56 protein-coding genes and 3 pseudogenes (1 of these 59 running past the window's edge) are annotated in these 57,671 nt (G+C 35.5%); 31 read left to right on the top strand and 28 right to left on the bottom strand.

What is annotated here, in order from left to right; all coding sequences use genetic code 11:
- Window positions 1-57: the 3' end of an adenylate/guanylate cyclase domain-containing protein gene (locus F6K06_RS21805; protein ID WP_124144192.1), read on the top strand. It extends 957 nt beyond the left edge of the window; 57 of the gene's 1,014 nt are visible here — the last part of the coding sequence; its start codon lies beyond the left edge, outside the window; it ends in the stop codon at window positions 55-57.
- A gap of 98 nt (window positions 58-155) precedes the next feature.
- Here F6K06_RS21805 and F6K06_RS21800 read toward each other — a convergent pair whose 3' ends face one another.
- Together F6K06_RS21800 and F6K06_RS21795 are read right to left on the bottom strand one after the other, a co-directional pair.
- Entirely contained in the window at window positions 156-278 is a 123-nt protein-coding gene (locus F6K06_RS21800) for a hypothetical protein (protein ID WP_282433602.1), read from the bottom strand.
- 9 nt (window positions 279-287) lie between these two features.
- Window positions 288-1,216: pseudogene (locus tag F6K06_RS21795) on the bottom strand (IS630 family transposase).
- Window positions 1,217-1,626: 410 nt separating this feature from the next.
- On the opposite strand from F6K06_RS21795, the gene F6K06_RS21790 reads away from it, so the two are divergent.
- Complete coding sequence (locus F6K06_RS21790; RefSeq protein ID WP_275670319.1) at window positions 1,627-1,761, top strand: hypothetical protein; 135 nt, start codon at window positions 1,627-1,629, stop codon at window positions 1,759-1,761.
- A 522-nt stretch (window positions 1,762-2,283) separates the two neighbouring features.
- Window positions 2,284-2,712 carry a photosystem II complex extrinsic protein PsbU gene (gene psbU / locus F6K06_RS21785; RefSeq protein WP_124144193.1) on the top strand — a complete coding sequence of 143 codons (429 nt, stop codon included), beginning with the start codon at window positions 2,284-2,286 and terminating at the stop codon, window positions 2,710-2,712.
- A gap of 933 nt (window positions 2,713-3,645) precedes the next feature.
- On the opposite strand, the pseudogene F6K06_RS21780 reads toward psbU, so the two are convergent.
- Window positions 3,646-4,245, bottom strand: a pseudogene (locus tag F6K06_RS21780) (diguanylate cyclase domain-containing protein).
- A 50-nt stretch (window positions 4,246-4,295) separates the two neighbouring features.
- On the opposite strand from F6K06_RS21780, the gene F6K06_RS21775 reads away from it, so the two are divergent.
- Complete coding sequence (locus F6K06_RS21775) at window positions 4,296-4,487, top strand: hypothetical protein (protein WP_124154250.1); 192 nt, start codon at window positions 4,296-4,298, stop codon at window positions 4,485-4,487.
- 185 nt (window positions 4,488-4,672) lie between these two features.
- Here F6K06_RS21775 and F6K06_RS21770 read toward each other — a convergent pair whose 3' ends face one another.
- Window positions 4,673-4,813: a hypothetical protein gene (locus tag F6K06_RS21770; RefSeq protein ID WP_375339365.1), complete on the bottom strand. Its 141-nt coding sequence runs from the start codon at window positions 4,811-4,813 to the stop codon at window positions 4,673-4,675.
- A 488-nt stretch (window positions 4,814-5,301) separates the two neighbouring features.
- Window positions 5,302-6,171, bottom strand: coding sequence for a photosystem I biogenesis protein BtpA (gene btpA / locus F6K06_RS21765; RefSeq protein WP_124144229.1), 870 nt, complete (start codon window positions 6,169-6,171; stop codon window positions 5,302-5,304).
- Window positions 6,172-7,333: 1,162 nt separating this feature from the next.
- Here btpA and F6K06_RS21760 point away from each other — a divergent pair.
- The 3 genes from F6K06_RS21760 to F6K06_RS21750 all read left to right on the top strand — a co-directional run bounded on the left by F6K06_RS21760 (window position 7,334) and on the right by F6K06_RS21750 (window position 9,380).
- Window positions 7,334-8,266 carry an SGNH/GDSL hydrolase family protein gene (locus F6K06_RS21760; protein ID WP_124144194.1) on the top strand — a complete coding sequence of 311 codons (933 nt, stop codon included), beginning with the start codon at window positions 7,334-7,336 and terminating at the stop codon, window positions 8,264-8,266.
- A gap of 129 nt (window positions 8,267-8,395) precedes the next feature.
- Window positions 8,396-9,010, top strand: a complete 615-nt coding sequence (locus F6K06_RS21755) for a GUN4 domain-containing protein (RefSeq protein WP_124144195.1) — start codon at window positions 8,396-8,398, stop codon at window positions 9,008-9,010.
- Between the two features lie 115 nt (window positions 9,011-9,125).
- Complete coding sequence (locus F6K06_RS21750; protein ID WP_240038867.1) at window positions 9,126-9,380, top strand: hypothetical protein; 255 nt, start codon at window positions 9,126-9,128, stop codon at window positions 9,378-9,380.
- Window positions 9,381-9,625: 245 nt separating this feature from the next.
- On the opposite strand, the gene F6K06_RS21745 is transcribed toward F6K06_RS21750, so the two are convergent.
- Window positions 9,626-10,681, bottom strand: coding sequence for an AI-2E family transporter (locus tag F6K06_RS21745; protein WP_124144196.1), 1,056 nt, complete (start codon window positions 10,679-10,681; stop codon window positions 9,626-9,628).
- A gap of 841 nt (window positions 10,682-11,522) precedes the next feature.
- On the opposite strand from F6K06_RS21745, the gene F6K06_RS21740 reads away from it, so the two are divergent.
- Together F6K06_RS21740 and F6K06_RS21735 are read left to right on the top strand one after the other, a co-directional pair.
- A complete protein-coding gene (locus tag F6K06_RS21740; protein ID WP_287243306.1) occupies window positions 11,523-12,833 on the top strand; it encodes a dipeptidase in 1,311 nt (436 codons plus the stop codon).
- 35 nt (window positions 12,834-12,868) lie between these two features.
- The gene (locus F6K06_RS21735; RefSeq protein ID WP_287243304.1) at window positions 12,869-13,777 is read left to right on the top strand and encodes an AEC family transporter; all 909 of its coding nucleotides are present in this window, start codon (window positions 12,869-12,871) and stop codon (window positions 13,775-13,777) included.
- 403 nt (window positions 13,778-14,180) lie between these two features.
- On the opposite strand, the gene F6K06_RS21730 is transcribed toward F6K06_RS21735, so the two are convergent.
- The 3 genes from F6K06_RS21730 to F6K06_RS21720 form a co-directional block, all read right to left on the bottom strand.
- The gene (locus F6K06_RS21730) at window positions 14,181-14,330 is read right to left on the bottom strand and encodes a hypothetical protein (protein WP_287243302.1); all 150 of its coding nucleotides are present in this window, start codon (window positions 14,328-14,330) and stop codon (window positions 14,181-14,183) included.
- 957 nt (window positions 14,331-15,287) lie between these two features.
- Window positions 15,288-15,680 carry an STAS/SEC14 domain-containing protein gene (locus F6K06_RS21725; RefSeq protein ID WP_124144201.1) on the bottom strand — a complete coding sequence of 131 codons (393 nt, stop codon included), beginning with the start codon at window positions 15,678-15,680 and terminating at the stop codon, window positions 15,288-15,290.
- A gap of 1,475 nt (window positions 15,681-17,155) precedes the next feature.
- Window positions 17,156-18,880: an ABC transporter ATP-binding protein gene (locus tag F6K06_RS21720; protein WP_287243314.1), complete on the bottom strand. Its 1,725-nt coding sequence runs from the start codon at window positions 18,878-18,880 to the stop codon at window positions 17,156-17,158.
- Window positions 18,881-19,263: 383 nt separating this feature from the next.
- Between F6K06_RS21720 and F6K06_RS21715 the strand changes: the two genes are divergently transcribed.
- Window positions 19,264-19,665 carry a hypothetical protein gene (locus F6K06_RS21715; protein ID WP_192901266.1) on the top strand — a complete coding sequence of 134 codons (402 nt, stop codon included), beginning with the start codon at window positions 19,264-19,266 and terminating at the stop codon, window positions 19,663-19,665.
- A 280-nt stretch (window positions 19,666-19,945) separates the two neighbouring features.
- Window positions 19,946-20,437 (top strand): peptidoglycan-binding protein, encoded by a 492-nt coding sequence (locus tag F6K06_RS21710; RefSeq protein WP_124154248.1) that lies wholly within the window; start codon window positions 19,946-19,948, stop codon window positions 20,435-20,437.
- Window positions 20,438-21,039: 602 nt separating this feature from the next.
- Here F6K06_RS21710 and F6K06_RS21705 read toward each other — a convergent pair.
- The 4 genes from F6K06_RS21705 to F6K06_RS21690 all read right to left on the bottom strand — a co-directional run bounded on the left by F6K06_RS21705 (window position 21,040) and on the right by F6K06_RS21690 (window position 24,907).
- A complete protein-coding gene (locus F6K06_RS21705; RefSeq protein WP_161564424.1) occupies window positions 21,040-21,201 on the bottom strand; it encodes a hypothetical protein in 162 nt (53 codons plus the stop codon).
- A 391-nt stretch (window positions 21,202-21,592) separates the two neighbouring features.
- A complete protein-coding gene (locus F6K06_RS21700) occupies window positions 21,593-22,021 on the bottom strand; it encodes a universal stress protein (protein WP_124144204.1) in 429 nt (142 codons plus the stop codon).
- Between the two features lie 176 nt (window positions 22,022-22,197).
- Window positions 22,198-23,721 (bottom strand): sodium:alanine symporter family protein, encoded by a 1,524-nt coding sequence (locus tag F6K06_RS21695; protein ID WP_124144205.1) that lies wholly within the window; start codon window positions 23,719-23,721, stop codon window positions 22,198-22,200.
- A 919-nt stretch (window positions 23,722-24,640) separates the two neighbouring features.
- On the bottom strand, window positions 24,641-24,907 hold the full coding sequence (locus F6K06_RS21690) for a hypothetical protein (RefSeq protein ID WP_124144206.1): 267 nt from the start codon (window positions 24,905-24,907) through the stop codon (window positions 24,641-24,643).
- A gap of 125 nt (window positions 24,908-25,032) precedes the next feature.
- Here F6K06_RS21690 and F6K06_RS21685 point away from each other — a divergent pair, with 125 nt between their 5' ends.
- The 3 genes from F6K06_RS21685 (at window position 25,033) to F6K06_RS21675 (ending at window position 26,653) form a co-directional block, all read left to right on the top strand.
- A complete protein-coding gene (locus F6K06_RS21685) occupies window positions 25,033-25,299 on the top strand; it encodes a transposase (RefSeq protein ID WP_124144207.1) in 267 nt (88 codons plus the stop codon).
- Window positions 25,268-25,495, top strand: coding sequence for a transposase (locus F6K06_RS21680; protein WP_124144208.1), 228 nt, complete (start codon window positions 25,268-25,270; stop codon window positions 25,493-25,495). The genes F6K06_RS21685 and F6K06_RS21680 overlap by 32 nt, the downstream gene beginning before the upstream one ends.
- Before the next feature lie 327 nt (window positions 25,496-25,822).
- Window positions 25,823-26,653: an SDR family oxidoreductase gene (locus tag F6K06_RS21675; RefSeq protein WP_124144209.1), complete on the top strand. Its 831-nt coding sequence runs from the start codon at window positions 25,823-25,825 to the stop codon at window positions 26,651-26,653.
- Between the two features lie 912 nt (window positions 26,654-27,565).
- Here the strand turns inward: F6K06_RS21675 and F6K06_RS21670 are convergent.
- From F6K06_RS21670 to F6K06_RS21640, 7 genes are all read right to left on the bottom strand, one after another.
- Window positions 27,566-31,210: a hypothetical protein gene (locus tag F6K06_RS21670; RefSeq protein WP_287243298.1), complete on the bottom strand. Its 3,645-nt coding sequence runs from the start codon at window positions 31,208-31,210 to the stop codon at window positions 27,566-27,568.
- Between the two features lie 79 nt (window positions 31,211-31,289).
- On the bottom strand, window positions 31,290-31,622 hold the full coding sequence (locus F6K06_RS21665) for a XisI protein (protein ID WP_287243297.1): 333 nt from the start codon (window positions 31,620-31,622) through the stop codon (window positions 31,290-31,292).
- Entirely contained in the window at window positions 31,610-31,966 is a 357-nt protein-coding gene (locus tag F6K06_RS21660) for an element excision factor XisH family protein (protein ID WP_287243312.1), read from the bottom strand. Before F6K06_RS21660 ends, F6K06_RS21665 begins: the two co-directional genes overlap by 13 nt.
- A gap of 148 nt (window positions 31,967-32,114) precedes the next feature.
- Complete coding sequence (locus F6K06_RS21655; protein ID WP_287243296.1) at window positions 32,115-32,297, bottom strand: hypothetical protein; 183 nt, start codon at window positions 32,295-32,297, stop codon at window positions 32,115-32,117.
- 250 nt (window positions 32,298-32,547) lie between these two features.
- Entirely contained in the window at window positions 32,548-32,988 is a 441-nt protein-coding gene (locus tag F6K06_RS21650) for a phosphotransferase (protein ID WP_287243311.1), read from the bottom strand.
- 8 nt (window positions 32,989-32,996) lie between these two features.
- On the bottom strand, window positions 32,997-33,365 hold the full coding sequence (locus F6K06_RS21645; RefSeq protein WP_124144212.1) for a hypothetical protein: 369 nt from the start codon (window positions 33,363-33,365) through the stop codon (window positions 32,997-32,999).
- A gap of 30 nt (window positions 33,366-33,395) precedes the next feature.
- Window positions 33,396-33,950 (bottom strand): hypothetical protein, encoded by a 555-nt coding sequence (locus tag F6K06_RS21640; protein WP_287243295.1) that lies wholly within the window; start codon window positions 33,948-33,950, stop codon window positions 33,396-33,398.
- A gap of 445 nt (window positions 33,951-34,395) precedes the next feature.
- On the opposite strand from F6K06_RS21640, the gene hypF reads away from it, so the two are divergent.
- From hypF to hypB, 15 genes and pseudogenes are all read left to right on the top strand, one after another.
- On the top strand, window positions 34,396-36,786 hold the full coding sequence (gene hypF, locus F6K06_RS21635; RefSeq protein WP_124144214.1) for a carbamoyltransferase HypF: 2,391 nt from the start codon (window positions 34,396-34,398) through the stop codon (window positions 36,784-36,786).
- A 14-nt stretch (window positions 36,787-36,800) separates the two neighbouring features.
- Window positions 36,801-36,920, top strand: coding sequence for a hypothetical protein (locus F6K06_RS34615; protein ID WP_375339364.1), 120 nt, complete (start codon window positions 36,801-36,803; stop codon window positions 36,918-36,920).
- A 136-nt stretch (window positions 36,921-37,056) separates the two neighbouring features.
- Window positions 37,057-37,305, top strand: coding sequence for a HypC/HybG/HupF family hydrogenase formation chaperone (locus F6K06_RS21630; RefSeq protein ID WP_124144215.1), 249 nt, complete (start codon window positions 37,057-37,059; stop codon window positions 37,303-37,305).
- A 459-nt stretch (window positions 37,306-37,764) separates the two neighbouring features.
- Window positions 37,765-38,937: a hydrogenase formation protein HypD gene (hypD, locus tag F6K06_RS21625; RefSeq protein ID WP_124144216.1), complete on the top strand. Its 1,173-nt coding sequence runs from the start codon at window positions 37,765-37,767 to the stop codon at window positions 38,935-38,937.
- A gap of 391 nt (window positions 38,938-39,328) precedes the next feature.
- The gene (locus tag F6K06_RS21620; protein WP_124144217.1) at window positions 39,329-39,553 is read left to right on the top strand and encodes a 4-oxalocrotonate tautomerase family protein; all 225 of its coding nucleotides are present in this window, start codon (window positions 39,329-39,331) and stop codon (window positions 39,551-39,553) included.
- Window positions 39,554-39,870: 317 nt separating this feature from the next.
- On the top strand, window positions 39,871-40,335 hold the full coding sequence (locus tag F6K06_RS21615) for a GNAT family N-acetyltransferase (RefSeq protein WP_124144218.1): 465 nt from the start codon (window positions 39,871-39,873) through the stop codon (window positions 40,333-40,335).
- Between the two features lie 283 nt (window positions 40,336-40,618).
- Complete coding sequence (gene hypE / locus F6K06_RS21610) at window positions 40,619-41,725, top strand: hydrogenase expression/formation protein HypE (RefSeq protein ID WP_124144219.1); 1,107 nt, start codon at window positions 40,619-40,621, stop codon at window positions 41,723-41,725.
- 436 nt (window positions 41,726-42,161) lie between these two features.
- The gene (locus F6K06_RS21605) at window positions 42,162-42,449 is read left to right on the top strand and encodes a hypothetical protein (RefSeq protein ID WP_205127312.1); all 288 of its coding nucleotides are present in this window, start codon (window positions 42,162-42,164) and stop codon (window positions 42,447-42,449) included.
- A gap of 134 nt (window positions 42,450-42,583) precedes the next feature.
- Complete coding sequence (locus F6K06_RS21600; RefSeq protein WP_205127313.1) at window positions 42,584-43,045, top strand: Uma2 family endonuclease; 462 nt, start codon at window positions 42,584-42,586, stop codon at window positions 43,043-43,045.
- Window positions 43,046-43,119: 74 nt separating this feature from the next.
- The gene (locus F6K06_RS21595; protein WP_287243290.1) at window positions 43,120-43,359 is read left to right on the top strand and encodes a hypothetical protein; all 240 of its coding nucleotides are present in this window, start codon (window positions 43,120-43,122) and stop codon (window positions 43,357-43,359) included.
- Window positions 43,360-43,536: 177 nt separating this feature from the next.
- Window positions 43,537-43,881 (top strand): hydrogenase maturation nickel metallochaperone HypA, encoded by a 345-nt coding sequence (gene hypA / locus F6K06_RS21590; RefSeq protein ID WP_287243288.1) that lies wholly within the window; start codon window positions 43,537-43,539, stop codon window positions 43,879-43,881.
- A gap of 65 nt (window positions 43,882-43,946) precedes the next feature.
- Window positions 43,947-44,399, top strand: coding sequence for a pentapeptide repeat-containing protein (locus tag F6K06_RS21585; RefSeq protein ID WP_287243286.1), 453 nt, complete (start codon window positions 43,947-43,949; stop codon window positions 44,397-44,399).
- Between the two features lie 26 nt (window positions 44,400-44,425).
- Window positions 44,426-45,901: a pentapeptide repeat-containing protein gene (locus F6K06_RS21580; protein ID WP_287243285.1), complete on the top strand. Its 1,476-nt coding sequence runs from the start codon at window positions 44,426-44,428 to the stop codon at window positions 45,899-45,901.
- A 139-nt stretch (window positions 45,902-46,040) separates the two neighbouring features.
- A pseudogene (locus F6K06_RS21575) lies at window positions 46,041-46,850 on the top strand (Rpn family recombination-promoting nuclease/putative transposase).
- 405 nt (window positions 46,851-47,255) lie between these two features.
- A complete protein-coding gene (gene hypB / locus F6K06_RS21570; RefSeq protein WP_287243284.1) occupies window positions 47,256-48,107 on the top strand; it encodes a hydrogenase nickel incorporation protein HypB in 852 nt (283 codons plus the stop codon).
- A 987-nt stretch (window positions 48,108-49,094) separates the two neighbouring features.
- On the opposite strand, the gene F6K06_RS21565 is transcribed toward hypB, so the two are convergent.
- The 3 genes from F6K06_RS21565 to F6K06_RS21555 are packed head-to-tail and all read right to left on the bottom strand — an operon-like array spanning window position 49,095 to window position 50,556.
- A complete protein-coding gene (locus F6K06_RS21565; protein ID WP_192901087.1) occupies window positions 49,095-49,247 on the bottom strand; it encodes a hypothetical protein in 153 nt (50 codons plus the stop codon).
- A gap of 3 nt (window positions 49,248-49,250) precedes the next feature.
- Window positions 49,251-49,448, bottom strand: coding sequence for a hypothetical protein (locus F6K06_RS21560; RefSeq protein WP_192901265.1), 198 nt, complete (start codon window positions 49,446-49,448; stop codon window positions 49,251-49,253).
- A complete protein-coding gene (locus tag F6K06_RS21555; protein ID WP_124144225.1) occupies window positions 49,441-50,556 on the bottom strand; it encodes a CU044_2847 family protein in 1,116 nt (371 codons plus the stop codon). Before F6K06_RS21555 ends, F6K06_RS21560 begins: the two co-directional genes overlap by 8 nt.
- Window positions 50,557-51,265: 709 nt before the next feature.
- Between F6K06_RS21555 and F6K06_RS21545 the strand changes: the two genes are divergently transcribed.
- Entirely contained in the window at window positions 51,266-51,568 is a 303-nt protein-coding gene (locus F6K06_RS21545) for a Gfo/Idh/MocA family protein (protein WP_287243281.1), read from the top strand.
- Between the two features lie 116 nt (window positions 51,569-51,684).
- On the opposite strand, the gene F6K06_RS21540 is transcribed toward F6K06_RS21545, so the two are convergent.
- On the bottom strand, window positions 51,685-52,752 hold the full coding sequence (locus tag F6K06_RS21540; RefSeq protein WP_287243280.1) for an RNA-guided endonuclease TnpB family protein: 1,068 nt from the start codon (window positions 52,750-52,752) through the stop codon (window positions 51,685-51,687).
- A gap of 182 nt (window positions 52,753-52,934) precedes the next feature.
- On the opposite strand from F6K06_RS21540, the gene F6K06_RS21535 reads away from it, so the two are divergent.
- A complete protein-coding gene (locus F6K06_RS21535) occupies window positions 52,935-53,594 on the top strand; it encodes a hypothetical protein (RefSeq protein ID WP_287243279.1) in 660 nt (219 codons plus the stop codon).
- 193 nt (window positions 53,595-53,787) lie between these two features.
- Here F6K06_RS21535 and F6K06_RS21530 read toward each other — a convergent pair whose 3' ends face one another.
- The 4 genes from F6K06_RS21530 to F6K06_RS21515 form a co-directional block, all read right to left on the bottom strand.
- Window positions 53,788-53,958 (bottom strand): hypothetical protein, encoded by a 171-nt coding sequence (locus F6K06_RS21530; RefSeq protein ID WP_161564429.1) that lies wholly within the window; start codon window positions 53,956-53,958, stop codon window positions 53,788-53,790.
- A gap of 326 nt (window positions 53,959-54,284) precedes the next feature.
- Window positions 54,285-54,500, bottom strand: a complete 216-nt coding sequence (locus F6K06_RS21525; RefSeq protein ID WP_124144227.1) for a hypothetical protein — start codon at window positions 54,498-54,500, stop codon at window positions 54,285-54,287.
- A 125-nt stretch (window positions 54,501-54,625) separates the two neighbouring features.
- Window positions 54,626-56,626, bottom strand: a complete 2,001-nt coding sequence (gene uvrB, locus F6K06_RS21520) for an excinuclease ABC subunit UvrB (protein ID WP_287243309.1) — start codon at window positions 56,624-56,626, stop codon at window positions 54,626-54,628.
- Between the two features lie 749 nt (window positions 56,627-57,375).
- The coding region (locus F6K06_RS21515; protein WP_287323295.1) for a hypothetical protein at window positions 57,376-57,671 on the bottom strand (296 nt) is incomplete at its 5' end.

Here is a 57,671-nt window from a genome sequence, read left to right as displayed (position 1 = left end):
CTCAATACTTTTTTGGGCAAAAAATTGTTCTCTGCAAAAAATCAAAATTTGTTTTAGATCAAATCAACTATAACTTTTTACAGATCGTAACTACATGGTTTTTCAATCCGTATAAGTAAGTCGGTGAAAAAAAAACCAAAGTATGTAAAGAAATTTTAAGCAGTTTGATTTGAGTAAAATTTAAAACGTTCTGTATTGTAGTTTCCCTTTTCTTTTTCTGCCCTAGCTTGAATACCGTCAATTACTGCATAAGCAAGATCTAACTCGTCATCAAACATTTGAGCTGATCATTCATCTTTTTTGAGATGCTTCCATTCCAGCTCAATTGGGTTTATTTCTGAGCAATACTTAGGTAAAAAGAATATATACAAGCCCAGGCTTTCCCATTTTGACCATAATTCCTGTACCTCTCGACATCGATGTATTGGTCCGTTATCCTGAATAATTATCCTAATACGCCCAGTTTTTGAAGTTTCTTCAGCTTCATGTTCCATGATTTTGATGTCAGAGTTGCGGTCAACACCCCCTATGACTAAACCGTAAACAAAACTGATTAAAGGTTGAAGAAAGCCAATAATGCTTAGTCTACGACCACGACGTTTTGTTTGCTCTAGGCGTTTTTGTTCCCCTTTAAAGTAGTAGGTATAACTTGGTTCACTCCACATACAAAACCCAGACTCGTCTAAGTACTTGAGGTCTATTTCTCCTGTGGCCGCAGCCAATTGCAGCATATCTAAGTCCGCTTGCTTTATTTGTTTGACTCTTGGATCTTGTTTGTATTTATGACTTTTTCTGGCCCGCTTCCAAATGACCCCCTTTTTTTGAGTATCCGACTTAATCTATCAGGACTCAATTTAATTGCGCGATCGCTTTCTAATTTCTCTGCTAACTGATGACTGTTGTATGTGCGTGGCTCCTGGGTGAGGCATTGTTCCAAAAATTCCATATCACCTTCAGTCCACCTCCGTTTTCAACCCCGACCTTGGGAGTCCCAAAGCCCTTTTACGCCTAATTTTTGCCATTTGTGTCAAACCTCTGTGACTGTTTGTTTAGCCCAATGAAAATGAGCTGCTATTTTTTCTACATACCACCCATGTGCATTTAATCTAATCACTTCTGCCCGGTCTTTGACTTTCTGTGGTACATCCGCTGTTCTCAACTTCAGCAGACTTTGGTCTTGCTCAGGAGTGAGAAATACCCTTAAACGAGCCCCCATGTGTAAATTTCCTCACTCATTATAGATATATTATTCATATTTACTTATCTTTACATAGTTTGGTTTATTTATACCAACTTACTTAGTTACGATCTGTCAAGCAAAAGCTTAGATTGTAGATGTGCCAAGTGTATAAACTCAAGAAAAAACTTTGTATAGCGCTGTGCGCAGGCAACAGCTCCGGAAAGCAACAGCTCCGGAAGGGGGAATAAAAAGCTGATAATATAAGACTTTTAGCTATTGGACACCTCCTGTGATTTGTAAATATGCCAGCGCACATTGCTATAGTTTAATATCCCATGAGACTTCTGACGATGGGACATATTAGCTGATCGTTAACATCAAAAGGCTTGGAATTAACTTCAATACAGCATGATAAGATAACTGAGAGAAAAAGCAAAAGTAGCTGTATGGTACACTCAACCTTCTATAACAATGGTGATTTAGCTGCTGCAAAAGTAATTGAAAATAGAGGGTTAATAACTGTAGGGCGCACTGTCAAAGAAAAGCGCACCGCTTGCGAGTCAACGGTTTCTGATGCGTAAAGACGGAGCAAGAAAGTTTGTGGAGATGGTAGTAGCGGGAGTACCACTCAACTTGTTTGATTTGTTACCTACTCCGAGAATCTGTGTTTCGCTCCGCGACATTAAATGCGTAGCGTTGCGTCAGCAAAACAAGAATACCCCGTTATAATCTTTGATTTAACGGCGGGAGTGTCAAAAAAAAGGTTAGTTTAAGCTGTAGAACCTGATAAGGTATAGTGAATATGGCTTAATAGTCTATGACTAAATTTGTCTTGTTGGACAAAAACATATCTCCCAAAGTTTCTATAGGATTAGAGGAAGGAAGAGATAATTTGCGAGACGTTTAAGCAGTGGAAACCGACAAGTAGAAAAATTATTTTCATAGACTTTCTGAGTCTGGAGAATAGTAAACTGTATCATGCAGTCGTTACTTGATTAACCCACTAACAATTAAGTAAACTGTTTAAATTTCTACAGTTTAATTTTTACCGTTAGGTACTTAAAAAACTGTGTATATCAATAAAGATGAGGAGAAATAGAATAATGAAACAAATAGGCTTACTGCTAGCAATATTAGGGTTATGTCTAGGTTGTGTAGGATTAATGCCATACCATCAAGCTTATGCAGGTAACTTAAGTTTAACTGTATGGCCTTCAACGTCAATTCTAGCAGTAGAATCTGGAAGAGTTAACAAGGCAGACAGAAAATTAGGAGAGATTGGAGAGAAGCTCGATCTTAACAATAGTCCTTTACGAAGCTTTCGGAAATACCGGGGAATGTTCCCAACTATAGCTGCGAAGATAGTAGATAATGCTCCTTACAAAAAAGTAGAGGATGTACTAGAAATTCCCGATCTAACTGAAAGACAGAAAAAGCTTTTACAAGCTAACCTTGAAAATTTTACAGTGACTCCACCTGCTGATGTATATATTGAAGGTGACTATAGATTGAATACTGGTTCATACGACTAAGATTGGCATAAATTAAACTTTCAGATATTAGTCAATTTTCAATGCTGCTATTTAATACTTGAGTACTTAATAAAATCTTGGGAATTACCAATTGATTGTTGAAGTTAAGTATTAGAAACTCTACGGGTTAAAACCGTATTTATTCTACTTGTGTCGGTGTTGGGAAATCAAAGAAGTTTAAATTAGGTGAATTTATATCTAATTTAAGCTTCTTATTAAGTTGAAGGTGATACATAATGTCCTACAATTATACAGCAAAATCATTACTGAAGTAGATAGGATAGATAATCATGCTTATAATAAAAACACAGGGTTCGCTGATCATCTGCTATACAAACAGCGATTCCAAATGCGAATTGAAGATCCCCAAGGAGTTGAGCTATGGGTAACATCAGGAGTATGTCAATTGCTTCAAGTTTCTAGAGTTTAGTTTTCACATTCAACAATTAATAATTAACAATTAACAGTTATCTCTTCTTAAAAAGAAATATCAATGACTTTTCTCCTTAAAATTTAAAAGGATAGACTTCAAAGCTGAAATTATTAATTTTTCGGTAAACTAATATTAGTTTTGATAAAATGCCTGATATACTTATTAACCTCAGCGATTAGTTCTTAAATTTATTGTTTTCAGACTAACTGATATTATCGATGCGTTTTAGAGATAAATTGAAAAAATTACGACATGAATTATTAAACTTAATTAACCCTAAAGTTTTAATCACGACCAGAAATAAACATAGTAGATTAACCCTATAGATAGCTATTTAGTATTTAAATGAAAAAGAGGTAATATTAGAGCTGATTTATCAAGTAAATATTAAGAGGCTGAATTCCTTGGAAGACAAGGGTTTTGGGAGTTATAGCCCAAGATGCCGAAATCCCTGAAAGTTAGATTACATAAAGATTTTAGCTAAGTTTACAAATCAGCTCTTAGAACGCCCCTCCACCTTTTTTACTGTCTCCAGATGTACCATTATTGTCTGGTGTATATTTTGCAAGAATAGATGATTTTAAAAAATAGGTATCAACATCTGTGTAAGTCTGATTAGAGCTATAGTAATTAATACCAATACTGGTTCCCACTGGTACAATATGGTCTTCTAATTTAAAAGTTTGATTAATTGTGTTGCGAATTTTGTCAGCCACTCTGGAAGCTCCTATTTGTCCTGGAATACCTGGTAAAATCACAGTAAACTCATCACCTCCAAGTCGGGAAACTGTATCACTTCCTCTTCAGCACCCTGGCAATCTTTGTGCTACTAATTTTAATAATAAGTCTCCTATATGATGACCCAGGGTATCATTAACAGCTTTAAATCCGTTGAGGTCTAGAAATAGTAGACCAACCATTTGTTCATTCACATTTGCCCACTCAATAGCTTGACTTAAACCCTCATAAAATTGCTTACGATTAGGTAATCCTCTGAGGGGATCGTGATTAGCTTGATGATGTAAAGAATCTCCTAAAAGCTTTAGTTTATCATTATCAATCTTTAGTCTTGTTGCTGTTTCCTTCAGGTTTTCCTCCATTTTTTTTCATTCGGTAATATCTCTAATTAGGGTTTGCTGAAAAAGTATGAGTGGTAGGGGTAGGAGACAGGAGACAGGAGACAGGAGACAGGAGACAGGAGAAATTGGAATTTATAGGAGGTAGGAGCGGGCGTTTTGTAAGAATGATTTTTCTGCCCAACTATGCGCCTAAAATACGCTCCATGCATGAGCATAAAGAGGTGAAAAATTTGCACTGCAATTCGACTCCAAAAATTCTTTAGTCTTTATATGTCAATGCTTTTAGATTTAATCAGCAAGCCCTAATTACTCCTACTAAAAATAGATTTCCTGTGGCATCTTGATGAAGAGTTCTTTTCGTAGCAACTATGTGAGTAATTCCACGGTAATCTGTACAATATTCTTCATTTTCTTGCTGTTGATTAGTTTGAAATACTAACTCATCTTGTTACCAAAATATATTAGCTTCATTTTGAGCAAATAATTCGTAATCTGTTTTGATGAGTATATCGTCTACAGAATAACCGAGAAATTTACCATAAGCTTCATTCAAAACAATGCGACGATGATATTTATCCTTGACAAATATAGGGTCAGGAATTGCATTAATAACTGACTGTAGAAATCACATCTTAACTACATTAAGTCGGAACATTTTATTAGTGTCTAGATTCACGGCAAAAGGTAAATCTTTATCATCATTAAATATCAATATAAATATAGGTCAAAAAACTCCATAGGTTGAGCACACCAAATATTTCAGTATAGAGACTAATTAAGACTTCTGAATCATGATCATTAAGGCCAACTATTGTGGTACATATTTAATAAATCATCAAGTATATGATGTGGCTAATGTTTTCGCTCCTTCTCTTGTCACCCACACAAAGGCACAAAGTTAAAAATATTAACTTTTAACTGATAATTTGTAAGAGATGACTGATAATTTAATTATAGTGTCATAGACTCTTTAGTACACTTATGGTGGCGATCGCCACCATAACTTCACTTGACCACTGCTTTAATCCATAGGTTAGAGTTTCGGTGAACCATAATTTACATTTATATTTTTGATTCCTAATTTTTTAGAGGAGAAGGCCAATTTTTAGTTTCTTTTTGCCAATTTTCATTATCTTGTCTCTGATTCGATAAACTTCGCTGAGTAGCTTCCACAAACTGACTCACGCGAATAGGATCTATCGGTTGGTCTATTTGGCCATGTCGCTTCAGCGAGCTAGATACAATAACACCATCTACAGCTGGCATCAAGGTAGAAATATTGTTCCAGTTAGCGCCACTGCCGATAAATATAGGTGTATCTGATGCTGCTGCACTAGCTAATTTTAAATCTTCCAAGGTAGGGGGACTTCCAGTAGTCCAACCGGAGAGAATTATTCCATCAGCTAGACCACGTTCAATTGTTTCTTGGACAACTGTAGTTAAATTGGGTTCACCCAATGGTTGGGCGTGTTTGACTAGAACATCTGCAAAGATTTTGACATCACTACCCAATTCTCGACGATAGCGTAAAAGTTGATGTGCTTTTCCTTCAATTAACCCTTGATCCGTAGACATAACTCCAGTTAGGACATTAACACGAATAAATTGGGCCTGCACACAGGAAGCGATCGCCATCGCACTTTGGCCATCATTACGCAAAACGTTGATTCCAATTGGTAGGGAAACCAAGTTCATAATCTTTTGTACTAATAATGTCATGGCACTAACTACGGCCGGGTCAACTTGGTCTTTGACAAAAGGAGCATCAAAAAAGTTTTCTACGATAATGCCATCTACACCACCTGATGCAAGGGCTGTGGCTTCTCTTTCTGCTCTACTAATAATAGCTTGGAGGTCGCCTCCCCAACGGGGTGAGGTTGGCAGAGGCTGTAAATGTACTACCCCAATGATTGGATGTCTGGTTTTAAATATTTGCTTTAAGTCCACGGGTTTACCTGAAACCACGGTTATTTGGCAATAACATAACAGAATTTACATGAGAAATTATGGCCTAGAATATATCTATTATCTAGACTCTGCTACTATATTGTCAATTTTTGGTCATCATCATTTTAAAGCTTTATCTGCAATGGTATCTCTGGAAGGTATGTATGAGTATTTGTAGGGTGGTTTGGTAGGCTAATTTTACAGAACTTAGAGGATAGGTTTTAGGGGCTGGGGGTTAGGGTGAAAATAAGATAAAAATGTGCCTTCTCGCTTCATTTTCAGATTCTTTGTTTTAGCGTTTATTTATGTCCACTTACTAACTTAAAGAGAACTTACGAATTTTTCAGTTGTTAACATTATGAATAATCTGGCAATATAGTTTTTTTGCATAAGTACCATAAAAATTTGATTTTTATGTATGATTTTTTAGTATTGATGATGTTTATACTTGAAATCTGATTAAATACTATCAACAGTCAAAAATTGCTAAGATGACTCCCGCTATAATCTGTGATTTAGCTATGAGAGTTTTAATAAATTAAATGCTTAGATTTGAGGGTTATTTTGATGAGGCATTGTGAGCTATAATTTATTCAATATGGGAAAGATAGATATAGCAATATGATTTAAGTGGTGAGATATTGAATACTTTTAGGGAACAGGAAACACCGGTTATGGGAGCAGAGAAGAAGAAAAAAATGAATACATAAGAATAAGATAAATGCTATATTGTATCCTTTTAAGGAATATCTAAATTCTCACATCTGATTCGGTGATTGCTATATCCATAATAAATTTAATTTTAGTTGTAATTTTTGTGGATTTTGGAACTTATAGGAGATTTTATTAGCAGAAATTTAAGCAATTTTTACTTGATTTTATTCATTATTTATTGAGTTAAAATATTTATAATTAGTAAATAATAATGTATGTAATTTATCAGCTCTGATTTATCTGGTAAATATTAAGATGATAAATGCTTTACAGTGTAAGGATTTTGCACTATAATATGCCTTTGGAGGCATAATTTTCTACAAACCTTACTAGAAATAGGTTTAAACTCACTTGATAAATTAGCTCTTTAAAAAAAATATTTATTAGCCTCAAGACTACAGACTAAATCATTGAAAATCAAATTGATTAATTAATTTAATTTAGATTAGTGAAAATTCTACTTATAATTTCAGCACTTATACTTGGGTTATTGGGGATCTTGGAAATAGGACTCCGAGTTATAGTGGGTTTTGGTAATCCTCTAACTTATATTGCAGATAATCAAATTGGTTATCTCTTAACACCAAATCAAAATGTTAGTCGCTTTGGAAATCGCATCAAAATCAATCAGTATTCTATGCGGTCAAAACCAATAGAAGAGTCAAAAGAAAATAATACATTGAGAATATTTCTCGTAGGAGATTCTGTAGCTAATGGTAATTGGTGGACTGACCAAAATAACACAGTTTCCGCAATTATAGAGAATTCTTTAAGTGAAAAATTAGGTAAAGATAAAATTGTTGAAGTTCTTAATGCTTCAGCTAATTCTTGGGGTCCGAGAAATGAATTGGCTTATTTAGAAAAGTTCGGTTTGTTTAATTCTCAAATAGTAATATTACTAATTAATACCGATGATTTATTTGCCAAAGCACCTAGTTCATCAGTGGTAGGAGTAGACCGGAATTATCCAGATAAAAAACCTCCTTCAGCTATTGCAGAATTGATAAATCGTTATTTTTTTAAGGCTCCAAAAGTTCCTGAAATTAAAGAAGAAGGCGACCGGGTTGGTTTTAATTTAGTAGCAATTAAAAAAATTTATGAATTGGCTAATTTAAACAATGCTAAATTCATTCTAGCAATGACTCCTTTACTACGGGAAGTAGGTGAACCTGGACCCCGTGATTATGAAATTAAAACTCGTAAACGTTTAGAAAAATTTACTCAGGCAGAGAATATTTTATATCTAGATTTACGACCTATCTTTAAATCTGTCTCAGAACCAGATAGTTTATATCGAGACCATATTCATTTAAGTCCTGAAGGTAATCTAGTTATTAGTGAAGTAATTAGTAAATCAATTCTAGAGCAGAATCAACTATAAAAATCTGTACAGAATTTGTCAGAAACTCAACACTGTAAATCATAAAGTCAGAAACTATTACCACTTTTCCCTAACCAGGAACTACTACATACTAAAAAAATAGTTTAGAGCAAAATTTTTGGAGTAATTATGTCTAACGAAATAGAATATAAAGAGATAAATAAATCTACTATTTCCTCTGATGAATCTTTCTCATCACAACAAAATTCAAGAGAGTTAGAATTATCAGAAAGAGTGGCTCGACTAGAAGAAAAATTAGACCAAGCACTAATGTTAATTTCTGATATTTACCGCTATGGCAAATTGAGAGATTTACTATCCGCAGGAAAATGGAAAGAAGCAGACCAAGAAACTGCAAAAGTCATGTTAGAAATATCTGGTCAAACTGACAAAGAAAAACTGACTCCTGATGATGTTATCAAATTTCCATGTAGCGTAATAAATTTAATAGATCAGCTCTGGACGAATTATAGTAAAGGTCATTTTGGCTTTAGTATACAAAAGAAAATTTATGAAAGTATGGGAGGAACTTATGATATTTCTAATATAGATATGAAACTTTTGAATAAGACTTGTGAACGACTGGGATTGCAGTTAAACAATAAATGGATACCTTATGAAAACCTTAATTTTAGTCTAGAAGCACCTAAAGGTTGTTTTCCTGTTGCTTGGTGGGATTCTCCTTATGGGGCTAAACTAGCAGTATACTTTTTAGCTCGCCTTAATTCCTGTAAAATTAATTGAATTTTTATGAATTTTTTTACTGTTAATAGTTGAAAAATAGTCAAAATTATGCTAGAAAAAAATTATATATACAAATTAATTTTATTTTAATTTCAATTATGGGGGTTAGTTAGTAATGGAAGAAAAAACAATTAATTTAAAGCTAGTAATATTTTCTGGCTTGATGATGGCTGTAATTGGCTCAGTAATTGGATTAGCTGCTGCAGAGATGAGTAAAAGTCGTTATCAATGTTGTAATTTTACAAGAATAGATAAAGGTTATAGCAGTGCAAAAGCACCTCGTGCTTATGCAACAATAGGTGCAATTATGGGATTTGTTATAGGGTCAATTCAAGAAACTGTAAGATCTCTGAAACCAGAAGATGAATAGTAAGCATTTCCTCCGGAATGCTGCGCAAACAGCTATCAGCTTTATTACCTTTAGTGAACAACTAAAACTCGTCGTTCTTGTGCTTCAATTCTCTGGTTAAAAATGTAGTAGAGCTTAAGCGAATGCTTGCTTGATTCATTAAAAATATCAGAGCTAACTGCTAATAGCTAAATGCTGAGGATGAGCAAGATTAAAAAAGTCAATATCTTGAATTATTTAAGAGCAATAAATGTAGTAGAAAAATATTAATTCTCAACTTTGGAAATTGTCTCAGTGGATAAAGAATTTTGCCAAGGGTCTAAAATATCTTTAAATAATGTTTCCTCTATCCAAGTTTTAGCTACTACTGTTAAAGGTAAAGCTAAAATTAGACCTAAAATTCCAAAAAATGTAGTGAAGAAAATTTGAGATGCTAGAGTAACAGCAGGTAAAAGAGAGACTTGTTTTGCCATAACAGTTGGACTTAACCAGTAACTTTCAAGATTCTGAATAATAATATATAAAATTCCTACCGCAGCTATTTTCCAAGGAGCATCTAAAAGAGCAATCATTATGGGAAAAACTACACTCATAGTCGGACCAATATTAGGAATAAAATTGAGTAAACCTGCCAGTAAAGCATGAGTCAGAACTAAATCAATTTGTAATATTAATAAACCAATACCACTGCAGGTCGCCACAAAAAGAGAGTTAATTACTATTCCACCAAACCAATTGCCTAAAGCTACCTCGCACTTTGATAGAATTTCATCTGCACGTCGCCGATAAAAAGAAGGAAATAAAAGTAATCCTACTCTTCGATAAGCTTGAGTATTAACTAAAAACATTATTGTTAATACAAATACGAAAAGTACCTGCAAGAATACTATAAAAGTATTAGAAAAAATCTTAAAAAAGTTGCTAAATAACTGAGTACCGAATGTTTGTGTTTGTACTAGCATATCAGTAGCAGTGGGTGGTGCTGGAAATAAATCGGGTCTTTGTCGATATAACTGTACAAGTTGAGAGCGAACTTCTGTAAATACATCAGGTATCAAGGCAACTAATTTTTCAAACTGGGTAATAAAAGGCGGTACAACTAGCAACAAAAATAGAAGCATAATTAATGTGGCTAAACTTAAAGTAGCAATTACAGCTAAGTTTCTTTTAATTCCCCATCTATAAAATTTCTGTACTAATCTATTCAAGGCAGTTGCTAAAACTATTGCAGCAAATACTAATAGTACAAGTTGTCTAATTTCCCAAAGGATATATAAGGAAATAAGTAAACTAAAAAAGCCTAACCATTGACCAAAATTCATATTTTTTTGTTTTGGAGTTGTTGGAGTTACGACTACTGTAACAATTTCAAGTTGAGGAATAAACCATTAAATTTTCTCCGTTGTTTGCTTTCCCCTTTTGTCTTCCAAATAAGTCTCTCAACTGTAAGCATTCAGCTATCAGCAGTCAGCTATCAGCAATTAGTAATAAATAATTACTTCTCAGATTTGCTCCTGAGACTTTGGCATTCAAGAATTAAGAATTAAGAATGCGCGAATTTAGAATTACCTCTCCTTGAAAAGAAGAGGATTGACGAACAGGAAAATTTTTATTTATTATCCCCGATCAAGGGGAGGCTTTAAACTACAATATTTCGGTAACTTTTTATTCTTTCTCAATTAAATATTGCTTTTAGTGAGCGATAAAAGCAATATTTAATTGAGAAACGAAAAATATTGTTACAAAAGTCAGCTCCAAAGTCTATATTTATCTAAACCTCGTCCTTAAACACAGGGTATTAGCGCTCATAGCTGATGGCTAATAGCTGAATGCTTACCTAAAATCTTATGGCTATATTAACAGAATATTTATAATTAACAGCCCTGTGTAAGAATAGAGTGGTTAGATTCAGAATAGTTGATCGATACTTTCAAACTTATCTCTAAATAGTAAATATTTTGATAATTTTCTTAACTTCCCACCCTGACATCAATTCTCAAAAGTCTTGCCATACCATTCTATAAGGTCTAAAGCCTTTCCTTTTAAGGAGGAAAAAGAAAAAAATAATTTTGGTTAATCCTCTCCTTAAAAGAAGAGGTAATTATTAATTATTAATTATTGAATCCCACCCTTTTGTCATACTAATTTTGAGGTGTAATCTAGATGAATTTATCAAAAAATCAAGTCTTATCATTGTCAATAATTTTACTTTCTTTCACAGTAAATGGATGTACTATCTCGAATAAAAAATTACCACCATCTCCTGAAGTAACTCAAGAGCAGCAACAAAAAGCATTAACTCCTGAAGAAATACACGAAAAAGTTTTAACAATTGACAGTCATATTGATTGGCCTTATCGTCAATTTTTAGATCCTGATTTTCAACCTAATATTAGACATCTACCAGGAAAACTAGGAAGTGGTCAATGGGATATTGTTAGGATGCAAGAAGGTGGATTAGATGCTGTCTTTATGTCAATATTTACTCCTCAAAAGGAACGCGATCGCCAAGGGCATGAACAGGCAAAAGCAAAAGCCATTAAAATGATTGAAATAACAAAAAAGATGGCAGAAGAAAATTCAGATAAAGTTGAAATTGCCTTAAATCCAGAGGATGCTGAACGCCTGGATAAAATGGGGAAAATAGCAATATTTATGGGTATTGAAAATGGCTATCCAATTGGTAAAGATATTAGTAATGTGAAATTTTTCTACGACCAAGGTATTAGATATATAACAATAACTCATTCCAAAAACAATGAACTAGCGGATTCTTCTACCGATAAAAAACAAGAATGGAATGGGTTAAGTGACCTGGGAGAAAAAGTTGTCAAAGAAATGAATAGTTTGGGTATCATGGTCGATATTTCTCACGTCCATGATGATACATTTTGGGATGTAATTAAGTTAACAAAAGCACCAGTCATCGCATCTCATTCTAGTGCTAGACAACTAGAAAATCATCCTCGCAATATGAGTGATGAAATGCTAAAAGCTGTTAAAGAGAATGGTGGGGTTGTACAAGTTTGTATTTTTGATACCTATATAAAAAAACTACCCCAGACAGCAGAAAGAGAAAAAGCAATGAAAACAATTGCCAAAGAAATAACTGCTTATTGGCAAGGAAAACTGAGTCAAGTAGAAATAGAAAAATTTAGAGAAAAATATGATCTAATTAATGATAAATATCCCAAAAATCAACCCACTGTTACTGATGTAGTAGACCATATAGATTATATGGTAAAAGTTATGGGTATTAATCATGTTGGCATTGGTTCAGATTTAGATGGCGGTGGTGGAGTTAGAGGAATGAATGATGTTTCAGAAATGCCAAATATTACAAAAGAATTAGTAGCACGGGGATATACTGAAGAGGATATTCAAAAAATTTGGGGTGGAAATTTAATGCGAGTTTTTAGTGAAGCGCAAAAAGTAGCGAGAGAAATTCAGAACCAAGAAATATCAGGAAAATAACTTTGTAAAATGATTGACTCAGAATTTTTCCAACTATGATTGAGCTTTTCTTTTCGGTTGTATCTGCTGTTTTTCCAGTAGGGTGTATAGTTTTAATTGGTTTTATATTTGGCAAAAATTTTTCCATTGATGAACCGACACTTTCCAAACTGGCTTTGTATGTTTTATTTCCGGCATTATTAACCGATATAATGTATCGGACTACTCTTAGTATTGAGTCAGCAACAGGAATATTTATAGCCTTTGGATTAACCTATCTTTTACTCTGTTTAATATCTTGGGGAATAGGAAGAAGATTAGGTTTTTCGGAGTCTCTACAAAAAAGTTTATTGGCGACTACAGCTTTACCTAATTCTGGAAATATGGGGTTACCTGTAACTTTATTTGCATTAGGAGAAGCGGGGTTAGAAAGAGCAGTAATTTATTTAATATCATGGAATATAATTGTGATGAGTACAATGCCTGCTATCCTCAAAGGGGGAGGGTTTCGGTCTGGTATTATTTTTACTTTTAAATTACCCATAATTTGGGGAATGATTTTAGGTGTAATTCTTAACTCATTTAATATTGAATTACCTCTAAAACTTGATGATGGTTTACATCTTTTGAGAGAAGCTACAATTCCAGTTGCTTTATTATTGATGGGAATACAAATATCTAAGAATCGTTTTCAACCAGGTACTTATGACTTAGGTGCTAGTTTAATCCGTTTGTTAGGAGGAGCATTTGTTGCTTATTTAGTTGGTAAAATTCTGAATTTAGAAATGCTTGATTTACAAGTATTAGTCTTACAAAGTTCGATGCCAAGTGCTTTAACTTCTTTTTTAATAGTTAATGAATTTGGTGGGGATGCGACAAGAACTTCTAAGATTGTAGTAGTATCAACGCTCTTATCTTTTTTAACTTTGCCTATAGTATTATGGGCTATTGGTGCAACATCTTGATGTGTAAGCATTCAGCTGTCAGCTATCAGCTATCAGCTATTAATTTATTGCTTTTATATCAGAAATTAGTGCTGAATGCTGACATAAATTAATTGCTAAAATCTAGAATGAAATGACCCTGAGTGAAGTAGAACAATCTGTAAGCATTCAGCTCTTAGCAGTGAGCACTTCCCTGCGGGATGCTACGCAAACAGCAAATAATTAATAATTCCTTATAAGCTTAAAAGTTGCGTAATTTGACAGTAAGTTTTAACTCTATCCAAATTTATCAATTACTTTTATCTTCTCCTATCATCAATAGCTGATAGCTAATAGCTGACTGCTGAATACTTACAACCATCTTGATGTATATTTCTCTAATTTAATTGAACATTCCTAGCAGATATTATCAAGTAATTATCTATTAAGTTACGTTTAAGTCGATTTCCATTATTTTTTCTATGCCCTTAATAATTTGAGTTGAATTTTCTTCAATTTCATTCAGCTCATTGAGCTTATTATTCCAATTATTAAGCTGTTCTTCTTGTTTTTTCCGTTTTTCGTTAAATATCAATTTTTTGTCCGAACAAAAAATTGATATTTAACCTGTTGAAATTATTTATTTATAGCTAATTATAAATCTTTTTGGATACTGTTAAATAATTCGATAATCTTTTCCTTATTTTGAATTTTTTGTTTTTCTTGGTTCATTTATTTGACGTTTTTTACCAATCCATTTACTAGAAACAATCCCATTAATAATTCATCAAAAAATTGTGCAAAGTTTCCAATTATTTGAGCTGCCTCAATATGCTGACCAAGCTCTAAATCAAAAAATGTTATTCGCTCATCAAGATTTTCAATGAGTTTATGTAGCTCACTCCCTTCAATTTGCTCTTTTGATAGGAATAAAGATTTAGAAGCTATAACTTCTTTTTGAGCTTCTTCAACTAAAATATATCGTTAGTATTGCCAAGATTGTACTATATCTACTAGACCTCTCCGAAAATTAATCTCAAATGTTCAAATTTACTAGGCAAAAACTTAGTTTCTAGAAATTTCTAGTGTAAAAATCTTCATTTTGCCTAAGTCCTTTTAAAATTAGATTAATTAAAATTATATAGTTGCTCTATTAGAGTTTCCTTAATTTTTATATTAGCTGTGAGTAAATAGAATTATGAATTCTAGAAGTTTTCATTTAGGTAGACCAAAGAAACTCTTGCTTAAAGGTAGAAGGTAGGAATTAAAAAGCAGAAGTTATGTATTTCATTAAAGTGAAAAGCGCTATAAGTTAAAGAAAATTTTAACCCTTAATATTCTGTCTCTCAAGAAGGATTTAAATTACTAAATACCTGACTCAGATTTTAGTCTAATTTTTTGTTTGACAATCACTCTCTTCCTAACTTTGACAAAATTTGGCATAATTTTTCAGTAAACTGATCAAAAATTAAGACAGGTGAATATATCCCCTGTCTTAACAATTTTTGGTTCCCAACGTTGACGTTTTTCATGTCACGGAACTAAACAGAATCTACGCGACTTGAGTCCGTGGAGTGTCAGTTATTATCCATTCTAAAGCCTGGTCTTTTTCTGACCAGGAAAAACATTTTGCCTCTATATGAGTCATATTGCTAAAAATTTTATTACTAGCAATAGTCAATTTATTTACCCAAGCTGCGTCACATACAACTGCTTTTTTATCAAAATATTTCAGATGTCCTAGACCAAATTTTAAATCTTCCCATAAAGCTTCCACAGATATTCCTTGAAAACTTTTAACTTCAACATAAACTCGTAATTTAGGTTGAGATTTTAATCTTTCCCCCACTAAATTTTTTATTTTTTCAATGTCACTTATTTCAATTTTGCCATCAATACTAAGACCAATGATGTTCTGATTTGCTAGATGTATAATTTCCATCATAGTATTTTTCTCCTTCTGAGATACTTCTAATTTTAATCTGATATTTTTTGGTAGAGCTTCCCCAGATTTTTTATCCCTTGGTACAGTAATTATGATTTCTCTATTTCCTTGATTTTTCCCTATTAATTGAAGGGTATAAACCCATATATTGTTCCTGCATAAATTGACATACTCAGATTACTTAGTATATTGCTAAGTATTAAGTATTATTAGCTTTAACTAGCTATCAGCTATCAGCTATCATCCTAAAAATTTACGCAATTAGGTATCTGTTTGCGGAGCATTCCGGATCGAAACGCTTTTTAACTTTAAACTTGAAAGTAAAAGGCATCGACCTAATACTTACTCCTACCCTATAACCTAAATTTAACGCAAGTAGATTAAAACTGCCACCAAAGAAGTTTATTGGTTTACATTTATTAAAATAAGGGAGTATTTTTTTATCCCCTTGCTGAAGTATAGAATTTTTGGAAAGGCGAATCTTTGTTAGGAAAAGTTTTTATTTGTCAATCAAAACTGTTTGTAAAAATGCTTGCTTTTTATTCTCTCTGTAAACTGATGGAAGTGTTCAAGAATTTAGAATTAATAATTTAGAATTTAGAATTATTTCTTCTTATAAATAATATCATGTCCGGCTAATTAGTGATAAAAAATTTTCTCCTTCAACTCAAGTTCTTCTTCTTCCTTCTTCTTCCTTCTTCTTTCTTCCCTCCTGACTCGGTCCTTCCCCTCCTGGGAGGGGTTAGGGGTGGGTTGACTCCTGACTCCTCCGTCGTTATTTATTTATAACTGTTCAACCGGACATGATATAAGAGGATTGGATCAAAGGATTTTTTTTCTTCTCTTGGTCTGATGGATATGGCGAGGAGATCCGCTCTTGACAGAGCCGCTACTTCTTACAGAGGAGCTTTCCTATGGTCATGCTGCGCAAACGCTAACGCTAACACCATCCCACCCTTCGGGAAGCTGCGCTAACGACCGTTTTTTTCTCCATGAATGGAGAAGCTTTATACCTGAATTTTTCGGTAAAAAAAAATGGTTTGAGTTAGGTTAGTTAGGCAACGGAAAGTTTAAGCAAATATACAACTTTTTTTGTGAATAAGAAAAAACATTTACTGAGAATATAGGTAGTGGTGTATAAATAGTAATATCCTCAAAAAAGTCAAGTATTCAAGGAAAGACTATCTTTTTGAAAAGAATAATTTAGGTACTTTCTATTCCCTATTCCCTGTTCACTATTCGCCACCTCTACCCTAGTGCAGGATGGCGGAAATAACTAACCAGTTAAAAAAGGTTCAAAAGCTTGTACAATAACCTTTCTTCCCTTCTGCCTTCTGCCTCCTGCCTTCTGCCTTTTTGCACTAGATCGCTACATTTACAGGACTACCAAAATATCTAAGGTTTCTAGATGTACTTTGACTGATAACAAAGTTACGATTCAGGAGACTAACTGACGACTAAATAATTACAAGATATTAACTAAACTGTTGCTGATAAAAACGAGCATAAAGCATACCTTTTTCTAACAATTCTGAGTGAGTTCCTGATTCTAATATTTCACCATTTTCCATAACTAAAATTCGATTAGCACGACGTACAGTAGCTAGTCTATGAGCAATAATAAATACCGTTCTTCCTTGCATCAATCTTTCTAACGCTTCTTGTACTAAAAATTCAGATTCAGAGTCAAGAGAAGAAGTCGCTTCATCTAATATTAATATCTTCGGATTTTCTAGTATTGCACGAGCGATCGCTATTCTTTGTCTTTGCCCTCCAGATAAATTAATACCCCTTTCTCCTACCCAAGTTTGATAACCTTTTGAAAGCTTAGTAATAAACTGATGAGCATTAGCAACTTTAGCTGCCTTTTTTACTGCATCAATATTATAATTTAGCTGACCAAAAGCAATATTTTGCGAGATAGTTCCTGAAAATAAAATTACTTCTTGAGGTACAATTCCAATTTGTCTTCTCAGACTTGTAAGAGTAACATCCTTGATATTTATATCATCAATTAATATTTCCCCTGACTGAACATCATAAAATCTAGGTAACAAATTTGCCAGTGTAGTTTTACCTGCTCCAGAAGCTCCTACCAAAGCAATTATTTCTCCTGAATTTACCAACAAATTTAGATTCTTTAAAACCTTTTTTTCTGACTGATAATCAAAACATACATTTTTATATTCTACCTTTCCCACTACTGGAGGAAGAACAATAGCATCTAACTTTTCTGTAACTTGAGGTTGAATATTTAAAAGTTCAAAAATCCGGTCACAAGATGCTTCTCCTTGTTTAAACTCACTATAATTACTTGTTGTTAAAGAAATCGGATCGATTAACAAAGCCACACCTGTTAAATAACTAATAAAACCTTCTCCAGACAAGTTTCCTTCAGATATTTGCCACGCCCCCAAAAAAAACAAAAAAGCCACACTCATTGCTTCTAAAAAACCCACTACTACAAACTGGAGTGCTTTAACTTTTTCTGCCATATATTTTGCTTGTCGATTTTGTTCAGCTTCCACAGAAAATATAGCAATTTGATATTCCTCAGCAGCAAATGCTTGTACTATTCTAATACCATTAAATACCTCCGTTATTAAAGCTGATAAATTAGAAGTCCGATTTTGACTTTGGTGGGAAAAAGAAAGTAATAATTCTCCGAACCAACCTATTAATAATGCCATTAACGGTGCAACTACTAGAGTTACAACAGTTAATTGCCAGTTGAGATAAATCATGTAACCCAGCACAACTATCAACTGTAAAATACAAGGAACAAATTGGTGAAAAAATTTATTGACAACCTCTCCAGTACGGTCAATATCCTCTGTAAGTCGATAAGAAAGGTCTCCTGTTTTTGATTTTTCAAAGTAACTAATATTGAGTCTTTGTAAGTGAGAATAAACTTCTTTCCGCAAGTCTAAGGCAATAGTAAAAGCAGCTTTTGCCATGAAAGTATCTTGACCATACTGTACAGTTCCTTTGATCAGGAAAATAATAGCTGCAAGACCTGCTAGTTGAGCGATCGCCCCTACATCTCCCCTACCAATATGACCTGCCATTTCACCCAATAGCCATGCTAAAATCGGCCAGAAAATTGTAAAAGCCAATGTACAACCTAATGCTTTTACAATGGTAGGCCAATGTTCATAGATATAGGGTAAGAGCTTCCAATAATTGGATCTAGGTTTCAAGAAATCAAACTTAATACTGTTTTTCAAAATATGAGATTTCTATATTAATTATAAAAAAACTTGCTTTTAGTTGTTTAGTCATGATAGAACCATTTTAAGTCAAGTCTGAGGCAAAATTTGGTCTAGCATATAAGTCCATTTATTCTGTTATGTGTAGAGGCAAGCTAAGTTTTTTGATAATTTGACTTGAATAATGTATTTTTTGTGATATTCTAGATATGCCAACGTAAAGCTTCTTGCAAGGGTTTTGGCATACCCAGGTTCGTGTATCTAGCAAACCCCAAAAATAACTCTTACGTCCTATGTATGGCCTAGCTTCAGAGGCTTATCAAGATGTAACTGTTATGCGGGATTTCATTTAATTTAACTAAACAGAGGAATTCATGGAAATATTAGCATTTTCCCATTTAGCTTTCAACGAAGAAGACTCTACTAACAAAGAGTTTACTGCTTGTGTAGATTTCAAAAAGCTATCTAGTGTTGGAGCAATGGGTTTATTATCTGCTGCTACTTTAGCTGTAGGAATGAATGTAACTGCTGATTCTGCCTCCGCTTATTACGGTGGTGGTAGCTATGGTCGTTATGGTGGCTATGGTGCCTACGGTAGTTCTGGTCGTTATGGTAGCTATGGTCGTAGCTCTGGCCATTATTATAAGAAAGTTGTTAGTCGTTCCTACAGCCGTTCCTATGGTAGCTATGGTGGCTACGGTCGCTATGGTCGTTATGGTGGTTATGGTGGCTACGGTAGTAGTTACGGTGGTGGCTATGGTGGTGATTGCTACTAAGTTTTTAATCGCCTAAGAGTCCACAATTATCTGAAAATTGTGGACTTTTAAATTTTTTTGAATATTCTGCATAAATAATCTACCTAACATGGTAGCTTAGTAATGCAACCAGGGAAATCATCAGATTTCCTTGGTTGTTAACAGCCTAAATTAAGGCTCTACCAAAATTAAATTTCCTTTTTTTGAGTGTCGCACTGCAAAAGAAACCCAAAACGCTATAAGGCAAGTTGGTAAGGCACTTATAAAAAAAAGTTGTAAAACATTACTCATCAGAGGAGTTATGGAAACACTAGCATATTCCCATCTAGCTACTGCCGAAGAAAGTTCTATAGTTGAGCCTACCTTTGAAGGAGTGAACTGGAAAAAGTTCTCTACATTAGGTATGATGAGTCTTCTATCAGCTGCTACTATTCTAGGTGCTATTAGCGCGACTGCTAATTCTGCTGCTGCATGTCACTATAAGAACCCTTGCAGTGGTTATGGTCACGCTCGCCATTATGGCAAAGGTTATTATCGTCCCAAGTATCGTCATGCTTCTTATAAGGGACATCGCCGTCATCGTGGATATTATTTGAGCCATGGTAGTCGTGGACATCAAGTATCCAAGTTGCAACACCAATTAGGAATGATGGGCTATTTTCATCATCATCGTGCAACTGGCTATTTTGGGCCTAAGACTAAATATGCAGTTAAAGCATTCCAACGCGATCATGGCTTAAGGCCAGATGGAATTGTTGGACGTCACACTAGAGCAGCTTTAGGTTTCTATTAAAAATAAAATTTAGCTTCATTGCTAATGGTGATGAGGGTAAAAAATGAGTAGGTGGAGTTATCGCCAATTTTAAGTCTATGGAAAGAATAAGGTTACAGACTGCGGTCAGTGGTTCTCATGGAAACAGGGAGCTAACTCCACAGCTGCTCATATGCTTTTGGGTAAGTTTGGGTAAGTTTAGTAGAACGGTTACTCAAATAATAAAACATCAGAGCTTTTAACCTCAAAGCATTTCAAGATTAATAGTTAATTCCAGGAGCAATACTCCAAACCAATTGCTCCTGTTCATCTAAATATAAGTATCCCTAAAATACCCAATCTCATATATCAAAAGTATTTAGTTGTTTCACCCAGAAACTGTAATACTAACCAATAGAATCTTAACAGAAAGCTTGGAACCTAATATAAAGCTCTGAAAATGATTAAGGTTATTGATAATCTGGCTGATTGATAATTTGAGTATAAAGCCTCCTCCTAGAAAGCTCCTAGAAGAGAGAGTTGATGTTTACTCCAAAAATCGAAAGTGATCGAGGTATTTAACCGCTCTAAACACCTAGCTATCTAGCCAATAAACTGACCTTGAAAACTATAGTGAATTTTCATCAGCTAATATTCATAGTTTTTTGCCAAGGTGGAGAGGCAGTATATTTACCATAAAATAGACTAAATTTCCAAAAAGATTTCAGCCAATAGAGAATAATTTGCTTGAGATGTTGGAATAGTGTTTGGTATTGATTGACATGAAATGTAGGAGTTCTTAACATATTTCCTACTCCCCTATTTTATAAAGATAACTCTATATAATTATTGTAATCTCCTGACTAATCATTTAGGTTAGTCCTCTTAATTAAAGTTAATAAATAATAAATTAAAATTTAAAGAAAGCAGATTTTTCTCATTGAAGGTAAAATCTGGTTTTTAATTTACCGAAAAATTCAGTCTAAAGCCTTGCTCTTAAGCAGCCAATTTTATGTTATGGCAGGGAATAAGGAATAGTGAGAAAAATATTTCCCTGTCTAAGGTTCATTGTTAGTCTATGTCCTAACTAACTCATTCCTTGCTATAAGTGGACTAAATCTTGGCGTACCCTTGCGGAGCGCAAACCAAGAATCCTGCTTTCAGAAGAATCTCCTTATCTGACTACCAGAAAGTATATCAATTTCGTAGAACTAAAACAGGACAATGAGAATACCTGACAATTCGTTCAGCAACCGATCCTAGTAAAAATCGACCAAGACCACTATTTCCTTGGGAGGGAATGACAATCAACTCTGCTTTTTTTTCCTGAGCATAGTCCAAAATTTCTGAGCTAGGAGTTCCGATCGCCACACGAAAATTAACACCTTCATATTTAGCACCTTGAATCCGTTCGTGAAATACCTTTTCGATGTGCTGTTTGCGACTCTGGTCATCTACAGTATGCCACCTTACTCCTGGTTCAGCAGGATTAAGACGAGGTAATACATGAAGAATCCATAAATAAGAAGGATCTCGAATAAATTCTAGAGCTACATCGATCGCCTCAACAGATTCATCGGAAAAATCTATGGGCACAAGTACGGAATTTTTGGAAAATATATTCATTATATTTATGATGGATAAACTGAAGAATGTTATATAGCAGGGAACAGGCAACAGGCAACAGTGGGAAAAACATTGCCTAGTCTAAAACTCATCATTAGCATTGGACTTATACCATTTCTAAATAGTAATGCTATGTTTGATTACCATCTCCCCTACTCCCCTACTCCCTTACTCCCCTACTCTCCTACTCCCCACTTAGCAGGTCTTATCTCTCCTTGACTAAGACGACCCATATAATTTTGTAAATCCTTTGCTACTTGAGCGGATAAAAAATAGCCTCCCAAGATATTAGGAAAAGCCATCGAAATCAGAGTCGCATCACTAAAATCAATTACTGAAGAAGGGTTTGATACCGAACCAACAAAAGCAGCAACCAAAAACAAGATTTTGTAAATAATCAACCCTCTACCACCAGACAAATAATCCCAACAACGTTCGCCGTAGTAACTCCAAGAAATCATCGTGGAAAAGGCAAAACAGAAAACAGCGATCGCTAATAAAATGGGAAACCATGCCAAAACAGTACCAAAAGCAGCTGAAGTTAACTCTGCACCTTTCTTAGCTTCGCGCAAAGCAGCAAACTCATCTGCAATATATACCTTAGTAATCACAATTACCAAAGCAGTCATATTACATACCACAATAGTATCAATAAACGGCTCCAACAGTGCTACTAAACCCTCACGAATAGGTTCATCAGTTTTGGCCGCAGAGTGAGCGATCGCTGCCGAACCCACACCAGCTTCATTAGAAAAAGCGGAACGCTGAAAACCTTGAATAATTACGCCAATAATACCACCCTCTACTGCCTTGGGAACAAAAGCACCAGAGATAATAGTAGCGATCGCCCCAGGAATTTCTGTAATATTAACCAACAGAATAAATAAGGAAGCCAAAACATATAGCAAACACATCAAAGGTACAAGAGTACCTGCCACCATACCAATGCGTTGAATTCCACCAATAATTACTAATCCAACTAAAACTACCAGCACCAAACCATAACCCCAACTAGGCAAACCTGGCAATACATTAGCAACTGCACCGTAAGACTGATTGGCCTGGAACATATTAGCGCCACCGAAAGCAGCAGAAATGCACAAAATAGAGAATAGTACAGCTAACACCCGGCCAAAAGTCCTCTGTCCCATTTCTGCTAAACCTGCGGACAAATAACGCATTGGGCCACCAGAGATAGTACCGTCTGGTTGAACAATGCGATATTTTTGAGCCAAAGTACATTCCACAAATTTACTGGTCATGCCAAAAAAACCAGCAATTGTCATCCAGAATGCTGCACCAGGGCCACCGATACTCACAGCTACAGCTACACCTGCGATATTACCCAATCCTACTGTTCCAGACAATGCTGTTGCTAAAGCTTGAAAGTGAGAAACTTCTCCTTGGTCATTGGGGTCGTCATATTTTCCACGGACGATATCAATAGCGTGTTTAAAGGCTCGAATATTAATAAATTGCATTCGGATGGTGAAAAATATTGCACCTATAAGTAGCCATAAAACTATGAAGGGAAAGCCGCCGATTTTAAAGAAAAGAATACTAAATATTACACCTACGAAACTTGAAAAGGTTCGATCGATGGTTTGAATAAAAGTCTGTCCTGTTTCAGGTTCTTGGGCTAAGGCAACAGTTGGTATTAATAGAAATAGGAGTATATATAGCCAAGTTTGTCTTTTCATATTTTAATTTTACCTACTAATCATTTTTGTTGAATTAGACATTTATACCATTAATTTATAAATATTTCAGGCATATAGCATATAGAGGTCTGATTTTAGTCATACATAAAACATCTTGAAATTGGGAAATAGGGATAGGGAACAATTAATAATTAATAATTAATAATTAACAATTACCTCTTCTTTTCAAGGAGAGGATTGACGCGGAGTGTGAAAATTTTTTCTTTTTTCTTGGTCGATGGTCGGACAGCGAGGAGACCCGCTCTTGATAGAGTCACTGCCTCTTTCCTCCGGAGGAGGAGCTTTCCTATGGTCATGCTGCGCAAACGCTAACGCTTTACATGTTGCGGAGCAAAACGCCATCCCACCCTTAGGGAAGCTCCGAAGATCGACCGCTTTTCTTCTTTAAAGGAGAGGCTTTAAACCTTAATTATTCGGTAAGAGATTTTTTTGAGGAACAAGACTACGAAAAATGATTTATTTTGTGAATTTTACAACTCTATTGTTGTTCGATAAAATGGTTAAATAAAATGCTTATTTATTTTTCACATAATATATATTAATACTACTATATATAAGTAGGCAAGCCTTAATTAAAGGCAAAATAGAGAAGTAGTAAAAATTAACGCTCATAATTATTCCAGCTAGATTAAAAATTAATCTCATAGAGTCAGAATACCAAGAAATATTGAATTTTAGTCACGCTCTAAATGTTCTATTCTATGACGGATTAAATTAACAAATTACTAATTGGAAAATTACACTTAATTTGTTTGTTAATTATTTACATCAGATTTACTATGACTACAGTAATTCTAATCAAATCGATATAAATTTTAGTCAAATTGAGTACAAAAAGAACAAATTTATTGATTGATATAGTAATTTCATTTGAGTTGCGTAAAAAACCTGGTAGCTTTTAGGCAACAGGCAACAGGTAAGAAGGTTTCCCGGACTTTTTACTGTTAGTAAATAACCAACTCTTATTTGACATATCATTTAAAAACGCTATAGTCCTGCGCGCATAATGGTAGATGGGGATGAACAACGGCGCTTCATGGGAGAAAGATACGAGCAAGGGAGCAAGATGCTCCCACTGTTTTTGTCCTTGAGCAAAAAAATTACAATAGACCACCAATGAAAATGCACCACCACCTATTGATTTTATATTTATAGCAGTTGCCATTACTCTATTTAACACATCAAAAGGGCTTTGTTGCACAAAGGGAGAAATTACGGTAGAAAGATTCAGTAAGTGGTAAAAAAACCTGAACTAGGTACAGATGAGTAAGTCCAAGTCCAAGTCTTCCTATAGAGATAAGTAACTGGTCAGAATATAATGCTGCCTTAAAGCAAAGGGGAAGTCTAACATTTTGGCTATCTGAAGAAGTGATAGAACAGTGGCTCAACCTTGAAAAAACAGGGAGTCAGGGAGCATCCAACACCTATAGTGATGTGGCTATTGAACTAATGGCTACCCTGGGAGCTTTGTTTAGTTTGGCAGGACGGCAAACCGAGAGGTATGTGAGAATCTATATTTGGTTTGATGGAAATAGATTTACCAGTACCAGACCATAGCACTTTGTCTCGGCGCTTGAGTAAATTGACCATAGAAATACCAGTGAAGCCAACAACAGAGGCCATTCACCTGGTAGTAGACTCTACAGGGGTTAAAATATATGGTGAGGGAGAATGGAAAACCAGAATGGTAAAATTTAATTTTATCGGCATTGGTGATTTGAGGAACGAAATCAGTAATATCATGTCCGGTTGAACAGTTATAAAATAAATAACGACCGAGGAGGACCGAGTCAGGAGGGAAGAAAGAAGAAGGAGAAAGTTTTTTGGTCGCGTAAGCAGAACGGAGTTCTATCGCGTTATTATCCGGACATGATATAATTTAGGTAAATTAAGAGTCATTCAAAGATGGCAAAATTAGATGTTGTCTTTACTTAATTTCAGGAAAAGCACTTTTCTTTCTCCTGACTCCTGTACGGGTAAACGGCAGTTTGCCTCTACTGACTCCTGACTCCTAAATAATTAAAATTAATATCATACACTAATTCAGTAACGCCATTCGATCGAGGTTTACTTGAAAATTATGTGGCAACACGCAATTATCACGGGTGGTTCTAGTGGTATAGGTAAAGAAATAGCTAAACTACTTGCTACAGAAGGAAGCAATATATCAATTATTGCTCGTAACCCGAAAAAACTGGAGGCAGCAAGAGCGGAAATAACTGCTACTATTGTTAACCCAGAACAAAAAATTATTACTATCTCCACAGATGTTGCGCACCGGGAAGCAACAGAAACTGCTATACATCAAGCAGTCAAAGAAATAGGTACGCCAGATTTGTTGATTACTGCTGCTGGTATTTCTCACCCTGGTTATTTTCGAGAGTTGCCAATAGAAATTTTTGAACAGACTATGGCAATTAATTATTTTGGTTCCCTCTATTGCGTGCGGGCAGTTATACCAATGATGGAACAAGAAAAAAAAGGGCATATTGTGATGATTTCTTCTGGTGCTGGTTTGATTGGAATTTATGGTTATACTCCTTATTGCCCCAGTAAATTTGCCATTAGAGGTTTGGCAGAGTCTCTGCGTGGAGAGTTGAAATTGTCTGGAATTTCTGTTTCTGTAGTTTATCCGCCAGATACAGATACACCACAGTTGGAGGTAGAGAATAAAACTAAGCCTTTGGAAACTAAACGTATTACTGCAACTTCTGGAGTCTGGAGTGCTGAAGATATGGCTGTTGAAATTGTGCGGGGAATGAAGAAGAAAACTTTCGCGATCGCTCCTGGTTTGGAAATGACTTTGCTGGATAAACTTCATAGTTTATTGGCACCAATAATTCGGTGGTATATGGATTTAATTGTGGTTCAAACTTTAGGTAGTAGGGGTTCAACAATTAATAATGAATAATTACTTCTTATTTTCAAGGAGAGGAATTTTACCTTAATTATTCGATAAAGAATGGACAATTTATGTCCAACAGTGGGACAAAAAAGTTAATATTAGTTAAGCTTATATTTTTTTTCAAATATATTTGGAATTTAAACTGAATTTTCCCAAAAAAGTTCAAATGAGCTATTTAGGGGGAAAAATAGGGTGCGCTAGCACAGCAAAACGAAGTAATGGCGTTTTTTGGCCATTTATCAAAAGCATTGATATGTAAGGAATACATCAGTATTGATTTGAAGGAAGTTTTGGTGTATTTTTGAGGTAAGTAATTCGCTCTGCGTAGGTGCTTATTAAAATGATTTAACAAAGAGAATAAGAAAAAGTGAGTGGGAATGCGATCGCGCAGCTAAACGTAGTTATCGTGTCAGCAAAACATAGTTTGATCGCAATTTGCCCAAAATATGCTGTAATATCATGTCCGGTTGAATAGTGATAATTAAAGCTCGTAGTAGGGCTTTAGCCCTAAGCATAGATCTTTCTGGGGCTAAAGCCCTACTACAAACAAAAACTTTTTTATAACTAATTATCCGGACATGATATAACTTCTGCCTTCTGCCTTCATTTTAATTAGCCATAATAAATCAGCTATCTTTAGTCATCTAAAGATGACTTCTGCTGTGAGCCAAGAAATTTATTTCTTGGCGGATTGGTGGATGACAAAGCTACGCAACTTTATACCTGATGGCTCGCCAATCTCCTCAAGCCAACCTCCCCAAGCCAAGCCAAGCCAAGGATTGAAATCCTTGACTGATAGCTTAAGTCATCTAAAGATGAGTAGATTATCTATACCGTCTTTTTATATTGTGGTTAATTAGTGCAACCTGATATTATTTCTGATAACTGATAACTGATAACTGATAACTGATAACTGACCTACCCACGAACTAAACCACTGAAACCTGCTACCCAGAGGGATGTTAATATCCAACCAAAGATTATGTGAACCCATAGGTACCATCTTAATAAGCGACCTGCTTTTACTTTGAATAATATTAATGGAATTTCTTTACCTTTTTGAGAATTTGGCAGCCAATATGTTTGTTGATGTAGGTCAACTATGGGGATGAATGTGTCTAATGAATATAACCAGAAGTTAAATTCTGGATAGTCTATATCAATGGTTTTATTGTTAGGTTCTTCGGTATATGGGCTAATTTCTGAAGCTGGTGAAAATAGGCATTTATTATTTGATATTGAGTTGGAACAATTGTAATGACCTAAAGCAAATGAAGTCCACCCAATGGATATAAAAATAGAACTCCAAACTAAGGCTTTTGTAGGTTTATAGCCGTATGCAATTGTGATATCTAGAAAGTAATTCCAAAATTTACTTAATCTGTTGAGTTTTGGTCGAATGTCTCTTTCTTTATGAATTAATATTTCTGTCGCGGCATCTGGATCGCCTTCTTTTTTTAATACTTCGGCTAATTGTTCATAAGTTTGAGGAAAAAATTCTGGTTGAAGTCTCAGCCATTTGAGGCGGGTTTTGGCATCTTTTAGAACTTTTATATTATCGTCTGTTCCAAGTTTCTGATATATGAAACCATCAAGGTTTATATTGTTTTTTTGAGGCCAGCTTTCTTCGTCGTCTCGGAGGCGACCTATTCTGGCAAATTGTAGGTCGATTTTCATGTAGTGAGTTTCTATTCTTTGATTTTCTTTTTGAAGTAGTGATGCAATTGGATTGTTTTTTATATTTTTAATGAAAGGATATAGGAGGCGTAAATATAGGGGGAAAGTTACTTTTTCTTGTTTAATTTTTACCATACTTAATGTGTCGTCTACTCTGGCACTAACTAAATAAATGTTCCCTTCAAAAGTTCCTTTATCTAATAAAATATCTCCGTCAACATTGATTCCTTCGGCAGATAAAACATTTCCTTTTTCGTTGGAAAAGTTGCCTTGAGTGCAGTCAAGATTTCCTTTAATATTTGCTGCTGTTAAATCTACTTTGCCTTCAGCTTTGAAGCCATTGGTTAGACTGATGTTAGTTTTAACTTCTATATTCTGAGCATCGAGCGCGTATTTTTCTGGATTAGAGAAATGACCTTTGCGACAAAAGAGTTTGCCGCCAATATTAGCTCCAGATAGGCTGACTTCTCCCTCAGCCTTGAAATCATTACTTAGAAAAACAGATTCTTTGACTTCTATATTATTGGCAATAAGTGCATATTTTCCTTTATTAGAGAAATGACCTTGACGACAATCTAGTTCACCACCAATAGTAGCTCCAGATAGACTTACCCTACCCTCTGCCTTGAAACTTTCTCTCAGAAAGACAGAACCTTTGACTTCTATATTTTGAGCATTGAGCGCATATCCTTCTTTATTAGAGAAATGACCTTTAATACAAGAGAGTACACCACCAATAATAGCTCCAGATAGAATGACTTCTCCCTCAGCTTTGAAATCATCACTCAGAAAGACATTAGATTTAACTTCTATATTCTGAGCCACGAGCGCATATCCTTGTTGATTAGAGAAATGACCTCCATTACAAGAGAGTTGACCGCCAATAGTAGCTCCAGATAGATTGACTAGACCCTCTGCCTTGAAACTTTCTCTTAGAAAGACAGAACCTTTGACTTCTATATTCTCAGCAAAGAGCGCATATCCTTTTGGATTAGAGAAATGACCCATAATACAAACGAGTTTATCACCAATAATAGCTCCAGATAGATTGACTAGACCCTCAGCCTTAAAACAATTGCTCAGAAAGACAGAAGCTTTGACTTCTATACTCTCAGCATTGAGGGCAGTTTCTTCTTTATTAGAAAAATGACCTTGACTGCAATATAGTTGACCACCAATAGTAGCTCCAAATAGATTTACACTACCCTCAGCTTTGAAATCATCACTCAGAAAGACATTAGATTTGACTTCTATATTCTGAGCCACGAGCGCATATCCTTGTTGATTAGAGAAATGACCTCCATTACAAGAGAGTTGACCGCCAATAGTAGCTCCAGATAGATTGACTAGACCCTCTGCCTTGAAACTTTCTCTTAGAAAGACAGAACCTTTGACTTCTATATTCTCAGCAAAGAGCGCATATCCTTTTGGATTAGAGAAATGACCCATAATACAAACGAGTTTATCACCAATAATAGCTCCAGATAGATTGACTAGACCCTCAGCCTTAAAACAATTGCTCAGAAAGACAGAAGCTTTGACTTCTATACTTTCAGCAATAACTGCATCTTTTCCTGGATTAGAGAAATGACCATCACTACAGTTGAGTTGACCACCAATATTAGCTTCTAATAGAATGACTCTACCCTCAGCCTTGAAATCATTACCAAGAAAGACAGAACCTTTGACTTCTATATTCTGAATATTGAGCGCATCTTTTCCTGGATTAGAGAAATGACCATCACTACAGTCGAGTTGACCACCAATAGTAGCTTCAGATAGACTGACTCTACCCTCAGCTTTGAAACTTTCTCTCAGAAAGACATCAGTTTTAACTTCTATACTTTCAGCCAAGAGTGCATCTCCTTCTGGATTAGAGAAATGACCATCACTACAGTCGAGTAAACCAATAGTAGCTCCAGATAGAATGACTCTACCCTCAGCTTCAAAACCTTCTCTGAGAAAGACAGAATCTTTGACTTCTATACCCTGAGTAAAGAGTGCATCTCCTTCTGGATTAGAGAAATGACCATCACTACAGTCGAGTTGATCGCCAATAGTAGCTCCAGATAGACTGACTCTACCCTCAGCTTTGAAACCTTCTCTGAGAAAGACAGAACTTTTGACTTCCATTTTTTCAGCAATGAGTGCATCTTCTTCTGGATTAGAAAAATGACTTTTAATACAATCAACTTGACCACCAATAGTAGCTCCAGATAGATTTACCTCACCCTTACTCTGAAAGTCATTGTGCAGATATAAATTGCCCCTAACTTCAATCAACTCAGCATCAATTCCAACAACATGACTACCATCAAACTTGACTTCTTCTACCTTTGCTCCCTTCAGAATAATTTTTTCTGTAAAAACACATTCTGTGAAATACAATAAACTTTCAAACTTAACAAACTCAAGATTTAACTCCCCCGAAATCTTAGCTCCACAAACCTTTAAACCATGATTAGTAAAATATTTAAAAGCTTCCACATCCGTACATAACAACTCAATAAACTTAGCCGATAATATCCGCTTTTCTCCCCATGATTCTGCTGTAGCTGGATTATTAATTTCCTTTTCTTTAGCGATCGCTGCTAATAACTGTTTTAACTGTTCTGGGTGTTCTAACTTTTCTAACTCCTTTAACTTTTCTAAACCTAAATCTTCCAAATCTTCTAATTTTTCTACATCCTCTAACTGTTTTAACTGTTCTTTTAACAGTTCTAAATCTAACCCTTCCTTAAGCAAATTAAGTTCTGGAGATTTAACTTGATAATCAGCTACCTCTCCTTTAACAATAGCCTTTAATAACTTTTGCTCAACAGAAGTAAGTGTTATTCTGTACCTCTGCTTTGCTAATGCAATAAAACTTTTAAATTTGTCGGTCATAGTTTTTCAGATTTTAGGAATGCCGTTGATATTATATAAAAAAAGCAGGTCAAGGAGGACAAACGACTGCCCCGATAATTCACACCACGGCAAAACCTGTAAATTGTCGAACATAAGGCGCTCGAAATCCCAAAACAATATCTGATGAGGGTACTCCCAATTCTACTAATTGATGAGCTAATCCTATTTCGGTAAAATCGCGCTGAATCCAAATTTTTCCATCCTTAATATCGATATGAATTGGGCATCCATACATTCGCTCTTCATCACGCCATCCCACATACAACAACAAATAGCGGTCTCGTTCTAAGTCGAAAACTATTTCAGTTGTTTCCATATCTTCCTCAGAATGTTCGTGAGCGTGTTGATTGATAATTTTCTGAACTAATTCGCGATAATCTAGTTTTTCCATAACGTTATCTCCTCCTTTTGAATATGAAAGACCAACAATTTTATTTGATATCTTTCTAGCACAGTTTGGACAAACGAATCTGAAAAAAAATCTTGATAAATATCTGTAGGTACAGCCAGATAAAGCACTCGCTCTGAAGCCAATTTTTCTAATGCTAAACGATAGTTAAGAAATTGACCGACAGCTAGATGGAATTCAGAAACTACAGACCTGCCAACAAAGCTTTTTATTTCTACTGCTATCTTTTGAGTAGCCTTTTTAGCCACAATAAACTTTTCTGCCTCCAGGTCTATATTAATCTTAAATTGTTTAGTTAGCTTAATAAATAGAGGATCGTTAGTAATTTTCTATCCATCTTTTTCTAAAGCGGTTCGGACTGTATCGTGAAAGATATCTTTTGCTGACATAATTAAAGTTATTTTTTAATTATTTTCAATTTTCTCATAAATTTCTCTATTATTAATTATCCAAATTTGATATTAGTTGTCTCAGTTATTTGATTTTTGAGGAAAACTTCAGCTCCCATTTTTGTTGTTCAACTTGAGCTAACTTTAAATTATCAAAAATATCTTCACGTCTTTCTTCACGAATATATTGCTTTAACAATAATTGATTTTTTTGCTTTTCATCCACGGAAAGACTTTTGATTAGCTTAAGCACATCATTAAATGTCATAATTTTTCAGACCTCATCATACTAAATCAATTTTATACCATTAAGTATTTAGGTTAGGACATTTATAAACCCCCAAACTCATGCAGAGATTATTTTTGACTTTTTACTTTTTAATTTTGACTTCGCGTAGCGCTATATTATCATCAAAAATCTCAATTAATATTATCTAGAATCTCTGAAATATGCAGAACAAATTCGCGTCTATGGCACTGTACAAGGTATCGGTTTTCGCTCTATTATTATCCCATTCTTAAATTTTACATTTCAAAAGTTGTCGCAGAAAATAGAGCAGAGCATTACACTCCTGTTTTGCCCTCGGTTCTAAACAGGCAGTAATATGCTGATATGTAACTGCATGATGTAAAGCACATAAGGGTTTGGCTAATTTCCAAGCTTCTAGTAAATGTGGCTTTGATTCATAAATTTCCCATTGGCTTAAGTATTCATCTCGCAAACTGCTTAAGGATGATAAAAAAGGTTTTTTCTTCTGGGGAAAAAACAATGGGAACATATCAAATAAAGGATGAGAAATACAGCTATCCGTCCAATCAAAAATGAGATATTTATTGTTATGCAAAGCAACATTTCCTAAATGCAAGTCTTCATAAACTAATGTTGGGGGTATTTTATATTCTGCCAGTTGAGAACATAATTTTTTCAGATGTGGAGCAAGTGTTTGTAGTTTCTGAATCCTTACGTTTATTTTAATTGAGATAGAACATTTTTATCGTTAAATAAAACATCTATTTTAGTTGATAATTTTTCCAAACGTCGGTCTAAACATCCGATATTCAATAAATTATCAATATGCTGAATTGATTTGATTTGTATTTGAGCGAGTAAACGGTAAATGTCTTTTTGTAGTTTGATGGATGAATTTCGACCAATAGGTTCCCCAAAATCAGCTAATAACATCCAGTGACGCTCAGAATTTATATTAAGGACAGTAGGAATATGTTGGGGAAATAAATTTTCTAATTCTGTTGTGACTAATGGTTCGTTACAAAAAAGAGGTAGTGTAGAAGCTTGCTTGAAATAAATATTTCCGGCTGTGGTATTAACCCGCAATACATAAGATATACCCCAACTTTTGATAAATTATACGGAATAAAGTTGTTGATAATTTAATTCTAATAATTGCTCCTCAATCCATTTTTGGGCAGAGTATAACCAACCTTTTCTAGCCCAAGGTGGACGTAGTTCTAGAACTTCACTACTTTCAATTTCTGTTAAATATTCTTGGATAACTGATTTATGTTCTGGTAATTTTAGAGATATATTTTTCAAAGTTTCAAGGTCAACCCAAGAAGCATCTTTGAATTTTTCTATAAGCTCTTTTTTCAAATAATTATGTTCCAGTACATATATTGTGTGAATTTCATATTTAGATTTATCGTCATAATTATGAGCGTAATATAAAATGTTTGCCGAAATTCCAAGTTCTTTTTCAATTACTTTTTGAATAGTTGCAAAATCACTAGGGTGTATATCTTCATTTATACAAATATTGGGTAAAAACCAAGTATTTTCATCATCGGATAGCATCAAAATTTTAGCTTCAGTGGGATGGGGTAAAATTGCATAGAAATGAAATTTCCAACGCTGGAAAAATCTGTTGAATATCTGATTGATGCTTGACAATAATATTATCATTTTCTAGACTTCATCACACCATACAAACTTTATCAGTTATTATAAGCATTCAGCAATTAGCTGTCAGCTGTCAGCTCTCATGATAAGGTTTACAGCACTTTTTAGGATAGTGAGGTACAGTTTGAAAATTAATCTTTTTTTTCCCTACTCCCAAATTCCCCTCCTGGGAGGGGTTAGGGGTGGGTTCCTACTCCCTAAAGTCCTAAAATTTTGTACCTCATCAACTCCAAAACTGCTGTAAATGAATATAGACTTTAAAGCCAATTTTTGTAGTAAGTATAAATTAAGTATAAATTTTGACTCAATTATTAAAGCTTTTATCTAAAAATAAAAGCAATAGCTGTTTGCGTAGCATCCCGCAGGGAAGTGCTGATCGCTGACGGCTGTTTGCGCAGCATTCCGTAGGAAATGCTTACATTAAAAATTATCATAATTATTATCCATAATGTCTGAAATAACAGAAGAAATTCGAGTTTATGGCACCGTGCAAGGTGTCGGTTTTCGCCCTACTGTCTACCGCATTGCTAAAACATTGGGGTTGCGCGGTGAAGTTAGTAATGATGGACAAGGTGTATTAATCAAAGTTGTAGGCGATCGCTCAACCATTGACGAATTTATCAAAAAAATACATTCTGAACGCCCTCTCCTGGCAAACATCGAAACTATCACTAGACACCAACTACCTAACCAAAATTTCGCGGATTTTATCATTGCCCCCAGCACCACTAATACAGTTCGTACCCAAATAGCTCCCGATGCTGCCACCTGCTCCATGTGCAAAAGCGAAATATTCGACCCCATGAGTCGCTGGTATCGCTACCCATTCACTAACTGTACCCACTGCGGACCTCGTCTGAGTATTATCAAAAAATTACCTTACGACCGCAAAAATACTACTATGGCAAATTTTCACCTTTGCCCGGAATGTCAGGAAAACTATTCCGAACCACTTAACCGTCGCTTCCACGCTCAACCTACCGCTTGTCATGTTTGCGGACCGAAAGCTTGGTTAGAAAGAGCGGATGGTAAACCTGTAACTGCTGATATGTTTTCAATGTTGGATGATGTGGATGCGGTCTGTACTCTCATCCAACGAGGAATGATAGTTGCTATTAAAGGGTTAGGCGGTTTTCATCTTGCTTGCGATGCCACTAATGAGGAGGCGGTGCAAAAGTTACGTCATCGCAAACGCCGTCCGGATAAACCTCTGGCTTTGATGGCGCGGGATATAGAGGTAATTTCTGAATATTGTCATATTACTGATGCGGAACAGAAATTATTGGAAAGTGTTGCTGCTCCTATTGTGTTGTTGCAGAAAACTATTGTACAACAGTTAGCACCTAGTGTTGCACCAGGACAAAATACTCTAGGTTTTATGCTTCCGTATACGCCACTGCATCATTTAGCGTTGCGTCGTTTAAATGTTCCCATAGTATTAACAAGTGGCAATTTTTCTGACGAACCTCAGTGTATTGATAATGAAGAAATGCGGGAAAAACTATCAGAAATTGCTGATTATTTTTTAATACATAATCGCCCTATTTTTAATCGGGTTGATGATTCTGTAGTGCGAGTTATTAAGGAAGTTCCTCAAGTTCTTCGTCGTGCCCGTGGTTATGCACCAGCACCGATTAATTTACCCCCAGGATTTGCAAATATTTCTCCGATTTTGGCTATGGGGAGTGAATTGAAAAATACCTTTTGTTTGTTGCGTGATGGGCAAGCTATTTTGTCTCAACATATTGGGGATTTGGAAAATAATTTGGCTGCTACAGCTTATGAAAAAACTTTAAATCTTTTTTTGGGTTTATTGGAGGCTGAACCGAATACAATTGTTGTGGATAAACACCCGGAATATTTATCAACAAAACTGGGAAAAGATTTGGCTGTAGGTAATGATTTAAAATTGATTGAAGTGCAGCATCATCATAGTCATATCGCAGCTTGTATGGCAGAAAATGGTTTAGATATTGATTGTAAACCAGTTTTAGGAATTGCTTTGGATGGGTTGGGTTATGGAGAGGATGGAAGTATTTGGGGCGGAGAATTTTTATTGGCAGATTATCGCGGGTTTGAAGGTTTAGGAACTTTTAAACCTGTGGCAATGATTGGAGGAGAAAAAGCTATTTATCAACCTTGGCGCAATACTTATGCTCATTTAGTAACTGCTTTTGGTTTAGATTTTCTTAAGGATTACGAAGATTTAGAATTATTTAATTTTTTCCAAACAAAACCTCTGGCCACCTTAAATCAAATGATGGAAAAAGGGATTAATTCTCCCCTAGCTTCTTCTTGCGGGCGGTTATTTGATGCTGTGGCTGCTGCGATTGGTATTTGTCGAGAATTTTGTAGTTATGAAGGCCAAGCAGCGATAGATTTAGAAGCTTTAGCAACAGAGTATTTATTAAATGATGCTAAAGAAATAGAAGGTTATCAATTTAATATGCTCAAGTTAGAGAAAGATAGTAAATTCCCTCTTACTTATCTGGTGCCACAGCCAATGTGGCAATCCTTACTGATAGACATAAAACAAAGTGCTTCTCCGGCTCTGATGGCAGCGAGGTTTCATCAAGGATTAGCGATCGCTATTTCTGAGATGGTGGCTGAGTTACATCAGAGTTGTGAGTTTAATCAAGTGGCTTTGAGCGGTGGGGTATTTCAAAATAAGTTGTTGCTTTCTGGAGTGAGCGATCATCTAATTAAAATGGGCTTGGAAGTGTTGACTCATAGTCAGGTTCCACCTAATGATGGCGGTTTATCTCTGGGTCAAGTTGTTATTGCTGCGGCTAGAATGGGAGTGCAAGACAAGGATTTTGCCACGGATGCGCGGATTTGAAAAAATTTTGATTAGTGAGCGATCGTCTAATTAAAATGGGGTTGGAAGTGTTGACTCACAGTCAAGTTCCACCTAATGATGGTGGTTTATCTCTGGGTCAAGTTGTTATTGCTGTGGCAGGGAGTAGGGAGTAGGGGAGCAGGGGAGTAGGGGAGTAGGGAGGTAAAATTAAAATATTACCTACACTATATTTATGCACTCTCTAGCAACTCAAAAATGGATAAAAAAATTTGTTTTGATTTTAATTAAACGTTGATTAATTTAAGAAAAATGTGTTTAGGAATTCCTGGTCAAATTATTGAAATAACGGATATTGTCAATAAATTGGCAACAGTTAATATTAGTGGGGTGAAACGAGAGGTGAATATTGCCTGCATAGTTGATGAAGAACATCCGGTTGAGTCTTGTGTTGGTGACTGGGTGTTAGTTCATGTTGGTTTTGCCATGAACCGTTTGGATGAAGAAGAGGCAGTAGAAACTTTGAAATTATTGCAGGAAGTTGCTGCGGTAATGAATTAAAACGTAGGTTGGGTTGAGTCCGCGAAACCCAACATATTTGGTCTATATATTTATTATTTATTATTAGGTTGGGTTGAAGCAGAAAGAAGCAGGATATCTATTATTTAGGAGTTGCACAGTGACGAATTATTTTAGGTTTTTGATGAAAATGATTTTGGATTTGATAATTCCTAGAATGATTAATTAATGGTTTTTTGAGTCAAAGTCTAAACTAATTTTTGGCGATATCATTCCATAATGTGCAACCCCATTATCTATATGTATATATAGCAATCAGGAATCAGATGTGACAATTTTATTACTTCGGTATTTCCCATTCCCTGTTCCCTAAAAATCTACTTTTACGACTTTTCGCTGTTCACTGCTATAGATATTTGTTGGGTGGCGCTACCGCTTAACCCAACCTACGGTGTTTTATACGAGATTTCAATTTTATTTATTTATATTAGGAGAAAATATATGAAATACGTTAAAGAATTTCGCGACCCCCACAAAGTGCAAGGTTTAGTTAAAGAAATTGATGAACTCAGCAAAAAATTAGGATACAATAGCGATCGCCCACTCAAAATCATGGAAGTTTGTGGTGGTCACACTCACTCTATTTTCAAATATGGCATTGAGGAAGTTTTACCTAATAATGTCGAACTAATACATGGCCCTGGATGTCCAGTTTGCGTGATGCCAAGAGGTAGATTAGATGACGCGATCGCTCTGGCGGAAAAACCCAACGTTATTTTTACAACTTTCGGCGATGCGATGCGGGTGCCGGGTTCTCAAAAAAGTTTGTTGCAGGCAAAAGCTCAAGGTGCAGATATTCGGATGGTTTATTCGCCCCTGGATAGTTTGAAGATAGCAAAGGAAAACCCAGAAAAAGAGATAATTTTCTTTGGTTTAGGTTTTGAAACTACTGCTCCCAGTGCAGCTTTAACTATTTTGCAAGCAGAAACGGAAGGTATTGAAAACTTTAGTATTTTCAGCAACCATGTTTTGGTTGTACCTGCTCTAGAAGCATTACTGAGTAACCCAGATTTGGAATTACAAGGTTTTGTTGGACCTGGTCATGTGAGTATGGTTATTGGTACTGAACCCTACCGGGTGATTTCCGAAAAATATCAGAAACCTTTGGTAGTATCAGGATTTGAACCTCTGGATATTTTGCAATCTATTTGGATGTTGCTGCAACAAATGCTGGAAGGTCGTTGTGAGGTAGAAAACCAATATAGTCGCGTGGTTAAAGAAGGAGGTAATAAGGTCGCACTGGAAGCAATGGGCAAAGTATTTGAAGTGCGGGATAAGTTTGAGTGGCGTGGTTTAGGAGACATTCCTGAGTCTGGGTTAAAAATTACTGATGCTTATGGCTGTTTTGATGCCGAAATTAAATTTTGTGTGCCTAACAAAAAAGTTGCTGATGCTAAAGCTTGCCAATGTGGGGAAATTCTCAAAGGTGTTTTGAAACCTTGGCAATGTAAAGTATTTGGTACTGCTTGTACTCCAGAAAATCCTATTGGCACTTGTATGGTTTCCTCAGAAGGTGCTTGTGCTGCCTATTATAAATATGGAAGGTTGTTTAAGAAGGAAGAGGGAAGAAGGAAGAAGGAAGAAGATAAGGTATTTAGTTTGAATATGAAATAAGGAAAAGTAAGGGTGCATCTCAATTTTGAATAAAGCCAAAAAATTATCACTTTTAGGCAACAGGCAACAGGCAACAGGGAATAGGGAATAGGGAATAGGGAATAGATAAGAAAAAAGTATTTTTGCAAATATGAGATGCACAAAAGTAATATAGAATAGGGGAAAAAGGTGTAAATTTGTTCCCATATTCACCATCTTCCCATCTCTTTATATTGAAGTACATAAATAGACATCTGGTGATCATAAAAAATCAAATCAATTATCACACAGAAATTATCAATTATTTCCCCCTACTGCCTACTCCCTACTGCCTACTCCCTCTTTTCTAGAGATGCCTAATAGATCCCATAATTCTATATATATTAGTTTAGTAAAATAGAAGGAAAAAATTATGCCATTTATAACAATTCAAATTGCTGACGGTCATTCCGTTGAATTAAAACGCAAACTAGCAAAAGCTGTCACTGATACTGTTGTTTCTACTTTAGGAACAAAACCAGAATGGGTAACAGTTCATATCGACGAGTTTAGTCGAGAAAATTGGGCAGTTGGCGGTCAACTTCATATTGATAAACATCCCGGTCGTCATGCAGAAAAAGTAGAAAAAAATAATTAACTTGCCTGTAAAAAGTTGACGGTTAATTTGAAAAAGTAAGCAATTAATTCGTAAGCATTCAGCCGTCAGCTATCAGCTATCAGCTATCAGCTATTGCTTTTAGTTTACTATCAAAGCTTTATTAATTATCTTACTATAAAAGTAGGCTTCCTTGACCTTAAAGTCTATTTTAATTTAAACAATGTCCTTAAGGAGAAAGTCTTGTTGCTGTTAACGCAGTTCCTCCGGAGGAGGCTAGCTGAAAGCTAATAGCTGTTTGCGCAGCATTCCACAGGAAATGCTTACATTAATTCTTTTCAAATTACCGTCTAAAAATTATGCTGAATCAAGAAATAGTAATCAGAGAAGCAGTTCCCAGTGACATAAAAATAATTATGGAATTGCTGTATCTAAAAGCAGAATTTGATGGTTGCCCCGAATCTCTTAAAGCAACAACTGAAAAACTAAATAACGATTTATTCGGCACAACTCCCCTTACTTCTATTTTATTAGCAGAAGTAGGGGGTAAAGCTGTAGGTTTCGCTAGTTATCATCGAATTTATTCTACATTTTTAGCTAAACCTGGAATTTGGCTAGATGATTTGTATTTAAAAGCAGAATACCGAGGTCAAAAAATTGGTAAAGCTTTAATGACTCGTCTGTATCAAATAGCTGAAGAAACAGGTTGCGGTAGAGTTGATTGGACTGTAAATATTAATAACTCTCAAGGCATTAACTTCTATGAAAAAATGGGAGCAAAGATAATAGAAAAGGTGAGATTATGTCGTCTGGAAATTCATTGAAGAAGGAAAGCACGACAAGGATTTGGAAACGGATGCACGGATGATTCGTAATTTAGATTGAGAAAAAGTTAGTAAAGCTCAATCTACAGATAAAATCTTTGATTAAGGCTACTTGAAAAAATATGACAGAATAATATTTATGTTTCTTTCTTGTCAAATCTAATTTAACATTAGTCTATGACAAATCAACTAGAGTCTTCTAATTGAAAATTTGAAAAAAATACTATTATAAATATACGATTGAATTTAAAAATCAGCAATCTTAATAAAATTAATATTTAATATGACAAACTCTACTTCCAACGAACCTACTCAACATTCTTTATTTAAAAAAATCGAACAAGCGCGACGTCGTCCGACAAAAGTGCGCGACACCAACATTACTCTCGCTCACGGTAGCGGTGGTAAAGCAATGCGCGACCTTATAGAAGATATTTTTGTCGGCAACTTTGACAACGCCACCCTATCTCAACTAGAAGACCAAGCAACATTTGACCTGGCAACTTTTACTGCTCAAGGAGACAGACTTGCTTTTACCACCGACTCCTATGTAGTTGACCCCATATTTTTTCCTGGAGGCAATATTGGCGAACTTGCAGTCAACGGTACTGTTAACGATCTAGCGATGAGTGGAGCAAAACCTTTATATCTCTCCTGCGGAATGATTATTGAGGAAGGTTTTCCCGTTGACTCCCTGCGCGAAATAGCAAAAAGTATGAAAGTTGCAGCAGATGTCGCCGGGGTGAAAATTGTCACTGGAGACACAAAAGTTGTTCACCGAGGTGCTGCGGATAAATTATTTATCAATACTGCGGGGGTAGGTGTAATTCGTTCTGGTGTTTCTATTTCTGCCCAAAATCTCCAACCAGGGGATGCCGTTATTGTGAATGGTTATCTTGGAGACCATGGAGCAGCTATTACGATCGCTCGTGGAGACTTAGCTCTGGCAACAGAAGTCAAAAGCGATACTCAACCTTTGAATGGTTTGGTCGATACTATTCTCGATGTTTGTCCGGAAGTTAGGGCAATGCGAGATGCTACCCGTGGTGGTGTAGCAACAGTATTAAATGAATTTGCCATGAGTTCAGAAGTAGGGATACGACTTTTTGAATCTTCCCTACCAGTGCGGGAAGAGGTGCAGGGAGTCTGTGAAATTCTCGGTCTCGACCCTTTATATTTTGCCAATGAAGGTAAGTTAGTGACGGTGGTGCCAGGAGAAAAAGCGGAAACTGTTTTGGCAGCAATGAAATCTCATCCTACAGGTATTGATGCTGCTATTGTTGGGGAAGTTATTGTTTCTCCTCCGGGAATTTTGTTGTTGCAAACCACCTTTGGAACCGAGCGTATTGTGGATATGTTGGTGGGAGACCAACTGCCGAGAATTTGTTAAGAAGGAGCAAGACAAGGATTTTTTCACGGATGTAGGGATGATCGAAATTTTGTAGGGGTAATGTCTCCAAACCCTCCTACTTATAAAAGTTAAAAGTCAGATTTTATAGACTAAAAACTTTGAGAGTCGCTCAAAAAATCTTTTCCCAAGGATTTTTTCATCGATGAGCAAGACAAGGATTTGGGCACGGATGTACGGATGATGGAAATTTTGTAGGGGTTTGGTCTCCAAACCCTCCCACTTATAGAAGTTAAAAGTCAGATTTTATAAGCTCAAAACTTTGAGGGTCGCTCAAAAAATCTTTTCCTTTTAAACCTTTCTTTTCCTTCTGCATAAGTGCCTTCCTTCTGCCTTCCTGACTCCAAAGTATAAGTATTCAACCGGACATGATATTAATATCAATTTTTGAAGTTTAAAATCTGAATATTTAAAAAACATGACAATTTTTTTTGATGCTAAAATTGAAATTATCGAACTTAATAAGTATCAAGAACGTCCAGGGTTTTCTGATAAGTATCATCTGGTCAAATTCTTGCTAAACTCAGATGGAATAAATTCCTTTGAAGTTAATATTTGGGTTCATTCTAATTATCCAGAGGCAGAAATTGTTAAAGTTGCTAAAACTTTTTTAAATCGTCGTTTACAAGATTTTGTGGAATTAACAAGTGAGGATATTTATGCACCAGATGAAGTTGATGCTTTGTGGCAGTCTTTCAACAATTAATAATTAATAATTGATTTACAGCACTTTTGAGGATAGTGAGGTACACTTATAGGACTATTCTTATATTTCCTATGCCCTGTTCCTTGTTCCCTGTTCCCTGTTCCCTATTCCCTAATTAATAAAGGAAAAAAATTATGTCTATATTACCAACACAAACAAACATTGAATCAGCCCCCAAAAGTTTCAAAAAGCAACCAGAAGATTTTGAATTTGTAGAACCAGATATTAGTGATGTTATTACTGAGGATGATACTCCTGTGGATAATTTAATTACTGAGAAACAACAACGACTATTAACTACTACTTTATATAGTTCTTTCCAAACAGACTTACCATTTTTAGCAACTGCCAATGTCGGGCTTTTTTACGGCAATAAAATACCACCGCTTGTACCAGACATTCTCCTTAGTTTACGAGTCAAAGTACCGGAAGATTGGAGTCAAAAACAGAATCGTTCTTATTTTGTATTTTCTTTTGGCAAACCTCCAGAAATAGCTATCGAAATTGTCTCTAATAAAATCGGTAATGAGTTGGATAGTAAATTACAAGATTATGCTTTTGCTGCGGTTGGTTATTATGTCTTTTTGACCCACTAAAACAACTTGGATAAAGGATTTTACGAGTCTATGAATTACGAGGTAATAGTTATATAGAGCTAGGAAATTTCTATTTGTCTCAAGTGGGATTGGGTTTAACAATTTGGCATGGTATTTTTGAAGGAAAAGAATATGATTGGTTACGCTGGTGTGATGATTCGGCGAATATTTTGTTAACTGGAGATGAACGAGCTGAACAGGAAAAACAACGAGCTGAACAGGAAAAACAACGTGCCGAACAGGAAAAACAACGTGCTGACAGACTAGCAGAAATTCTCAGGGAAAGAGGTATTAACCCTGATGAAATTTTGTAATTAAAAAATTTAGTGGGCGATCGCCTACTACTGACATTTTTTTAGGAGAGAGAAAATAGTTTTTTTAGCAGTCAATATAAATAGTCTCAAACTAAATTTTTTAGGCTGAAAGTTCTCTCCCTATCTTCTAAATTTTAACTTAAAAATTACCTGAAAAATTGGAAAAATTTTGTAAATATGCACGAATTAGGAATCACTCAAAATATTGTTGCCATAGTTGCTGAAAATGCTAAGGATAAATCAGTCAAAAGAGTCACCTTAGAGATAGGTGAACTTTCTGCTATTATGCCCGATGCTATTGAATTTTGTTTTGATGTTTGTAGTAAAGGTACTGTTTTAGAAGGAGCAACTTTAGAAATTATCAAAATTCCCGGTTTAGGAAAATGTCGTCAATGTGCGACAGAAATTCCCCTAGAGAAACCATTCGGAGTTTGTCATGTTTGTAATAGTGTGGAAATAGATATTATTCAAGGTCAAGAACTTAAAATTAAGGAAATGGAAGTAGAAGAATTATGTGTGTAATATTGAGGGGGAAAAAGTAATACTATATTTTGAAGCTCAGAAAAATAACTGTCAAATATTATGCAATGAAAGCTAGTGAATTACTGAGGCGATATAGAGAAGGTGAAAGAAACTTCCAAGGGGTAAAGCTCAAAGGTGAATCTCTGAGAGAACAAAACCTTTCGGGGGCAGATTTTAGTCGTGCGGATATTAGAGGAGCAGATTTTACAAATGCTAATCTTAAAGGTGCAAAGTTTTGTAGAGTTAAAACTGGATTGCAACAACCGCGCTTTACTATTTACACTGGGGTAGTCATTATCCTACTGGTTTTAGCAGCACTTTCTAGTTCTTTAAGAGTTGTTTTAGGTGTAATTACTATATTATCAACGGTCATTGTTTTTATTGCTCATGGTCGAACATCAACAATTAGAGAATTGGTTGCCACTATTAATACAGTTATAGGGATAGGAAGTGCTGTTTCCTTTTTTTTACCCTGTTATTTTGCACATTTATTACAGGTTCTATTTCTAGGGTCATAGTTACAACTGGTTTATTACCGTTACTTTTGGTATTAATCGTTGGTAGTCTCATATCCATTAGAGGATCTAGAGCAGGAGTTGTATCTGCAGCAATAGCTCAAGCTAAACATGGCTTAATTCGTGTTACTTTAGCAATAAGCAATGAATTGATAAAAATGACGGTTATTAATTTGAGTGGCACAAGCTTCAGAAAAGCTGACTTAACTGATGTAGACTTTTCTCAAGCTACCATACAAAATACTAACTTTGGCTATGCTGTTCTCCACAATGTATTTTGGAGGGATGTGAGAAAATTTAATCAGCTTCGTGTCGGAGAAAGCTATTTAGCAAATCCAAAAGTTCGTCAATTAATTGTTACTGGGAAGATTCAAAACCAAAACCTTGACTACCAAAACTTACGCGGTGTTAATTTACAAGGTGCAGACCTCCAAGACGCAAGCTTGATCGGAGCAAATCTTAAGCAGGCAAACCTCCAGAATGCCGACTTATCAAGAGCAAAGTTAGTACAAACCCAATTAGATGAAGCAAACCTAACAGGAGCAATGCTCACCGGAGCCACCATAGAAGATTGGGGCGTCACTAGACATACAAAATTACATGGAGTCAGATGTCGTTACATCTTCATGCGCTTACCTACAAAAGACGACCCCAACCCTCGCCGGAAACCCGATAACTGGCAAGAAGAATTTGAGGATGGAGACTTTGCCGATTTTATCCAGCCAATAGTTGATACCCTCGACCTTTACCACAACCAAGGAGTCGATCCTCGCGCTATTGCCATTTCATTGAAGCGGTTAGCCGAAAATCATCCAGATGCAGAGCTAGAAATTGTAGGGATGGAGAAGCGGGGAGGAGATAATCTTCTACTTCGTCTGGCAACTGCTCTTGGGGCTAATCTTTCCCAGTTGAGCGCTGAATATTTTCAGACTTATAACGAAATAAAATCCTTAGCTGAGAAAGAAGTAAAGGCACTTTTAGCAGAAAAAGATAATAGGATTTATAATTTAGAGAATATGATAGTAACGGCGTTACAGCGTCCTAGTTTTTATACACAAACTTATCAAAATAAAGGAGATACTTTTATGGCTGATGCCCCCAAGAAATATACTAAAAATGAATTCAGTGGGAGTTTTACTGGAGTATTTATCAGCATTGACAAATCTCAAGGTAACCAAGTAGGAGGACCAACTTATGCCAACCATGTAGGCGGAATGATTAACAATTATCCTGCCGAACAAAAGCAAAACTTAGCAGATGCAGCAGCAGAAATTCAACAGCTTTTACAACAACTCGAACAAAATTATCCCGATGCAACAGAAATTGAAAAACAGAGTGCTTTAGCTGTAACTTTACAACAAGAAATTAAGCAAAATCCCACATTAAAAGCCAGACTAATTAACGCTCTCAAAGAAGGAGGAATTGAAGCATTGAAAGTATTATTTGGTCATATTGGAATTCCCATTGAAATGGTCAAAGGTTGGATTGAAGCAGAAGCTTCATAGTTGCTCCAAAAAGTAGGCGGTGGTTACATATTCATCCACCGAACATTAATGGAACATTTTGCTCAAATGACTGATAAATAACAAAATAAACATTAACTATATAGTAAAGTATTTCTACTGCCACTAAACTATAAATATTTTGAAAACAGACAGTCTTTTCTATCAAATATTTCTCAACTTTCCCACAATTTTCTTTGAACTAATTAACCAACCCAATACCAATACTCAAACTTATGAATTTACCTCCCGTGAAGTAAAACAATTATCTTTTCGTTTAGATGGTTTATTCCTACCAACAGACAATAACCCTAATAAACCTTTTTACCTTGTTGAAGTCCAATTTCAATCCGATGATAATCTCTATTATCGTCTATTTGCCGAATTATTTCTCTTTTTATGACAATATTAACCCCCCAATCCTTGGCACATAGTAGTTATTTCTCCCAGTCGTAATATCGAAAGGGAACAAAATCAGCACTTTGGCAATATTTTAGCCTCAAATCAAGTCCAACGGATTTATTTAGACGAATTGGAAGAAAGTGTAAGTGGTTTATTGGGGGTTGGAGTTGTTAAACTGGTGGTAATTAAGCCAGAAACTCAAGCGATTAATTTGGCTAAATCTTTAATTTCTCAAGCTCAAGAGGAAATTATTGAGCCAAAGATTCAAGAAGATTTAATTAATCTAATTCAAACAATTATTGTTTATAAATTACCCCAAAAAACCAGAAAGGAGATTGAAGCAATGTTAGGTTTAAGTGAATTGAAAAAAACTAAAGTTTATCAAGAGGCTTTTGCTGAAGGTAAAGATGAAGGTGAAGTAGAAGCTAACTTAAAATCTGTATCTAATATGATTCGTTTAGGTTTAACTTTAGAGACTATTGCTGAATATTTAGATTTGCCTTTAGAGGAAGTTCAAAGATTAGCAAAATTGACCGAAAACAGAGATTAATTTTTTTTTAATTTAATTAAGTAGGTAGACGCGAATAAACTTCACTATATAACCAAATGTTGGTGCAGTCTCAACCCTTGAGATTGCTATCCGTTCCGGAATGCTCCGCAAACCTTCCACTTCGTTACAGTCGCAATGACGTACTTGTAAATTTTCCCACTTACCAAAAAATGAGGTCTAAAGCCTCCCCTTTTAAGAGGATGAAAAAAATGTTTAATATCAAATCCGCATAGAATAAAAGGTGTTAACTATATATATACACCTTTTTTTTAACCCGGATTTGGTATAACTCAGTATTTCAAGCCTCCGAGTTAAGTCGGAGGTACTGATAACTGATAACTGAAATGACCTACTTATAATCAAATCTCAAAAACAAAAAATCAAAGAAATGGAGAAAGAAAAATTATGTGTGTAACTTGTGGTTGTTCCGGTAATAATGAAATTACTATTACTAATTCTCAAACAGGAGAAAAAATGACAGTAGATAAGCATCATTCCCATACTCATACTCTCCCAGATGGAACTATTATTACTCATACTCATTCTGATAATTATACTCCTGAACATAATCATCAGGAAACGGCAGAAGTTCATGCTAAAATGCACCAAACTACTATTAGTTTAGAACAGAAAATTTTACAGAAAAATGACCTGATAGCTGCCCAAAACCGAGGCTGGTTTAAAGGTCGAAATATTCTGGCTTTAAATTTAGTTAGTTCTCCTGGTTCTGGCAAAACAACTTTATTAGCTCGAACTATTAATGATTTAAAATCTGAATTAACTTTTAGCGTCATAGAAGGCGACCAAGAAACTATTAATGATGCGGAAAAAATTCGCCAAACTGGTTGTCAAGTAGTGCAAATTAATACTGGCAAAGGTTGTCACTTGGAAGCGGCAATGGTAGAAAAAGGTTATACAGAATTAAACCCTCCTTTAGATTCAATTTTGATGATTGAAAATGTGGGGAATTTAGTTTGCCCTGCTCTATTTGATTTAGGAGAAAATTGTAAGGTAGCAATTCTATCAGTTACCGAAGGAGAAGATAAACCGATTAAATATCCCTATATGTTTCGAGAAAGTCAGGTAATGATTTTGACGAAAATTGATTTATTACCTTATGTACAATTTGACGTTAATCGTTGTATTGAATATGCAAAACAGGTAAATCCTAATATTAAGATTTTCCAGGTTTCTGCCACAAGTGGGGAAGGTTTAAATGATTGGTATGAGTGGTTGAAAAATCAAATTATTTCTTAGAGAAAATAAGGAAAGGAAACAGAGGAGAAAGAAGACGAAGACTCGCTCGCCAGAGTTATGAATCGCTGTATTTCTTGCTCCTCTCAGGCTTTTGGTGTAAATTTTATAAAATTGTACTTAAAAAAGATAACTATTTCATCCATTTGTCTATAAATATTAACAAGGTATTACGCTAAAATAACACCCATAATTGGGTTAAGCTGTTTCGACTTTCTCAATCAATCTCAGAACTCTTGTACAATAGATGAATAAAACATCAATCACATAACTATAACGTTAGGGTTTTTTGATTTGTCTATTCCTGGAAGGAGGCGATCGCTCTTTTAACTCGATAATCAAATAACTATAACGTTGGGGTTTTTTGATTTGTCTATTCCTAGAAGGAGGCGATCGCTCTTCTCACTCCATCTCAAAACTCTTGTACAACAGATGAATAAAACATCAATTCAATAACTATAACGTTAGGGTTTTTTGTTTGTAGTAGGGCCATTATTAGTGAGAATAATTAACAGAAAATCTAAGATTCAATTTTCGGCGTTGCTGAGTGGTAATGATTTTTAGATTAAGTATTAACGCAAAACATAAGTTTTTCAATTTTACCTTCAGCTACTTACCATTACATTTCAGCAACGCCCAATTTTCTAGAGAAAACCCGAACTATAATAACTGCATCTGCTTTTTTGTTACCTCGGGAAAATTTCCAGTAATATCATGTCCGGATAAGGGGTGCATCTCAATGCAAGAATAAAGCCAAAAATTTATCGCTCTTAGGCAATAGCTCCGAAAGGCAACAGGTAACAGGGAATAGGGAATAGGGAATATATAGGAAAAAAGTATTTTTGCTTGCTATGAGATGCACCCCGGATAAGAGCGTGATCAAAAAAACTTTCTCCTTTTCCTCCTCTTCTTCTTTCTTCTTTCTTCTTTCTTCTTGCTTCTTTCTTCCCTCCTGACTCGGTCCTCCTGACTCCTCAAATGATAACTGTTTTATTGCCCAGGTGTAATTAATTCAACCATTATATCAGGAGTTAAACGATAGGGATTTTCCCAAAGAATAGCTAAATGAAAACCTAAATGCTCCTCGGTTTGAGCATCAGCTTTTTCTCGAATTTGTCTAATTGATTCACATAAATAACACAATGGTTAAAAAGTTAATATCTCATCAATCAAATTTACTTTTTCCCGACGCTCAATATCAGTTCTTGTCCAAATAACAACAGGGGTTGTAGCTGACAAAATTGCTCTAAACAAATCTTTCCTGATAGATTGAGGATGAGCGCGAGTAACTTTCAATCCTAAGAAGGAAAAAATCTTAGACTCCGAAACTAAGAAACTATACACCAGGCAAATAAACCACACGGAAACCTCTGTTATTGTTGCAGAAGTCGGCATCCCCCCAGAGACGGAAGGCACTCCGACAATTCCCAGGTTCATCTTCCCAATACCCACCACGCAGTACTCGTATCTTACTATCTCCTCCAGTTTCCCAAGCACTACCATCATTAGGGGCACCTTCATAATTATCGTGTCTAATATCCTGACACCATTCCCACACATTCCCGTGCATATCATATAAACCAAAAGCATTAGGAGGAAAAGTTCCCACATCAGTTGTCTCCCCTCGATATTCACCTTTAGGGGCATCGCCATAAGTATAGTTACCATTATAGTTAACTAAATCGGTCGTTATAGTTTCCCCAAAATAAAAGGGTGTGGTTGTACCAGCGCGACAAGCATATTCCCACTGACTCTCACTGGGTAGTTTGTAGGTTTTCCCAATTTTTTTTGATAACTTTTGACAAAATTTTGTAGCGTTGTGCCATGTTACAGTTTCGACTGGGCGCTTTCCTCCTTTAAAGTGAGAGGGGTTTTCACCCATAATGGCTTGATATTGGTCTTGAGTAATAGGATATTTACTAATATAAAAAGGTTGGATAGTAACTTCATGTTGGGGAGTTTCAGGACTATCTGTTTCTACTTCATTTTCTGCCGAACCCATAACAAAACTACCGCCAGGAATAGAAACCATTTCTAAAGTTACACCTTTACCCAAATCTTCAGTAAAAAATACTGCTTCATGGGAACTACGATTAATTTCTTCACCTTTGCTATTTACTGTGATTACATCAAATGGTTTTGGTGCAATTGGTTTCAACACTAACTTCACCTTTAAATTTGCATCTGGTTTTCCTTTAGTAATATAAAGATTACCTTCCCCCTCGAAATTAAAACCTACTTCCACTTCAGCTTGTTCAATTTCCATCTCTTTATTAATTTCTTGCCAAGCTTCAGCAATAGGACGACTAATACTAACTAATATAGGTTTAACTTGTGCAAAACTAGATTTAACATCTTTAACAACATTAGTAGAAATCGGCTTTGCTTCATTATCTGGAACTTCAGCTTCAACCAAAATCCCATCTTCCAGTTTAATTAGTCTGGTGGCCATGTATGTTGATTCCTGAATTTAACTGCTACTCTATTCAAGCACATCACAGTAATTTGTTTTCTGAATTTAGAATAACTCATCAAACAAGCATTTTAATTTTTAGGAAAAGGCGAATATCGCATTTATAAATCTAAAATAGATGAAGCAGAGAAGTTTTGCTAGGGAATATCGGTATTTAGGAACAAAAAAGAAGCAAAAAAGGCTGTAGTAATACCAATAATTCTTGTTGTTTATGAGTAGATGATTATAAGTCTATTCTCAAGTTGGATTCATTTTGGCGATCGCATACATAAATGATTTTGATAATTTTACCTTATTTTCTATTTTGGAGATATCTAATGTTGCGTTCTTTCTTGTAAGAACATTCAATAAATTGTTCTGAAGTTTCTATTGAAATGAACTTTACACATTGATCGATAAAATTACTGAAGTCACATCCCCCTGAAAGCATATCACAAATTACGTTGTCATCTTTAAAGGTTTTAGAGAAGATTTCGCTAAACCTTAATTATTCGGTAATAAAGGAATTATACTTTTTGACGTAAAAGCCTCTTTCTGTCTATCTTCTAGCCTATTTTAGGCTGCTGTTTTGTGTAAGTCCCGCTAACTATTTGTGGTAAAATTTTATCAGATTGGTATAACTTTATCAATATTGCCCAAGTCACATTAAATGTGGCTGAATTTAGCATCTAACTAAGGAGACTGTTGCATGACAGATACATTACGATTTGGTATTGTGGGAACGGGATGGATTGCCAGGGTGATTGCCCAAGGATTAGTCGATGCCAAAAATTGTGCTTTAGTCGGAGTGGCTAGTCGTTCCATCTCTCGAGCACAGGAGTTTGGCCAGCAATTCGGAGATGTTAAAGGGTTTGACAGTTGGCAAGATTTAATCGCTTGGTCTGGAGTGGATGCAATTTATATTGCAACTCCTACTGCCTTAAAAGAAGAAATTGCTGTGGTAGCTGCGCAACAGAAAAAGCACGTTTTAGTGGATAAACCGTTCTACTAAACTTACCCAAACTTACCCATGAGGGTTTTGGAGCTAGCTTCCTGTTTCACAGAAGACCACTGACCGCAGTCTGCAACTTATCTTCTCCACAGGCTTAAAATCGCTTGGAACTCAAGCTACTGATACACATAGTTTTTCAAGTTGACAGCAGCATTAAAATCTCTGTCAGCTTCAAAACCGCATTCACTACATTCATAAGTTCTCAAGTGTAACGGCATTTTCTGTTGATGCCCACAGTTTGAACATATTTGAGAACTTGGATAAAATCTATCAGCTACCACTAATTCACTGCCGTACCATTCACATTTATATGTAAGTTGACGTTTAAATTCATAAAACCCACAATCAGCAATAGCACTTGCTAGTTTATGGTTTTTGAGCATTCCACTTACGTTTAAATCTTCAATTACTATGGTGCTGTGGTTTTTAGCTAACCATGAAGTGAGTTTATGTAGAGCGTCTGCTCTGATATCGGCTACTTTTTTGTGGACTTTTGCTAATTTTTTTACTGCTTTGAGTCTGTTTTTGGAACCAATAACTTTTTTACTGACTGCACGTTGATGACGAACTAATCTTTTTTTTGCTTGCCTGTAGGCTTTGACATTAGCAAATTTACTGCCATCAGAACAGGTTGCTAAAGTATTTATGCCTATGTCTACACCTATAGTTTCTCCAATTTTTTCTGTTGGATAAGATTCAAAATTGTACTTAAAACTGATGTACCAACTATCTGCTCGTTTGGATATGGTAACGTTTTTTACTGGTACTGAAGGTAAGATTTCATAAGTTTTTACTATTCCTATCCTTGGCAGCTTTATATAGTTTCCTTTCAGGATTTTAATGCTTCCTTCTAAATAGAAACTATCTTTTTTTCCTTTTTTCTTAAACTTAGGAAATCCACGTTTGGGAATAGTAAAAAAGTTTTTCAACGCTCTCTCTAAATCTCTTAATGCTTGTTGAGGAGCGCACTTTGAAACTTCATAATACCAGGGATTTTTACTTTTGACTTCCCTCACCAAACGCTTATGTAAAGTGATAGCATTCAGTCGTTTCTGGTTTGATTCATATTCAGTAATACAAGTTGCTAATCCCCAGTTATAAGCATGACGGGCTACACCTGCGTGCTTGGCAAGTATGGTTTTTTGATAATTATTAACTTTTAATTTAGTCTTGATTGATTGCATTTCAATTTATCGGCCACCTCTTTTAATAGTTTAATAAGTTATACATAAGTCTAGTATATCACAGTAAATGTCTATTTATGTTTAACTTTGTCCAATTATTTTAATACTGTTGATCGCCCTTTGCGACCTTAGAGTCTTTGCAAAAGATTACCATAGCCTGTAGAGAAAATCAAGTCTTGTTTATGGATGCAACCCATTTTGTCCATCATCCCAGAATTGCAACCATTAAGCAAACTATGGAGGAAAGCATTGGTAAGGTGCAAGCGATGCGAAGTGCCTTCTATTTTCCCCTTAGCGATCGCAGTAATATTCGTTTCAATCCCGAATTGGAACCAAAAGGAGCTTTAGGGGACTTAGGTTGGTATAATATGCGGGCAATAGTTGAATTTTTAGCTCCTAACATTAATTTGAGCCAAATTTCAGTCAAAGTTAAACGAGACACCGAAACTAGAGGGATTGTTCGTTGTTCTGGTATGCTCGCTTTTGATGATGACAGTACCTCGACTTGGGATGCAGGATATACTTCAGGTGCGGTAACGATGGATTTGGCTTTAATTGGTACAAAAGGCATTATTACCCTAGATGACTTTGTGTTAGATTGGGTGAATAGTTTTGCCTTTAAAAATCCTCATCTTAAGGCGGGTTTTTATCTCAAAAATGGTATGGATACCCGTGGGGATGTCAAATTTATTGAGGTAAAAAGTGAGCAAAGTTCTCAGGTGAAAATGGTTGAAAATTTTGCTGATGTGGTGTTCAATGGTGTTACTAATTCTACAACAAATTATTATCAAGTGAGTGAAAAAACTCAAGCCTTATTAGATGCAATTTCTGGTTGTGTTTAGTTATTAAGAAGGAAGCAATCTCAGAGGTGTAGGGAGATTGCTTTCTATGGTCGCAATGACGACTATTCAAACTGATTAGAGCTTGCTGATTAAATCTAAAAGTATTTACAGATAAAGGTTTTAGCTTTTTTGAGGTCGAATTGCAGTGCCTGGTATCACGTCTAAAACCCTCAAAAAGGAGCGTATTTTAGGCTCATAGTTGGGCAGAAAAATCATTCTTACAATTCTTACTCCTACCTCCTCGCTCATTCCCATGTCTCCCCTCCTGGGAGGGGGAGGGGCGAGGGGTGGGTTGTCTCCTGTCTCCTGTCTTCCCCTCCTGGGAGGGGTTGGGGGTGGGTTGTCTCCTGTCTCCTACCCTCACCTATAAAACTTTTTCAGCAAACCCTAATTATATATTATTTATTAATTGAAGAAGATAAACTATAAAATTGAACAAGGAAAAATAACAAATGAGAAAATATTTTAATGTAATTCTCGAAAAAGATGTAGATGGTTATTTAGTTGCATCGGTTCCCGTTTTAAAAGGATGTCTACACAATTTAAAAGTTATGGTTAATTAATATAAAGCATTCAAGAAGCTATTGAATTTTGCTTATAAATGAAGAATTTGAACCCTTATAGTTTATGGGTATACAACAATATGATACTTATTGACAAATAACCTCCTGTTTAGCATCAAAAAACAATTTAATTATTATGATTATTTTTATTTTCATCCAGATGTTCATCAACCTGCAAATCTTGTAGCGATAATTCAGGAACTTCTGATGTGAGAATTGTGAGATTGAATTGAAAGACAATTTTATCCTGTTCCAGATTAATATTCGTGATATTTACAATGCTTTGTTTGGGTAATAAACTTTTAACTGGCCGTAACGCACCACTATCTATATTGATTACCAAGCAATCTGTGGGTGAGTTATGCTTCCCTAAAAAATGGTGCGTTACCCTTTCCTGCGGAATGCTGCGCAAACGCTAACACACCCTACTGGACAACTACTTCTTCCTTCTTCCTTTTTTAATAATTTTCAAGAATTACCCACTAATTTATCCCGCAAATGCTTAATCCGATCGCGTAATTTAGCCGCCTCTTCAAATTCCAATTTTTTCGCTGCTTCTTTCATCTGAGTTTCTAACTTTTTAATCCACTCTGGTAGCTCCTCTAAAGATAACTCATCCACCTGTTCATACACCTCTTCTAACTGTTGAGAATTTAAACGGCGTGACACATCCAAAAACGCCAAAATTGCATTACTTTGTTTTTTTACAATAGGCTTCGGTGTAATATTATTCATCCTATTATATGCCAACTGAATTCCTCGCCTTCTCTCCGTTTCATCTATCGCTTTAATCATACTATCTGTCAAATTATCAGCATATAAAATAGCCTGACCCCGGACATGACGTGCTGCTCTACCAATAGTCTGAATTAAAGAACGTTCCGCTCGTAAAAATCCCTCCTTATCCGCATCTAAAATAGCCACTAAAGAAACCTCCGGTAAATCCAAACCTTCCCGTAATAAATTCACCCCAATTAACACATCAAACTCTCCCTCTCTCAACCCCTGCAAAATCTCAATTCTCTGAATAGAATTAATCTCCGAATGCAAATAACGAACCTTCACATTTTGCTCCTGCAAATATTCAGTCAAATCTTCAGCCATCCGCTTAGTTAAAGTAGTAATTAAAACCCTCTCCTCCAACTTAACCCTTTCCCTAATTTCCCCTAATAAATCGTCAACCTGACCCTCAGTCGGACGCAGAAAAATTTCCGGGTCAACCACACCAGTCGGACGAATAATTTGCTCAACAATTCTATCCTCAGATTTTTCTATTTCCCAATCTCCAGGAGTAGCAGAAACCAAAATACATTGATTAACCTTTTGCCAAAATTCCTCAGACTTCAAAGGTCGATTATCTGCTGCACTAGGCAAACGAAATCCATGCTCAATTAAAACCCTTTTCCTAGCTTGGTCACCATTATACATTCCTCGAATTTGCGGAACAGTCACATGGGATTCATCAATAATTAATAACCAATCTTTCGGAAAATAATCAATCAAACATTCTGGTGGTTCCCCTGCTTTTCTACCTGCTAAATGCCGAGAATAATTTTCTACTCCATTACAATATCCCACCTCTCGCAACATTTCTAAATCATATCTACAACGTTGTTCCAAACGTTGAGCTTCTAACAATTTTCCTGCTTTTTCTAATTCCTCTAATTGCTCTTCTAATTCTGCTTCAATATCATCACAAGCTGCTTCTAATCTTTCTTCAGGAGTAACAAAGTGACGCGCTGGATATACATTTAAAGACTCTAAACTTTGGAGAATATTTCCAGTTACAGGGTCAATATAACGAATCGCATCTATTTCATCCCCAAAAAATTCTACCCGAATAATTCTATCCTCATAAGCAGGTCCGATTTCCAAAACATCGCCCTTAACTCTAAATTTTCCTCGACCTAAATCTAAATCATTTCTAGTATATTGAACTGTCGCTAAATCTCTTAAAATTTGTCGTTGATTAATTTCTTCTCCCACTTGTAACTTAATCGCAGCTTTTAAATATTCAGCAGGCATTCCTAAACCATAAATACAACTAATAGAAGCCACAACAATTACATCTCGGCGTTCAAAAAGTGACCGAGTTGCTGAGTGACGCAACATATCAATTTCATCATTAATCGAAGCAGTTTTTTCTATATATGTATCCGTCACTGGAATATAAGCTTCCGGTTGATAATAATCGTAATAACTAACAAAATACTCCACAGAATTATCAGGGAAAAAATCCCTTAACTCATTACATAATTGAGCAGCTAATGTTTTATTATGAGCCAATACTAATGTCGGTCTGCCAACATTTTCTATCACAGAAGCTATAGAAAAAGTTTTACCCGTACCAGTAGCTCCGAGTAATGTTTGAAAATTATGTCCGGTTTGAATATTAGCAGTTAATTGAGCGATCGCTCCAGGTTGGTCACCAGTAGGTTTAAAGGGAGCTTGTAAATGAAATTTTTCCATAATCATAATAAATAATTTTAATCAAAAAAACTGTGAGGGTTCGATTTCTAAGTCCCAGTTTTTGCTGGAGTTTGGCCTCCAAACTCCTACAATAAAGTCCTAAATTGTAGCTGAAAAAGTAGAGTATGGGGAGGGTAGTTTACAGGGATATGTTTTTGAGAATTATGCACTTTGGGCGTGGGAGAAATTTTCCACTATTTTTTTGTCTGAATAGGACTTACGCAGAGACTCTACATATAGAGATATAGAGTTAAAAAAATTGCGAAATAGTTTTTTAACTCTATAGATAGTACATTTGCGTAAGTCCTGATGAATAAATACATTTTTGTGGCAATTTTATAATAAAGTCGCTACAAAAATTTCCATAGAGCTTGACAAAAGATGAGATTTTGTATACATTGATATTGTGACTGGAAAAATACTTAACCTACTAATGCAAGGATATATGTGGTCTGACGCTCTAGCAGCACAGGCTAGCAGATACAATTTAATCATTGCAACGACAGGAGAAAGTGAGTCATGTTTAGCAAAAGCATCAAGAATTCACTCAAAATAGTTATAGGAAGCATCTGTTTGCTACCAGTGTTCATGTATGGCGGCAAATACAGCCTTGCACAACCAAGAGATTTTATCGATAGAAGTACGCAGTACTGAGGGATGCATATATGTGGAGAATCCGCCTACATGCAGGGCTTACATGTTGGACGAAATGAATTTGTATGTCTTAATCCCTCCTTGCCCTCGTTTAATCAAACATTTCTCGACGACATAATTGTTAGCGGGGGTGATATATCACGAGAACAATTCCAAAGGGATGGGAAGAGAATACACATCTGCCCTAGTGGATATGGAATGCGGGGGCTGCACGTAAGCAAAAATTTACTGGCGTGCGCTCCAATAACTCTTACAGATTCAACGCTAGTGCAGGATGGCAGAAATAAGTGACCAGTAGAAGCAATGCCTTCTTCCTGAGATAGAATACTCAGAAGTGTGATCGCGATCGTAAAATAAATGGTCAATAGCCAAGCTAAAAATGATCGGCATT

The sequence above is a fragment of the Okeania sp. SIO1H4 genome (genome assembly GCF_010672695.1).
GTDB lineage: Bacteria > Cyanobacteriota > Cyanobacteriia > Cyanobacteriales > Microcoleaceae > Okeania > Okeania hirsuta.
The sequence above is the reverse complement of the archived record's forward strand: the minus strand, read 5'-3'. Positions and strand labels throughout refer to the sequence as shown.

Bases quoted from the DNA above. Each gene is read 5' to 3' on its own strand.
- hypD (WP_124144216.1), top strand. From the start codon at position 37,765: ATGAAATACGTTAAAGAATTTCGCGACCCCCACAAAGTGCAAGGTTTA.
- hypA (WP_287243288.1), top strand. From the start codon at position 43,537: ATGCACGAATTAGGAATCACTCAAAATATTGTTGCCATAGTTGCTGAA.
- hypF (WP_124144214.1), top strand. From the start codon at position 34,396: ATGTCTGAAATAACAGAAGAAATTCGAGTTTATGGCACCGTGCAAGGT.
- F6K06_RS21670 (WP_287243298.1), bottom strand. From the start codon at position 31,210: ATGACCGACAAATTTAAAAGTTTTATTGCATTAGCAAAGCAGAGGTAC.
- F6K06_RS21680 (WP_124144208.1), top strand. From the start codon at position 25,268: ATGGAAATAGATTTACCAGTACCAGACCATAGCACTTTGTCTCGGCGC.
- F6K06_RS21620 (WP_124144217.1), top strand. From the start codon at position 39,329: ATGCCATTTATAACAATTCAAATTGCTGACGGTCATTCCGTTGAATTA.
- F6K06_RS21740 (WP_287243306.1), top strand. From the start codon at position 11,523: ATGAATTTATCAAAAAATCAAGTCTTATCATTGTCAATAATTTTACTT.
- F6K06_RS21540 (WP_287243280.1), bottom strand. From the start codon at position 52,752: ATGCAATCAATCAAGACTAAATTAAAAGTTAATAATTATCAAAAAACC.
- F6K06_RS21690 (WP_124144206.1), bottom strand. From the start codon at position 24,907: ATGGCAACTGCTATAAATATAAAATCAATAGGTGGTGGTGCATTTTCA.
- F6K06_RS21710 (WP_124154248.1), top strand. From the start codon at position 19,946: ATGGAAACACTAGCATATTCCCATCTAGCTACTGCCGAAGAAAGTTCT.
- F6K06_RS21755 (WP_124144195.1), top strand. From the start codon at position 8,396: ATGTCTAACGAAATAGAATATAAAGAGATAAATAAATCTACTATTTCC.
- F6K06_RS21800 (WP_282433602.1), bottom strand. From the start codon at position 278: ATGTTTGATGACGAGTTAGATCTTGCTTATGCAGTAATTGACGGTATT.
- F6K06_RS21585 (WP_287243286.1), top strand. From the start codon at position 43,947: ATGAAAGCTAGTGAATTACTGAGGCGATATAGAGAAGGTGAAAGAAAC.
- F6K06_RS21640 (WP_287243295.1), bottom strand. From the start codon at position 33,950: ATGATAATATTATTGTCAAGCATCAATCAGATATTCAACAGATTTTTC.
- F6K06_RS21790 (WP_275670319.1), top strand. From the start codon at position 1,627: ATGGTACACTCAACCTTCTATAACAATGGTGATTTAGCTGCTGCAAAA.
- F6K06_RS21725 (WP_124144201.1), bottom strand. From the start codon at position 15,680: ATGATGGAAATTATACATCTAGCAAATCAGAACATCATTGGTCTTAGT.
- F6K06_RS21555 (WP_124144225.1), bottom strand. From the start codon at position 50,556: ATGGCCACCAGACTAATTAAACTGGAAGATGGGATTTTGGTTGAAGCT.
- F6K06_RS21735 (WP_287243304.1), top strand. From the start codon at position 12,869: ATGATTGAGCTTTTCTTTTCGGTTGTATCTGCTGTTTTTCCAGTAGGG.
- hypB (WP_287243284.1), top strand. From the start codon at position 47,256: ATGTGTGTAACTTGTGGTTGTTCCGGTAATAATGAAATTACTATTACT.
- F6K06_RS21630 (WP_124144215.1), top strand. From the start codon at position 37,057: ATGTGTTTAGGAATTCCTGGTCAAATTATTGAAATAACGGATATTGTC.
- F6K06_RS21535 (WP_287243279.1), top strand. From the start codon at position 52,935: ATGGATGCAACCCATTTTGTCCATCATCCCAGAATTGCAACCATTAAG.
- F6K06_RS21715 (WP_192901266.1), top strand. From the start codon at position 19,264: ATGGAAATATTAGCATTTTCCCATTTAGCTTTCAACGAAGAAGACTCT.
- F6K06_RS21695 (WP_124144205.1), bottom strand. From the start codon at position 23,721: ATGAAAAGACAAACTTGGCTATATATACTCCTATTTCTATTAATACCA.
- F6K06_RS21745 (WP_124144196.1), bottom strand. From the start codon at position 10,681: ATGAATTTTGGTCAATGGTTAGGCTTTTTTAGTTTACTTATTTCCTTA.
- F6K06_RS21600 (WP_205127313.1), top strand. From the start codon at position 42,584: ATGTCTATATTACCAACACAAACAAACATTGAATCAGCCCCCAAAAGT.
- F6K06_RS21705 (WP_161564424.1), bottom strand. From the start codon at position 21,201: ATGTTAAGAACTCCTACATTTCATGTCAATCAATACCAAACACTATTC.
- psbU (WP_124144193.1), top strand. From the start codon at position 2,284: ATGAAACAAATAGGCTTACTGCTAGCAATATTAGGGTTATGTCTAGGT.
- F6K06_RS21615 (WP_124144218.1), top strand. From the start codon at position 39,871: ATGCTGAATCAAGAAATAGTAATCAGAGAAGCAGTTCCCAGTGACATA.
- hypE (WP_124144219.1), top strand. From the start codon at position 40,619: ATGACAAACTCTACTTCCAACGAACCTACTCAACATTCTTTATTTAAA.
- F6K06_RS21665 (WP_287243297.1), bottom strand. From the start codon at position 31,622: ATGGAAAAACTAGATTATCGCGAATTAGTTCAGAAAATTATCAATCAA.
- F6K06_RS21750 (WP_240038867.1), top strand. From the start codon at position 9,126: ATGGAAGAAAAAACAATTAATTTAAAGCTAGTAATATTTTCTGGCTTG.
- F6K06_RS21655 (WP_287243296.1), bottom strand. From the start codon at position 32,297: ATGACATTTAATGATGTGCTTAAGCTAATCAAAAGTCTTTCCGTGGAT.
- F6K06_RS21605 (WP_205127312.1), top strand. From the start codon at position 42,162: ATGACAATTTTTTTTGATGCTAAAATTGAAATTATCGAACTTAATAAG.
- uvrB (WP_287243309.1), bottom strand. From the start codon at position 56,626: ATGGAAAAATTTCATTTACAAGCTCCCTTTAAACCTACTGGTGACCAA.
- F6K06_RS21545 (WP_287243281.1), top strand. From the start codon at position 51,266: ATGACAGATACATTACGATTTGGTATTGTGGGAACGGGATGGATTGCC.
- F6K06_RS21675 (WP_124144209.1), top strand. From the start codon at position 25,823: ATGTGGCAACACGCAATTATCACGGGTGGTTCTAGTGGTATAGGTAAA.
- F6K06_RS21700 (WP_124144204.1), bottom strand. From the start codon at position 22,021: ATGAATATATTTTCCAAAAATTCCGTACTTGTGCCCATAGATTTTTCC.